The organism is Thermoanaerobaculia bacterium, from assembly GCA_035593605.1.
GTDB lineage: Bacteria > Acidobacteriota > Thermoanaerobaculia > UBA2201 > DAOSWS01 > DAOSWS01.
In genome coordinates this window covers 2,501-56,942 of record DAOSWS010000023.1, presented here as the reverse complement: position 1 = coordinate 56,942, position 54,442 = coordinate 2,501, and the positions used below count along the sequence as shown (strand labels likewise).

At 51.8% G+C, this 54,442-nt stretch carries 45 protein-coding genes (1 of these 45 only partly in view); 27 read left to right on the top strand and 18 right to left on the bottom strand.

Features of this window, described 5'->3' with window-relative positions; translation table 11 throughout:
* Window positions 1-52: 52 nt before the first annotated feature.
* Window positions 53-544 (bottom strand): hypothetical protein, encoded by a 492-nt coding sequence (locus tag PLD04_11710; protein ID HXK69001.1) that lies wholly within the window; start codon window positions 542-544, stop codon window positions 53-55.
* Between the two features lie 24 nt (window positions 545-568).
* Complete coding sequence (locus PLD04_11705) at window positions 569-1,513, bottom strand: hypothetical protein (GenBank protein ID HXK69000.1); 945 nt, start codon at window positions 1,511-1,513, stop codon at window positions 569-571.
* A gap of 368 nt (window positions 1,514-1,881) precedes the next feature.
* On the opposite strand from PLD04_11705, the gene PLD04_11700 reads away from it, so the two are divergent.
* The 9 genes from PLD04_11700 to PLD04_11660 all read left to right on the top strand — a co-directional run bounded on the left by PLD04_11700 (window position 1,882) and on the right by PLD04_11660 (window position 10,805).
* Window positions 1,882-3,096: a Re/Si-specific NAD(P)(+) transhydrogenase subunit alpha gene (locus PLD04_11700; GenBank protein ID HXK68999.1), complete on the top strand. Its 1,215-nt coding sequence runs from the start codon at window positions 1,882-1,884 to the stop codon at window positions 3,094-3,096.
* Window positions 3,097-3,098: 2 nt separating this feature from the next.
* Window positions 3,099-3,377: an NAD(P) transhydrogenase subunit alpha gene (locus tag PLD04_11695; GenBank protein HXK68998.1), complete on the top strand. Its 279-nt coding sequence runs from the start codon at window positions 3,099-3,101 to the stop codon at window positions 3,375-3,377.
* A gap of 10 nt (window positions 3,378-3,387) precedes the next feature.
* Window positions 3,388-4,932: an NAD(P)(+) transhydrogenase (Re/Si-specific) subunit beta gene (locus tag PLD04_11690; GenBank protein ID HXK68997.1), complete on the top strand. Its 1,545-nt coding sequence runs from the start codon at window positions 3,388-3,390 to the stop codon at window positions 4,930-4,932.
* Window positions 4,933-5,019: 87 nt separating this feature from the next.
* The gene (locus PLD04_11685; protein ID HXK68996.1) at window positions 5,020-5,736 is read left to right on the top strand and encodes a HesA/MoeB/ThiF family protein; all 717 of its coding nucleotides are present in this window, start codon (window positions 5,020-5,022) and stop codon (window positions 5,734-5,736) included.
* 9 nt (window positions 5,737-5,745) lie between these two features.
* Complete coding sequence (gene larE / locus PLD04_11680) at window positions 5,746-6,579, top strand: ATP-dependent sacrificial sulfur transferase LarE (protein HXK68995.1); 834 nt, start codon at window positions 5,746-5,748, stop codon at window positions 6,577-6,579.
* On the top strand, window positions 6,551-6,751 hold the full coding sequence (locus PLD04_11675; protein ID HXK68994.1) for a hypothetical protein: 201 nt from the start codon (window positions 6,551-6,553) through the stop codon (window positions 6,749-6,751). The genes larE and PLD04_11675 overlap by 29 nt, the downstream gene beginning before the upstream one ends.
* Window positions 6,744-7,670 carry an ATP-binding protein gene (locus PLD04_11670; GenBank protein ID HXK68993.1) on the top strand — a complete coding sequence of 309 codons (927 nt, stop codon included), beginning with the start codon at window positions 6,744-6,746 and terminating at the stop codon, window positions 7,668-7,670. The genes PLD04_11675 and PLD04_11670 overlap by 8 nt, the downstream gene beginning before the upstream one ends.
* On the top strand, window positions 7,667-8,734 hold the full coding sequence (gene mnmA, locus PLD04_11665; protein HXK68992.1) for a tRNA 2-thiouridine(34) synthase MnmA: 1,068 nt from the start codon (window positions 7,667-7,669) through the stop codon (window positions 8,732-8,734). The genes PLD04_11670 and mnmA overlap by 4 nt, the downstream gene beginning before the upstream one ends.
* Before the next feature lie 208 nt (window positions 8,735-8,942).
* Window positions 8,943-10,805 (top strand): hypothetical protein, encoded by a 1,863-nt coding sequence (locus tag PLD04_11660; protein ID HXK68991.1) that lies wholly within the window; start codon window positions 8,943-8,945, stop codon window positions 10,803-10,805.
* Here the strand turns inward: PLD04_11660 and PLD04_11655 are convergent.
* Both PLD04_11655 and PLD04_11650 read right to left on the bottom strand, forming a co-directional pair.
* The gene (locus PLD04_11655) at window positions 10,783-11,721 is read right to left on the bottom strand and encodes a hypothetical protein (protein HXK68990.1); all 939 of its coding nucleotides are present in this window, start codon (window positions 11,719-11,721) and stop codon (window positions 10,783-10,785) included. The genes PLD04_11660 and PLD04_11655 overlap by 23 nt on opposite strands.
* Window positions 11,722-12,077: 356 nt before the next feature.
* Entirely contained in the window at window positions 12,078-12,506 is a 429-nt protein-coding gene (locus PLD04_11650; protein ID HXK68989.1) for a hypothetical protein, read from the bottom strand.
* 536 nt (window positions 12,507-13,042) lie between these two features.
* On the opposite strand from PLD04_11650, the gene PLD04_11645 reads away from it, so the two are divergent.
* Window positions 13,043-13,858 (top strand): class I SAM-dependent methyltransferase, encoded by an 816-nt coding sequence (locus PLD04_11645; protein HXK68988.1) that lies wholly within the window; start codon window positions 13,043-13,045, stop codon window positions 13,856-13,858.
* Window positions 13,859-13,993: 135 nt separating this feature from the next.
* A complete protein-coding gene (locus PLD04_11640) occupies window positions 13,994-14,212 on the top strand; it encodes a CDGSH iron-sulfur domain-containing protein (GenBank protein ID HXK68987.1) in 219 nt (72 codons plus the stop codon).
* On the opposite strand, the gene PLD04_11635 is transcribed toward PLD04_11640, so the two are convergent.
* Together PLD04_11635 and PLD04_11630 are read right to left on the bottom strand one after the other, a co-directional pair.
* Entirely contained in the window at window positions 14,209-15,957 is a 1,749-nt protein-coding gene (locus tag PLD04_11635; GenBank protein ID HXK68986.1) for a DUF3857 domain-containing protein, read from the bottom strand. The genes PLD04_11640 and PLD04_11635 overlap by 4 nt on opposite strands.
* Window positions 15,954-17,846: a DUF3857 domain-containing protein gene (locus tag PLD04_11630; GenBank protein ID HXK68985.1), complete on the bottom strand. Its 1,893-nt coding sequence runs from the start codon at window positions 17,844-17,846 to the stop codon at window positions 15,954-15,956. Before PLD04_11630 ends, PLD04_11635 begins: the two co-directional genes overlap by 4 nt.
* Before the next feature lie 139 nt (window positions 17,847-17,985).
* On the opposite strand from PLD04_11630, the gene PLD04_11625 reads away from it, so the two are divergent.
* Genes PLD04_11625 through PLD04_11615 form a run of 3 tightly spaced genes read left to right on the top strand, consistent with a single transcriptional unit; the run spans window position 17,986 to window position 24,226 of the window.
* Window positions 17,986-19,269: a Glu/Leu/Phe/Val dehydrogenase gene (locus tag PLD04_11625; protein HXK68984.1), complete on the top strand. Its 1,284-nt coding sequence runs from the start codon at window positions 17,986-17,988 to the stop codon at window positions 19,267-19,269.
* A gap of 26 nt (window positions 19,270-19,295) precedes the next feature.
* A complete protein-coding gene (locus tag PLD04_11620) occupies window positions 19,296-21,044 on the top strand; it encodes a PEP/pyruvate-binding domain-containing protein (protein ID HXK68983.1) in 1,749 nt (582 codons plus the stop codon).
* The gene (locus tag PLD04_11615) at window positions 21,041-24,226 is read left to right on the top strand and encodes a PEP/pyruvate-binding domain-containing protein (GenBank protein ID HXK68982.1); all 3,186 of its coding nucleotides are present in this window, start codon (window positions 21,041-21,043) and stop codon (window positions 24,224-24,226) included. The genes PLD04_11620 and PLD04_11615 overlap by 4 nt, the downstream gene beginning before the upstream one ends.
* On the opposite strand, the gene PLD04_11610 is transcribed toward PLD04_11615, so the two are convergent.
* Window positions 24,223-25,089 carry a metallophosphoesterase gene (locus tag PLD04_11610; GenBank protein ID HXK68981.1) on the bottom strand — a complete coding sequence of 289 codons (867 nt, stop codon included), beginning with the start codon at window positions 25,087-25,089 and terminating at the stop codon, window positions 24,223-24,225. The genes PLD04_11615 and PLD04_11610 overlap by 4 nt on opposite strands.
* 472 nt (window positions 25,090-25,561) lie before the next feature.
* Here PLD04_11610 and PLD04_11605 point away from each other — a divergent pair, with 472 nt between their 5' ends.
* Window positions 25,562-27,013 (top strand): hypothetical protein, encoded by a 1,452-nt coding sequence (locus PLD04_11605; GenBank protein ID HXK68980.1) that lies wholly within the window; start codon window positions 25,562-25,564, stop codon window positions 27,011-27,013.
* A 75-nt stretch (window positions 27,014-27,088) separates the two neighbouring features.
* On the opposite strand, the gene PLD04_11600 is transcribed toward PLD04_11605, so the two are convergent.
* The gene (locus PLD04_11600) at window positions 27,089-28,303 is read right to left on the bottom strand and encodes a DUF3187 family protein (GenBank protein ID HXK68979.1); all 1,215 of its coding nucleotides are present in this window, start codon (window positions 28,301-28,303) and stop codon (window positions 27,089-27,091) included.
* Between the two features lie 89 nt (window positions 28,304-28,392).
* Between PLD04_11600 and PLD04_11595 the strand changes: the two genes are divergently transcribed.
* Complete coding sequence (locus PLD04_11595; GenBank protein HXK68978.1) at window positions 28,393-29,415, top strand: M28 family peptidase; 1,023 nt, start codon at window positions 28,393-28,395, stop codon at window positions 29,413-29,415.
* Between the two features lie 32 nt (window positions 29,416-29,447).
* Here the strand turns inward: PLD04_11595 and PLD04_11590 are convergent, their stop codons facing one another.
* Complete coding sequence (locus PLD04_11590; GenBank protein ID HXK68977.1) at window positions 29,448-31,007, bottom strand: carboxypeptidase M32; 1,560 nt, start codon at window positions 31,005-31,007, stop codon at window positions 29,448-29,450.
* 169 nt (window positions 31,008-31,176) lie between these two features.
* Here PLD04_11590 and PLD04_11585 point away from each other — a divergent pair, with 169 nt between their 5' ends.
* Window positions 31,177-32,346 (top strand): aminotransferase class V-fold PLP-dependent enzyme, encoded by a 1,170-nt coding sequence (locus PLD04_11585; GenBank protein ID HXK68976.1) that lies wholly within the window; start codon window positions 31,177-31,179, stop codon window positions 32,344-32,346.
* A gap of 2 nt (window positions 32,347-32,348) precedes the next feature.
* Here the strand turns inward: PLD04_11585 and PLD04_11580 are convergent, their stop codons facing one another.
* From PLD04_11580 to PLD04_11555, 6 genes are all read right to left on the bottom strand, one after another.
* Complete coding sequence (locus tag PLD04_11580) at window positions 32,349-33,701, bottom strand: (Fe-S)-binding protein (protein HXK68975.1); 1,353 nt, start codon at window positions 33,699-33,701, stop codon at window positions 32,349-32,351.
* A gap of 3 nt (window positions 33,702-33,704) precedes the next feature.
* Window positions 33,705-34,328 carry a hypothetical protein gene (locus PLD04_11575; protein HXK68974.1) on the bottom strand — a complete coding sequence of 208 codons (624 nt, stop codon included), beginning with the start codon at window positions 34,326-34,328 and terminating at the stop codon, window positions 33,705-33,707.
* 13 nt (window positions 34,329-34,341) lie between these two features.
* Window positions 34,342-34,662: a TusE/DsrC/DsvC family sulfur relay protein gene (locus PLD04_11570; protein HXK68973.1), complete on the bottom strand. Its 321-nt coding sequence runs from the start codon at window positions 34,660-34,662 to the stop codon at window positions 34,342-34,344.
* A 159-nt stretch (window positions 34,663-34,821) separates the two neighbouring features.
* Complete coding sequence (locus tag PLD04_11565; GenBank protein HXK68972.1) at window positions 34,822-36,678, bottom strand: M56 family metallopeptidase; 1,857 nt, start codon at window positions 36,676-36,678, stop codon at window positions 34,822-34,824.
* Window positions 36,675-37,061, bottom strand: a complete 387-nt coding sequence (locus PLD04_11560) for a BlaI/MecI/CopY family transcriptional regulator (GenBank protein ID HXK68971.1) — start codon at window positions 37,059-37,061, stop codon at window positions 36,675-36,677. The genes PLD04_11565 and PLD04_11560 overlap by 4 nt, the downstream gene beginning before the upstream one ends.
* A gap of 202 nt (window positions 37,062-37,263) precedes the next feature.
* On the bottom strand, window positions 37,264-38,532 hold the full coding sequence (locus tag PLD04_11555) for a hypothetical protein (protein ID HXK68970.1): 1,269 nt from the start codon (window positions 38,530-38,532) through the stop codon (window positions 37,264-37,266).
* Window positions 38,533-38,759: 227 nt separating this feature from the next.
* On the opposite strand from PLD04_11555, the gene PLD04_11550 reads away from it, so the two are divergent.
* On the top strand, window positions 38,760-39,911 hold the full coding sequence (locus tag PLD04_11550; GenBank protein HXK68969.1) for a hypothetical protein: 1,152 nt from the start codon (window positions 38,760-38,762) through the stop codon (window positions 39,909-39,911).
* A gap of 9 nt (window positions 39,912-39,920) precedes the next feature.
* Here the strand turns inward: PLD04_11550 and creC are convergent, their stop codons facing one another.
* The 3 genes from creC to PLD04_11535 all read right to left on the bottom strand — a co-directional run bounded on the left by creC (window position 39,921) and on the right by PLD04_11535 (window position 43,190).
* The gene (gene creC, locus PLD04_11545) at window positions 39,921-41,357 is read right to left on the bottom strand and encodes a two-component system sensor histidine kinase CreC (protein ID HXK68968.1); all 1,437 of its coding nucleotides are present in this window, start codon (window positions 41,355-41,357) and stop codon (window positions 39,921-39,923) included.
* Entirely contained in the window at window positions 41,354-42,052 is a 699-nt protein-coding gene (creB, locus tag PLD04_11540) for a two-component system response regulator CreB (GenBank protein ID HXK68967.1), read from the bottom strand. The genes creC and creB overlap by 4 nt, the downstream gene beginning before the upstream one ends.
* A 94-nt stretch (window positions 42,053-42,146) precedes the next feature.
* Entirely contained in the window at window positions 42,147-43,190 is a 1,044-nt protein-coding gene (locus tag PLD04_11535; GenBank protein HXK68966.1) for a hypothetical protein, read from the bottom strand.
* Window positions 43,191-43,207: 17 nt separating this feature from the next.
* Here PLD04_11535 and PLD04_11530 point away from each other — a divergent pair, with 17 nt between their 5' ends.
* The 9 genes from PLD04_11530 to PLD04_11490 all read left to right on the top strand — a co-directional run.
* Window positions 43,208-43,924 (top strand): hypothetical protein, encoded by a 717-nt coding sequence (locus tag PLD04_11530; protein HXK68965.1) that lies wholly within the window; start codon window positions 43,208-43,210, stop codon window positions 43,922-43,924.
* On the top strand, window positions 43,914-45,452 hold the full coding sequence (gene purH, locus PLD04_11525; GenBank protein ID HXK68964.1) for a bifunctional phosphoribosylaminoimidazolecarboxamide formyltransferase/IMP cyclohydrolase: 1,539 nt from the start codon (window positions 43,914-43,916) through the stop codon (window positions 45,450-45,452). The genes PLD04_11530 and purH overlap by 11 nt, the downstream gene beginning before the upstream one ends.
* A gap of 10 nt (window positions 45,453-45,462) precedes the next feature.
* Complete coding sequence (locus tag PLD04_11520; GenBank protein ID HXK68963.1) at window positions 45,463-45,864, top strand: hypothetical protein; 402 nt, start codon at window positions 45,463-45,465, stop codon at window positions 45,862-45,864.
* Window positions 45,864-46,433 (top strand): hypothetical protein, encoded by a 570-nt coding sequence (locus PLD04_11515; GenBank protein HXK68962.1) that lies wholly within the window; start codon window positions 45,864-45,866, stop codon window positions 46,431-46,433. The genes PLD04_11520 and PLD04_11515 overlap by 1 nt, the downstream gene beginning before the upstream one ends.
* A 136-nt stretch (window positions 46,434-46,569) precedes the next feature.
* Window positions 46,570-47,535 (top strand): polyprenyl synthetase family protein, encoded by a 966-nt coding sequence (locus tag PLD04_11510; GenBank protein HXK68961.1) that lies wholly within the window; start codon window positions 46,570-46,572, stop codon window positions 47,533-47,535.
* A 59-nt stretch (window positions 47,536-47,594) separates the two neighbouring features.
* Window positions 47,595-50,717: a UvrD-helicase domain-containing protein gene (locus PLD04_11505; GenBank protein HXK68960.1), complete on the top strand. Its 3,123-nt coding sequence runs from the start codon at window positions 47,595-47,597 to the stop codon at window positions 50,715-50,717.
* The gene (locus PLD04_11500; GenBank protein ID HXK68959.1) at window positions 50,714-53,560 is read left to right on the top strand and encodes a PD-(D/E)XK nuclease family protein; all 2,847 of its coding nucleotides are present in this window, start codon (window positions 50,714-50,716) and stop codon (window positions 53,558-53,560) included. The genes PLD04_11505 and PLD04_11500 overlap by 4 nt, the downstream gene beginning before the upstream one ends.
* Before the next feature lie 45 nt (window positions 53,561-53,605).
* Window positions 53,606-54,361 carry an enoyl-CoA hydratase/isomerase family protein gene (locus PLD04_11495; GenBank protein HXK68958.1) on the top strand — a complete coding sequence of 252 codons (756 nt, stop codon included), beginning with the start codon at window positions 53,606-53,608 and terminating at the stop codon, window positions 54,359-54,361.
* Window positions 54,358-54,442, top strand: the 5' end (the start) of a protein-coding gene (locus PLD04_11490) for an SDR family oxidoreductase (GenBank protein ID HXK68957.1). The gene runs 770 nt beyond the window's last position; the window shows 85 of its 855 coding nt (coding positions 1-85); its start codon is at window positions 54,358-54,360; its stop codon lies beyond the right edge, outside the window. Before PLD04_11495 ends, PLD04_11490 begins: the two co-directional genes overlap by 4 nt.

Sequence of the window (54,442 nt, the reverse complement as noted above, 5' to 3'; positions counted from 1 at the left end):
AATGGGCTTTAAAACACTAACACAGAATCTGGATCAGTTTTTGGGGGGCAGGTCAATTACCGTTACTTATAGTGACCATTAGAGCACTTCCAATGACAGGCAGCTCATGATATCTACGCACGAAATTGATGTACCAGTTTTCACCGACATAAGTAGCTTGAGATAATTTAAGCTCTCTAATATCGATTCCAAACAAATCTGAATTATGGTCTATGAATTCCTTTACAAAACTAACCACTTCATCTTCTGTAGCCTCCTTGCTAAATGGCAAATCATTGCCTTTGCCGGGAATAACAGGAATACCACTTCCAAAAATGTGGCTTGGAGTCCCTCCCCGTACATCGATGAGAATTGTCCATTTTTCACCATATTGATTAATAAATTGGTTTTGCCATTTCGAGGATAGCTGATTGTTCCCTATAGATTCAATCGATTCAGTTATCGGCTCAAAAATCAATTGAGGATTGGAGATTTCATAATTAATTAAATCAGCAAAAGTACTAATAACACAAAAGAAATACACCACAGAAATGAAAAGTTTCATACAGCCCTCCTAATGCAAAACGTATTATTTATTAAATGGCCTTACATGGCCTTTATTTACGAACTTATATACTACTATTTGACCCTCGGCATTAAATGCAATCAATAAAAGAGATTTCATAGGAGGGAAGTAATGAATCGCTTTTGATTGAGTTCCCACAATGGCGATAGGGATATCATTTATTCCACCATTCAATATTTCCCAATGATCACGCTTGAAAAGAAAATTATAGTCATTAATAAAAGAGACGACTACTCCCCTCAATTCGGGAAAAAAAGCCATGCTGATTGATTGCCCAGCACGATCTGGAAAGTTGTTGTCAAGATATTCAACATCTGTACCATCATAAAGCATCGTTTTATCAGAAACAATGCTCAATAAAACTGTTCGAGAAAGAATAGGATCATATTCCATATATTGTGCATTTCCAACTAATGTATAGTAGTTAACATTAATACTAGACCCGTCATACTCTATCAAACCTTGAACATAGGATGTCTTTTGCATAACGAGTATATTGCGATTAGTATCAAAAGATCCAAGTGATGCAACGGGTTGGAATTCGAGAAAACAATCGATACACGATCCGGAATCAATTGCACACAATTGACTTCTTGTAGGGGTCGGATACGATGCAACAAATTGAATATCAATAAGTTTTTGTTGTTTGAAATCGAACACTAATGATCCAAGTTCGTAAGCATACTCGTCTCCACCAGAAGATTCACATTCAAATTTCCAATTTTGTCCATTGAAAGACCAGACTTCGGTTCTATTCTCCTGGTCGCGCCAGAAGGTCATGTAAATCTTTTCTGTTACTGGATTGTATGCAGTATGAAAATCGTATACATAATCGCCAGGACCATCATACAACGGTGGTCCTTCTCCAGTATCCAATTTCTCCCACTTCCACCCTGCCATTAGCGAAGCCGTTATGAGCAATAACATGATGGTTAATAGTTTTTTCATATTGCCTCCTCGGTAACCATCATTATAATCCTCTCTTCGTATCGATGCATGCAATTCTTTAATGCAAAATCAATGCCGGTGAATTTTGTCCTGAATTACCCTTATAAAATAAGCATCTTCTGAAAACAGAGTTATAAAACTCTGAGTCACTCCTGTTGCAAATCGTGACAGGAAGAAAGAATGTAGTGGGTTTTGTTACTGCACAATCGTTGGGAATTTACGGGTTGCGGGGATTCGCGTCTGGCGGTGGTTTACCGGCCTTTGAATTTATTATGCGACGCTACCGCCGGAATCCTCCAGGAAATAAAGTGAAGGGGGATTTCGTTGTTTATTTCCAGGTTGACTTCCATCTTGATAAGGAGGCGTGCATGAGTTCCGAGTCTGCTTCAGAACAGGCCCATGGCACTGTAACCATAGGTGTTCCCAAAGAGACCTTTCCGGGTGAAGCCCGGGTAGCCCTCGTTCCGGCCCATGTCCCGACGTTATTGAAAAAGGGATTTACCGTGCTTATTGAATCGGGAGCCGGAGAACAGGCGGGTTATCCTGATGATCAATATGTGGAACGGGGAGCGGAGATCGCAAAGGATCGGAAGGCCCTCTTCCTTAACGCCAATGCTGTTTTTCAGGTACGCAGCATGGGGGCAAACCCGGAGGAAGGAAAGAAGGATCTTGACCTGCTGAAAGCTGGCCAGGTTGTGATAGGAATGATGGAACCCCTGACCGCCCTGGAAGAAGTGAAAGCTCTCTCCTCGCGAAAGGTTACGGTTTTTTCGATGGAATTGATACCCCGCATCACGCGGGCGCAGAGTATGGATGTGCTTTCCTCCATGGCGACGATCGCAGGTTATAAAGCTGTTCTCCTTGCTGCCTCGACCCTTCCCAAAATGTTCCCCATGATGATGACGGCTGCCGGAACCATCACACCTGCGAAAGTGCTGGTTGTTGGAGCCGGCGTGGCCGGGCTCCAGGCCATTGCATCTTCACGCAGGCTGGGATCCATTGTCCATGCCTATGATATTCGCCCGGCAGTCAAGCAGGAAGTGGAAAGCCTGGGAGCCAAATTTGTTGAGCTTGATCTGAAAACGGAGAGTGCCGAAGGAAGCGGCGGATACGCAAAAGCGATGGATGAGGATTTTTATCGGAGGCAGAGGGAACTTATGCATAAGGTCGTGGCAGAGAATGATGTTGTGATTACGACGGCTGCGGTTCCCGGAAAGAAGGCTCCGATTCTGGTTACCAAAGAAATGGTATTTGGAATGGCGCCCGGATCGGTCATTGTCGACCTTGCGGCGGAGAGGGGAGGGAACTGTGAGCTGACAAAACCGGGAGAGACCTGCGTGGTGCAGGGAGTCACAATTCTGGGTCCGGTCAATCTGCCATCCACGATTCCCCACCATGCCAGCCAGATGTATTCGAAGAATATATCCAACTTTGCCCTGAACATGGCTCAGAACGGATCTTTCAACCTGGACAAGGATGATGAAATCGTAAAAGAAACGATGGTGCTGCGGGATGGCGCTGTAGTGCACCCAATTGTGAAGAAGCTTGTTTCGCCTGAACCTCAGGATGAGAAGGAGGCATAGCCATGGATTTTGTCGCGATACTGACGATTTTTGTACTCGCCATTTTCGTAGGATTTGAAATTATTACCAAAGTCCCGCCAACGCTGCATACTCCATTGATGTCGGGTTCCAATGCAATTTCGGGAATTACGATTATTGGATCTCTGATGCTGGCCGGAGCGATAAACGAGCCGATAGTGTCCAGGATCATTGCTACCGTCGCGGTCGCTTTTGCCACGATCAACGTGGTGGGAGGTTTTCTTGTAACCCACCGCATGCTCAAGATGTTCAAGAAGCGATAAGGGTCCAGCCATGATTTCTCAGAACATTGTAAACCTCCTCTACCTTGTAGCCGCACTTTTTTTCATCTATGACCTGAAATGGATGGCTCACCCGAAGACAGCTGTCCGGGGCAACGTGGCCGGAGCGCTGGGAATGCTGCTTGCCATCGTGGCCACCCTTCTTTCCGACAGATTTGAATGGTCCTATATCCTCATCGGAATTGCCGTCGGGACGCTCATCGGTGCAATTTCCGCCGTCCGGGTCAAGATGACGGCCATGCCCGAAATGGTTGGGCTTTTCAATGGTTTTGGGGGTGGAGCTTCGGCCCTGGTTGCCGCCTCGGCCCTTATTGCTGCCATCGGATCCACTGCCACCCATATGGGTATGCAGGAAAAGATTGCCACCGTGGCGTCAGGAATTATTGGCTCCGTTACCTTCTTCGGGAGCTATGTCGCCTTTGGAAAGCTGGCGGAATTTCTTGCCGTGAAATGGAAGCTGCACGCGTGGCAGAAAATCATTAAGTATGGATTCTCGCTCCTTGTCGCTGCGGGCGGATGCTGGTACGCCGTTCATCTGGGACTGTCGGTCTCTTCCGTCGTAATCGCTGTAACTTCTCTGATTATCGCGGGTCTTCTCCTTGTGAAGCGGGAACGATTTTCCGGCATGGATCTGTTGAAAATCGCATCCGCAGCAGGCGCGGTCCTTTTTGGTGTCCTGGTTGTTCTTAACCCGCAGGATATTCCCCTGTACTGGGCCCTGATCGGCGTGAGCGGTGTTCTGGGTGTTGTCCTCACTCTGTCCATAGGCGGGGCGGATATGCCCGTCGTCATCGCCCTGCTGAATTCTTACTCCGGCCTGGCGGCCGCCGCTACCGGATTCGTGATTTCCAACACGGTTCTGATCATCTCTGGCTCCCTTGTCGGTGCCTCCGGAATAATCCTGACCAGCATCATGTGCAAGGCCATGAATCGATCTCTTACGAATGTTCTCTTTGGAACCATGGGGCCCACCTCGGAAACGCCGGATGCGGATGAAGTCTATAAGACCGTTAAAGCCGCCTCCGCCGAGGAAATCGCGATGCTTCTGGATGGTGCGGGCCGAGTGGTGATTGTTCCGGGTTACGGAATGGCTGTTGCTCAGGCTCAGCACGCCGTCCGGGATCTGGGAAATCTCCTTGAGGAGCGGGGTGCAACGGTGGAGTATGCCATTCATCCCGTCGCGGGCCGTATGCCGGGCCATATGAATGTTCTCCTGGCGGAAGCCGATGTTCCCTACGATAAGCTGTTGGAAATGGAAGCGATCAATCCAACCATGGGGCAGGTAGATGTCGCCATTGTCGTGGGGGCCAACGATGTCGTGAATCCAGTGGCTCGAACCGATCCCAAGAGTCCGATCGCAGGAATGCCGATTATCGATGTTGACAAGGCCCGGACAGTTGTTGTTGTGAAACGCAGTTTGAGTCCCGGGTTTGCCGGGATCCCCAATCCTCTCTTTGCCGCCGAGAACACACTTATGTTTTTTTCGGATGGGAAGAAGGCTATGCTTGACCTTATTCAGGCGGTGAAGGAAGTATAAAATTGGATCAAAAAGTGGAAAACAGGGCAGGGCGCAGGCTCTGCCCTTTTTTATATTGAGTCTCACAACCTGTGATATAATCCTGAAATGTCTGAAGATCGCTACCATCGACAAAAAATGATGGATGGGTTTGACCAGGACAGGTTAACCCGCGCCCGGGTCCTCATTGCAGGTCTGGGCGGGCTCGGATCGGCGGTTTCCATCTATCTGGCGGCGGCCGGAGTGGGAACACTGATCCTTGTCGATGGTGATCGTGTGGAAATGACCAACTACAATCGTCAGATTCTCCACGGGATTCAGGACCTGGGAAAATCGAAAGTCCTGTCGGCGATGGAATCTCTTTCTGCCATTAACCCGGAGATCACATTGATTCCAAAGGATCTATGGATTACTCCGGAATCTCTGGCTGGGATTGATTGTCCGGATGTGATTGTAGATTGCCTGGATTCAATTAGAGACCGCCTTGTTCTGAATGGCTGGGCCGTTCAAAAGAGGATTCCGCTGATTTCAGCACAGGTCGAGGGCCTGGAAGGGCGATTTATGTCGATCCTGCCGGGAAAAACGGCATGCCTGGCCTGTATCTACAAGGGAGAGCCCGGGAGCCGGACACCCCCGATTTTGGGGACGACGGCAGGTCTGTTGGGTATAATGGAAGCTCAGGAGGTACTTGCCATACTTGCGGAATTGTACGATCCTTCCGCAGGAAACCTCCATTTTGTGGATATGCGGTCGTGGTCAATGCAGACCGTAACGGTAAACGTTGACCCCTTTTGCACCGTATGTTCAACATTGAGGAATCAGTAAGGAGAAAGTATGAGTGAACCAACGAAATTGATGAAACTGGAGCGCGTTTTTCACGATATGAAAAATGTTGCCGTGAGTTATTCGGGAGGAGTCGATTCGACCTTCCTGCTGGCTGTTGCCGCACGGGTCCTGGGTGCAGACCACGTGATGGCGATCACGATCCTTTCTGACATTACTCCGCCCTGGGATATCGGTTTTGCAACGTCCTTCGCAGGAAAGACGGGTGTCAACCATACGGTGATCGAAGCTCACGATAAGATCGATCATCCTGAGTTCAAAGTAAATTCACCGAAGCGATGCTACCACTGCAAGCTGTACAACCATGAACGGATACAGGCTGTACTTCCGGAAGGGTACACCCTGGTCTCCGGCACCAATGCTTCGGATACCGGTGGAGACCGCCCCGGCGTGGAGGCCGAGGCGGAGTGTGGCGTACGTCAACCCCTTCTGGAACTCGGTTTTACAAAGGACGATATCCGGTTGATCAGCCGGGAGCTGGGGATCAGGGGATGGGATCGTCCATCTTCAGCCTGTCTTGCTTCCAGGATCCCTCATGGAACGCCCATCGATCGCGACGAACTCGCAAGGGTAAGGGATGCAGAACTCTTTTTACGGGATCTTGGGTACGCCATGGTTCGAGTCCGGGCCTTTCCGGATGGTGTGGCAAAGATCGAGCTTCCTGAGGGAGAGATCACCGCTTTTCTGAAAGAAAGGGAGCGGATCGCGGAGTATTTGCGGCAGCTGGGTTTCAAGCACGTCACCCTGGATCTGGAAGGGTACATCCCTGCCGGCATCAAATATCTGGAGAAAGACCGTGAACGTTCACATCCGTCCGGGAACTAAGGTTCTCTCTCTGGACCCTGTGGGAACCGTCGGGGAAATGCTGAACGTACTCGGAATGAGGCGGGAAGAAGTCCTTGTCATCGACAGGGAAGAAGGAATTCTTCTTCAGGAGGGAGATAAGCTGAGTCCGGACCAGTCCATCGAGGTGCGCAGGGTTATTTCGGGTGGCTAAACGCCGTTGCACCGTATGTGGGAAGGCCTCCCGGATCTATTTGAGGGCTTCCAACAGTGCCTTCTGTCAGGACCACTATTTCGAAGCCTTTGAAAGGAAAGTTTTTAAGGCCATCAAGTCCTTTTCCATGTTTCAACCCGGAGATCGGATCCTGGTCGCCGTTTCGGGGGGAAAGGATTCCATCGCTCTGCTGCACCTGCTCCATCATCATAACTATGATGTAACTGGGTATTACATCGATCTCGGCATTGAATCCTACTCGGAAATGTCAACGGAGAAAGTCCTGGAGTTTTCATCCACAGCCTCCATCCCAATCAGGATTGATCGTGTCCGGGATCTCTTCGGAGTGGGAATCGATGAAGTTGCCCGCATCCTGCGGCGTCCGCCCTGTGCCGTTTGCGGTACGGTAAAGCGGTATCTGATGAATCGAGCGGCTCAAGATTTTGATGTGGTCACGACGGGACACAACCTTGACGACGAGGCCGCAACCCTGCTGGGTAACCTGCTTCACTGGCAGGAAGGATATATCCGGCGTCAGTCGCCTTCCCTGGGAGAGCAGGGTACCCTGGCCCGGAAGGTGAAACCCCTGATCTATCTGACTGAGTACGAGACGGCCCATTATGCCTTTATGAAGGGGCTGGATACAGTTGTTGAAGAGTGCCCTCACAGCGAGAGAGCCACAAGTCTTTCGTACAAGGAGGCACTGAACGGCCTGGAAGCAGCCATGCCGGGAACGAAATTGAGTTTTGTAAAAGGATTTCTGGCCCTTAAAGGCTCACTTTTTCCACCGGAGGAACCAGAAGCCATTGACCTTACCCCATGCAATCAATGCGGATCGATGACGACGGTGGGCCTCTGCAGTGTGTGCCGGATGAGGGAGAAAGTCTCAGCGGTCGTAAGCCCCCCGGAACCTTTATGAACAGTTGTCAGAATCGAACCGTTTTTGTGGGCATGAGCGGAGGAGTCGATTCTTCCGTCGCGGCAAGTCTTCTTGTAAAACAGGGGTTTCAGGTTCAGGGCGTTACCCTTCTTCTCTATCCAGAAAACAGTAAATGCTGCAATCTTGACGACGTTCGTGACGCAAGGGAAGTTGCCACCCAGATTGGGATTCCTCACAGAACCCTCGATTACACTGAGTCCTTCGTGGACCGTGTTATCCACCCCTTTGCAGAGGACTACCGAAAGGGGCTGACTCCAAATCCCTGTCCCGGATGCAACGCAGTTGTCCGTTTTTTCGCCCTGGCACAGCTGGCTCGAAAAGAGGGAGCATCCCATATCGCTACCGGGCACTATGCGAGACTGGAATGCGTGGAGGATTTCATTTTTCTCAAACCCGCCGAGGACCCGGAAAAGTCGCAGGAGTATTTTCTTGCCTTCCTGCCGCAGGAAATCCTTTCCATGCTCACCTTTCCACTGGGAGATCTTCGAAAGGATGAGGTAAGGGAAATTGCGGGACACCTCTCCCTTTCGGTGCGATCGAAAAAGGAAAGTCAGGATGTATGTTTTGTGCCGCCCGATGGGTACGCAGACTTTCTTGTCCGGCGATTCTGTGTGGAACCCCGACAGGGGGAAATTGTGGATCGACAGGGGCGCGTTCTGGGAACGCATCGGGGAATTGTCTATTTCACCGTGGGTCAGAGAAAGGGTCTGGGCATTGCATCCAGTGAACCTCTCTACGTGATTGAATTGAATCCAGATAAAAATCAGGTTGTTGTCGGCCATCGAGACGAAGCAGGCAGGACGGAGATCCAGGTGCTTCCCCAGGTCTGGCATCTTCGCTCCAGGAACGGGACCTTTCGAGTGAGAATCCGATACCGTCATCGCCCTGCACCCGCCCTTGTGAAGGAAGGTCCGGGGCACCTGACCGTCCAGTTTTATGAACCTCAATTCGCCCCGGCACCGGGACAGCTCGCCGTCTTTTACGATGACCGGGACAGGGTGATTGGAGCCGGTACAATTCTGCCTTTTTCCTGTTATCAATAATTACCAGGTACTTTAATCTCTTTGTAAATTACTGGAACGGTTATCTTTAAATCAGTTCGGTTATCCAGTTGAAAAAGCATAAGAATCCTAATAGATTGATCTACATATCCACTTTGACTGAAAAATCAGCCTTTCTAACGGAAGTTTTTAGCTTTAGTGATGAATATTTTCTGTTCCATCTTTTGTGTCTAGCCGTTATTAGTATCCTATGGCGAAAATAACCTATTTGTCCGGTAATAAGTGGGTTCCTTTCTCTCTTCTCGTTATCCTGATGTTTTGCAAGACGGACTTTTCCGATGAATTTGAGTGCCTGAGAATTCGGAATAATTCTTCCAATGAGACTATCATTGCCACATTGCCTAATTGTGCTGATTTTGTGGAGGGTGCTGAGTTGCAGCGTATCGGCGATGATTTTCTTTGCTATGTGAATACTGTAGAGTCTTATTCTGATTTTTCTTCAGTGGATCATACTGCTGCGAGCACAATCGATTGTAGCCTGATGAGTACTGTAGGATGGAGTGGTTTGAACGCTCTTAGCACGTATCACTTGCCACTGAGAACGAGTTGTTCACCGACAGAGCATGATGTTGATCGTTTTACAGAAGTGAAATTCAGAACAACTCAGGCAGGGAATTATTATCCGAACAACGTCGGCATCCAACTCCTCCTGGCAGCTTACATTGATGGCCCTGACCCGAATGATCAACGAGCGATTGACAATTGTAATGTTGCTACGACAGTCGAATGTCCCTGCTCAGGTGACTCACAGGAGTACTATTGCCCCAAATGGGGCTCCTGTATTGACGAAAACGATCAGGACATGAGCTATGACGAAGATGAACGGGTCGCAACAGATAAGATCAACACTTACCTTGCAATTTCAACCGGTTATAGCGATGGTGGCGGCCCCTGTGAATGCACAGATAGTCCCTGCGAATCACCCACATGTCTGTACGATACCTTCGATGCCGATGCAGAAGGGCGACATTGGGAATTTTATAATAACGCTGTATTGAGGAGCAACGATAAGTACATCAAGGCTATCGTCCCAACGGGTGCGATGATCATCAAGCAGGACGGGGATGGACGAAAGAGAGCCTATTCCTACGTTACTGTCCACCCTACTGGTCCAAATGGGGCAGCACAAGTGTCAGGGTTCCCCGGAGGAGTACCGACGTACCTCGCAAGGGTCACTTTGAATGAGGATGGCGATACCAGGTATGGAATTGATCCTGGACCAGTGCAGTATTACACGACATCAAATACATGGGTGGGAACGACCAATGGGGAGCTGGACTTCTCAATAGCACAACCAATAACTACTACAGCCATGTATAAAGGATCACCAGTGCCCTATAATATCGCTCCTGATCGCGCTGATCTGCTCTACTACGCGGCGGATAACAGGTATATAATGGTCACGCAACCAATCAGCGAGCCTGGATTCAATCAAGAAATTTATGTCTTCTGGTCTCAATCAACGGACTTGATTCATTGGGATTATTTTCGACCAATCGGCGGCACAGAAGATCCTCACGCAGGAAGCAGTAATGTCTGCCATACAAGGTTCCATGCTGGAACGCTGCCTTGCACGAAAAACCATCCCCAAATCTCCAGCACCGAAGAAGACCAACACATCATGCTGTTCATGACGACGAGAGAATACCCTCCTGGCTCTTGTGTCTCTTGCCAGGGAAGCGAATCTGTCATCTATAAAGACTTGGATGTTAGTGTATGGGAATCCGCTTACTATTACACAACTCAATCCGTCAATAATCTTAAGATCAGCAAAGTAAGCAACCAGATGTACTTCAATTGGGATGATTCCTCAAGAGCGCACCACTACGCAGTCTACCAGGGGACAATTGGCAACTACTACTCCCATGACTGCGAACAGGACCCGCTGTACTCCAGTGAATGGTATGTGCAGTACCCGTCAGGAGACCGGTACTTCATTGTGGTATCGCATGATTCCACACATTACATTGAGGGGGCGTACGGGAAGGACTCGAACAATATTTGCCGACCGGAAGGGACGGATCGCTGTCTCACGCAGCCGTGCGGACCCTGAAAGCAGAGATGAAATCGTAGACACACAGGACAAAGAGAGGAAGAAGCAATCGTCCAAGTGAAGATTGCAGGTAATAAATCGGATCAGAGTTGGTAAGATAAATAACCAGGTAAATGCAAAGCAGTAGAAGTGTAATGGGTAACAATCCCACTCTCTTTCTGAACACGAGAATATAGGCATATGACGTAGCAAAAAAGATCCACGCCCCATACCACGTCGGTTGGAGTAGCGTTTCCAGGAACCCCTGCAGTAACGCGGGGAGAAGCCCGATTCTCGAAAGGATTGCCGAACCAGCGGATGCTTGCGTGTTTAAGTGAAAGTAGGTCGTTACAGCCAACCAGGGTGCTACGATGCAGCCGTACCAGAGAAGAGAGCGCAACATCATCTTAAAATGCTGCTTTTTTACAAATAAACAGATCGCGATCATCACTGAAAACAAAGCAGAGTAAAACAATCCTTCGAATTTTGTATAAGACAAAATCCCAAGGAAGATAAACATATTTCGTAATGCCGAATACTGGCGGCGCTCTCCGTATTCATGAAAATAATAGACAACACACCCTGCTAGCGACGAGAAAAGCAGATCCGCTCCACCGACTGTTCGCGTGTTAATAACGAATGAGACAAAAAGAAGGGAAAACCCAAGGAACACCATGAATGACACGTACCACTGATAAACGATCTTTCTGATTAAAATGAATACGACATAGAACAATGCTGCAACGAAAATGACATCATTCAGCATCATCAGCCGATCGTTGAACTGGCTCATCATCAGGGCCTGAAAAGTAAAGAGGTTCGTGACAAGGTGCGGATAGTCGGGTTTCAAGTGGTGATGCCATGGCCACAAGAGATATTGAGGATCGAAAAGGTGTCCAAGATAGTACTGTCTTGACTTTGCCGCCCAGTGCAGCATGAAATCCCAATGGGAAACCGTACCTGTCAATGATCTGATTGTCAAAGATATTAATATTGGGAAGGCCACACAGGAAAATAGGAGTTGAGACTTCTCTAAACGAAGTACGATGTGTTTCCGTTTCCTGTACAAAACATAAACACTCGGAATGCAGATGGGCAGGATGATGGTAGGGAGAGTCCAGGGGAGGGAGAACAACCCGAGAATCGTCATCCACATTGCGGTGCACGTAGCCCCGTAAAACAAAGAGAGAAAGCCCCAAAAGAACAGATCATCGACCTCTGAGTTTAAGTAAGAAGCAATTGCGGCCCCGGGAATGAGGAGAACGAGAATCGAGAGAACATACAGGATAACGCTCATTTTACAACCCTGTAAAGAGCACCATCCGAAGTCTGCAATACGATACTCGTATGCAATATCTCAGGGTGACACTTGTAAGAGATGATGAAATCAACGTCAGATAATTGGACATTCTGTGACGATTGAAAATAGTACGATGGATGGATAAATCTTCCTGGGAGATAATAGATGGACTCATAAAGGTAACTCTGGTACTTTCCTTGTAACTGCTCAGGCAGTACCAGCGCATAATGCTGTTCACTTGGAATATCTGCACGAATTTTTTGCAGGAATAAGAAATATTCTTCTGCAGAAGGGCTGATCGTGCCAAAGAGACTCTTCTCAGGTTGTACGCTCCACAGAAAAGGATTTTTTATACCTGTGATGATTTGCGCGGTAAGCGAATACAAGCCCAAGCAAAAGAAGAGAAGAGCGAGAATCCTCATTGGTCGCAGTATAGCATGTGATACGCACCACATTTCCCGAACATGATGAGGCGACATCTATTCTGCAAAACCTTGCAATCAAGGTGAAGTACCATTATAGCGAAGGGAGAGTTACCCATGAATAAAATTCTTGTCAGGTTTGTTACGAGGATACAAGATTTACGCCACGAGAAAAGATTGAGCCAGATAACTCTTTCCGAGCGAACAGGATTACACCTTACCCACATTAGCCTGATAGAACTGGGGAAATGTGCTCCAAATCTCAAGACGATCAACCGCCTCTCCAAAGGTTTGCGAACACCATTATGGGAGATTTTCCTCGGTATGGAGACGCACCGAAACCTTCCGACGATTACACGATTGCAAGCTAATGGCTATGTGAGATCAGGATAAGTATCCAACACAAAAGTTATCACTCCAGACGTTGAACGCATTGACAGTTCGAATGACATGTGAAAGGATGGAATCGAAATTGATGTTTTGTTTTTGGATTTGCTATTAAGATGTCCGTTGGATTGATTAAAAAGGGAATATGCATGAATATCTTTAAACGTTTAAAATTGGCGGTTTCAGTATTTGTTTGGGGGGATAGTTATCGCCGCCCCTGGGAAATCATTGGCCGTGACAAGTCGTCTGCCTACGAGATGATGAACCACTCACCATCAGAAGAAGCACTGATAAAGAGCGGACGTGCTACCGCCGAGAGGATGCAGCGAGCGCTCAAGATTGACATGAATAAAAGGGTTCTTGAAATCGGCTGCGGTGTGGGACGTATTGGGAAAGAACTCGCCCCAGTATGCAAGGAATGGGTGGGTGTGGATGTTTCAGGGGGATTCATTAGTATTGCAAAAGAGCGGATGAAAGACTTACCGAATGTCACGCTTCAAAGGATTGACAGTAATGATCTCAGTTGCTTCCCGGATGATTCGTTCGACGTAGTATACGTTCACATCGTATTTATCCACATCGATTGCCAGGATGTCTATCAGTACATTAAAGAAATCAAGCGCATATTGAAGCCCCATGGAATTTTCTATTTTGACCTGTTCAACTTGCTGGATGAATGGGGATTCGTACGTTTTGAATACGAGTTAGATACTTACAAAGACAAGAAAAAACCTGTACATCGAGTAAGATTCTCAACACCTCAAGAGATAAACCGCTTCGTCAAAGGAGCAGGATTGCACGTACTTCATTTCCATGACACCTCATATTTACTACAAATGTTTACGACAAAAATCGCTGATGGAGAAGTGGCACAGGATACAATTCCTCATCTCAAGGAATTTCTTGATGACACAAAATGCCTTATTCCGGAAGGTCCTGCTCAGTGGTGGGATGGACTTCGTTAATTCGCTTGGTAAATATATTTGATACAGCTTTCATATTTTCAGCACCATATCAGTGTTCCGTGCATAAATCTGGAGAATCAGAAATTAAGAAAATACATCGTTTTGTTACCTTTAGGGTCGGAAGAGGAGGAATGTATGGCGCGAATCTTGATATCCAGGGCGCAGGAGCCCCTTCGTTTGCTGCTTGGGGGGGATGAACGCTGGATTTGCATGTGCGGGTTGAGCCAGAATCCTCCCTTCTGTGAAGGTCTGCATCTCCAGACCGAGGGAGAAGATCCGGAATCCCTCTACCTCTATCGGGATGGGAAACGAATGAAAATTTGTCTTACGCCCTGCGGGGAAGAGAATCTCTAAGGTTTCTTTTTCCCTTTGAACAGGGCTGAAGAATTCGGCATGTTGTCCCACGCCGCAAGTGCAGCCCTGCATCCTAGATAATCCAAAGGCTCGATAGAATCTTTCGTGATTTCCAGCCGGGCCGTATACTCCTCTTTATCCTTCACGGTGGTTTGAATTGCGATCCCCGGGCATTCAAGTGAAGACCCTTCGGGAAGAAGTATTTCTCCAGCCGAATTTTTGCCTTCGATTTTCCATCGCACGGTGATCCCGGTTCTGGGAAAGGCCATGGGTAAGACTCTCTCCAGATAGGTCGGTTCGGGGATGTCCAGGGATGAAAGTTCCGGGACCAGACGAAGAACCGTTCCCTTTGAACGGATTCCTTCAAATTCAACCCTGCAGGTTCGATCCGTTACGTCCATCGCATTCACGGAGGTCAGGGTGGTTCCGGTGGGGAGAAAGGCACTCAGCCCGTCTTCAATCCCGGAGGTGCCTCCCGATGCGATCCCCGCAAATCGTCCCTTCAACAAAGCCTGACCTTCGATCATGATTTCATCCTCCCTGACGGTGAGAGTACCATCGAGAACGAGGATGTCATCATCCGGTCGAAAGACCTGGGGTTCCGACATTCCGGGTGTAAAATACCAGCTTCCCAGGAGGGTGCTTCGATTCTCCTCGTCCAGCGAATGGCCCGGGCGGATGTAGTAGGTCCGATCTTTGGTGTAAATGGCGAGAAAAATACGATCAAACTGCGAAAAACCCGGAACTTCAGGGATTCCGGCTTCCGGGGATACAAGGTGGACCACGGGGTCCAGTCCCTGCAGTGTGAAAATCGAGTGGAGAAGCCGGGCCATATCAAGCTCGGTTCCCTCCCCGGATTCGAGAACGGCCGCCGGATCCCTCATGGAGGAAAGGGCCCGGGGCAGATCCATGGGAACGGTCACAAGGTGATCGGCAACGAAGGCGACGGCTCTAGAAATTTTCTCCGGTACCGTCAGCGGATCATCGAGTTTTTCGGGAACCTCAGGCAGAGAAGAGGGAAGAAAAACCTTTGACGTAAGAAAATTTCCCACCTCGTCCCATGCCGTAAAACTGGAATAAGCGATTCGAGGAACCCAGGAAGCACCGGAATCCATTTCATCCTCTGGAAAGACACTGATATGGTCGACCCGGGCATGGATCGTCAGATCCTCTTCCGTCTCATTCCGGGTGATCGTTGTATTCATACCTTTTGCGGCCACAGAGAGCGATTTCCCCGCGGGGACCGTAAGATCCAGCGTGAAATTCCTGACTTCAGAAAACCCATCAAAGGAAAGGACGCCATCCAGGGCATATCTCCAGGGCTTTACATCGTTGAGTTTTACGGAAAGTGTCGTTTCGGCTCCGGGCTCCAGTCCCAGGAAGGTCACAACCATCTCCTGCCAGGCGGTGCAGGGTGGGCAGGCGACCAGGCGATACGGGGTTGAGCCGTTCAAACCTCTGGCATGCGTGGGTACGATCTTTCCGGAAGTCATTCGGGTCTCTGCTTCCAGCTGTGCAAAGGTCTGGACATCGGATCGATAGAGAAAGCGGGGGTCGCCTTCCTTGTCCATGGCTTCGTAGGTGTGGAGGGTGCGGTGCAGGACCTGTGTCTCCTGTACACGCCCGTCCGGGGTCATGTTCAAAGAAATCCGACTGTCGTGGAGGGTTGCATCGGGTTCGGCGGGAGGCGCTCCGAAGGCGAAAAGGCATAGAAAAAGAATGAAAGAAACTAAGATGGATTTCATGACGTCCTCCCGATGGTGACGAGGATATCTGCAGCGTCTTTAAATTGCTGTACCGATTCCTTCCACTGGGAATAGTCTTCCGGTGGAACGATCTTTTTCTTCAGCTCAAGTTCCTGTGTGGTAATCAGAGCACTCTTTTCCAGCCGGAGAGATCGGCTGTACCGGGCTGCAGGGCCATCATTCGTTACGGGATCCGGCAGGTCCCTTACCTCCATTCCTCTGGGAATTCGGGTCTGCTCCTTAAAGACAAGATATCGCGTGGATCTCAGGAAGACGGGATACGTACGTTTGTCGCCCTTTTCCTTTACGGACAGAAAATCTCCGATTCGGCGATTGATCACCGGGTAATGGACCATAAGGGGTGAATAGTACAGGGTGGACCCGTCGGTCCGGGCGTATCCCGGTATGGAAAAGGTAAGGCGGATTTTCAGCGGAACCATAAGGTCGTACGGGTCGTTCATCGTCACGTCAGATACGATGGCGGTCGGTGCGACGGATGCTATCCAGGCCTGAAACTGTCGTTTGATATTCAGCGTCTGATCGTTGATGATTCCCCATCGCAGGTTGGTTTCCGTAAATCCGTCTCCGGAAATATCCATGGTTCCCTTCAGGTTCCCTGAACTATCCAGGTCCGCATTCACGGTAAGGGAGAGACGATTGTGAGAGGGCTCAACTGCCGGAGTCATTGTAAGGGTCTCCCCCTCCGGGGAACCGATGACATAGTGCTGTTCCGCTTCGGCGGAGGACCAGAGCTCCCGGGAAAAGGGACACCAGGTGGGATCCAGCATGGTGAAGGATCCGTCGTCTCTCTTCACAGCAACAACACAGTGGTTGAACTGATCTGCCGGAACGTCCTCAACCCTGGCTCCCGCCATCGTCATGGCGGGGTAAACCGTGTACCCGGCAGCCCGGAGAAAGGTGATCAGCATGCCTGCAATGTCCTTGCAGACACCACATCGTTCGTCAAAGATCATGGAACCAGGATGGAGGGTATATCCTTCGCCCTTTCCCATGGATAACCCGCTGTATCGAATGTTGTTGGCCACCCAGTGAAGGAGGGCGGCAAAGCGGCAATCATCATCTTCACAGCCGGAGGTCAGGCGTCCGACGAGGGCACGAATTTCGTCGGTGGCTTCAAATTGAGGGTCATTGACTTCAAAGAACCAGCGGCTCTTGGTTTCCCAGTCGGGAACGGTGGCGAGGACCAGCTTCGTAACGACATCTCCCATGTCCACCATTCTGGATTCTTTTTTCAGAGCTGGAATATCCTTCTTCCACCATGTATAGGTCACATGCGTTTCATCAAAGGTCACCCGGGAGGCCAATTCTCCATGGAAGACTTCGGTATTCAGCTCTTTATCCCTGGGAATGCGGATCGTATAGCGTTTTTCCGTGATTGGCAGATCACCGCCAAAGAGAACGGAATCGTAGTAGTGTCCCCGCATGGGCGGGATATATTTTTCTTCCTCTTCCTGGGCCAGATATGCAATCTGAAACCCTTTCATGGTAGTTTCGGTTTCCAGGATGTCTCCGATCTCCAGCCTCGGAACATCCAGAAGTTTCATGCGGGCACCCCAGTAGATCATGTACTGGGGTTGAGGAAGGTCATGAATTTCCGATTCGAGCAGGTTCTGATCTTCACCGGAAGAACGGATCAGAATGGCCTTTGTGATGTCTTTCAGCGATGTAGCCGGATCATAGTCAAAGCGAAGATGAGAAAATTGTTGAATCCCCTTTTCGGAATCGATCCGGACTTTGACATGGTGAGTGACATGGGCAAGTCCCGAATCCTCCACCAGGACGACCGTTTCATCGAGAAGGACCGTGGCAGGGTCTGCAGCCAGCAGAGAAAGGGAAAGCGAAAGAAGATAGAGTCCGAGGATACGCATGAGAACCTCCTGACGCTGAGAGTATGTCATGACCGACAGAGTGTCAAGGGATCTATCGGAATGGGAACCATTGCATCGTTGTGATTCCCTTCACTTTCCGATAGAATGAAGGCGATTTCATAATACTGGGGGGCCTGTCATGACGGGGTGCTACAATCCCTTTGAAACCGCACAACAACAGTTTGATCACATCGCGGAGTTGCTGGGACTGGATTCGCCCACTCGTCAGCTCCTTCGATCCACGATCCGGGAGCATCACTTTTCGATTCCCATCCGGATGGATGACGGGAGAGTCGAGATCTATCGGGGGTTCCGGGTTGTCCACAACGACGCGCGGGGGCCGGGAAAGGGTGGTGTCCGTTTCCATCCCCAGGAGACCATCGATACGGTGAGGGCCCTGGCCATGTGGATGACGTGGAAGTGCGCCGTGGTGGATATTCCCCTGGGGGGAGCCAAGGGGGGCGTGATCTGTGACCCGCACAACTTAAGCCTTCATGAGCAGGAACGTCTTTGCCGGGCCTGGGTCCGACAGAACTCCAGGAATCTCGGTCCGGCGGTGGACGTACCCGCTCCGGATGTGATGACGAATGCCCAGCATATGCTATGGATGCTGGATGAGTTCGAGACGATACGGGAGGGTCATTCTCCCGGATTTATCACGGGAAAGCCGGTCGGGATGGGCGGATCGCTGGGACGGACCGAGGCCACGGGTTTTGGCCTGGTCTTTACCGTGCGGGAAGCCCTGAAGGAACTGAACGTGCGGCCCGACGATACCCGCGTCAGTGTCCAGGGATTTGGAAATGTGGCTCAATATGCCATTGAACTGCTGCAGCAGCTGGGGTCTGTCGTCATATCGGTTTCCTGCTGGGATCAAAAGGACCAGTGTGCCTGTACCTATCGCCGAAAGGAAGGAATTCAGCTCGAAGAGCTTAGAAACATTACCGATCCCTTCGGAGGAATCGACGGGTCGCGGGCCGTTTCCCTGGGATATGAACGACTTCCTGGAGATGCCTGGCTGGAGCAGGAGGTCGATATCCTGATTCCTGCTGCGCTGGAGAATGAAATTCATGGAGAAAACGTAGCTCGAATTAGCCCGAGGGTAAAGCTCATCGCGGAGGGGGCCAACGGGCCCACTACTCCGGAAGCGGACAAGGTCCTTGCAGACCGGAACATCTTTGTGGTTCCCGATTTCCTTGCCAATGCGGGAGGAGTAACCTGCAGCTACTTTGAACAGGTGCAGAGCAATATGAACTACTTCTGGGAACGGGATGAAGTACTGGGAAAACTGGATACAAAGATGACTGCCGCCTTTATAGCCGTGAGCGATCTTGCAAGAAAGCACAAGCTGTCCATGCGCGATGCCGCATACGTTATTGCTGTCGATCGAGTCGCAAAAGCATGCAAGAACCGCGGCTGGGTTTAGCGGATGCAAGGTAAGGGGGAACGATTATGACGGAGTCTTCCAGCCCCTCATCCGGGATTCTCATTCCTCCATTCGACCGGAAGTTTTTCAGCGGTGAGGAAACTCTGACTGCCATCGGAGAGGGGGAGCTTGGCGGAAAAGCCCACGGGCTTGCACAGATCAAGGACTTTATCTTCGAGCATTTCTCCCGTAAGCCTTTTCCCGATATTGTTGTCGATGTGCCCAGATTGACGGTCATCACCACCCGATATTTCGACCTCTTCATGGAACAGAACCGGCTCTACGACCTTGCCCTGACAGACCTTCCCGATGAACGTATGGCCCACCACTTTCTCAAAGCTGCCCTTCCCCCCGATCTTCTCGGAGACCTCCGTGCTTTGACAGAAAATCTGCATGTGCCGCTGGCCGTCCGTTCATCCAGTCTTCTGGAAGACAGTCTGGATTGTCCCTTTGCCGGCGTATACGAGACGAAAATGGTTCCCAACAATCAGTCTTCTTCCGATGAACGATTCCGGAAGCTTACGGAGGCCGTAAAGTTTGTCTATGCTTCCACCTTCTTCAATCAGGCCAAGGATTATATGCGGGCGACCGGAAATGCTCCCGAGTCAGAGAAGATGGCTGTGATTATCCAGGAAGTTGTCGGTCTCCGCCACGGGGACCGTTTCTATCCCAATCTGGCCGGTGTGGGCCGATCCTATAATTTCTATCCCTTTGGTCATGCGGAGCCCGAAGACGGAGTGGCCAACCTTGCCCTTGGGCTGGGAAAGAGCATCGTGGATGGAAGCCTGGTGTGGACCTATTCACCGGCCTATCCCAATACCGGCCCGCCCTTCAATTCCATCAACGACATGCTTAAGAATACGCAGACCACATTCTGGGCCGTCAACATGGGGAAACCGAAAACGTACAATCCGCTTCATGAAACCGAGTATCTGATCCAGTCCGATCTCTCGGAGGCCGAATATGACAATACGTTGAAATATGTGGCTTCCACGCTGGATCCGAAATCGGGCAGAATTTCGATCGGAACGGGAATGAAGGGACCCCGTATCATTAACTTTTCTCCCCTGTTGCAGGCGGAATTGATTCCCTTCAACGACCTTCTTCGTTCTGTCCTTGAGGTCTGTGAGTCCTCTACAGGCGCAAAAGTCGAAATCGAGTTTGCCATGACCTTCGATCGGGATCGAAAGGGTGCGGGAAGGTTCGGTCTTCTTCAGGTGCGTCCCATGGGGGTGTCCGACGAAATTGTCGAACTGGTAGATGAAGAATTCTCGGGAGATCGTGTTCTCCTTGCATCAGCCGCAGCGATGGGCAACGGAGTAGAACGATCCCTTCAGACCATTGTGTACGTCAAGCCCGATGGGTTTGATTTCAAATATACGGTTCGAGTCGCCCGGGAGCTGGAACAGGTCAACCGGGACCTGATTCTCAAAGGAGTCTCCTACCTCCTCATCGGATTCGGACGCTGGGGAAGCTCCGATTCCTGGCTGGGCATTCCGGTAAACTGGGGACAGATTTCCGGTTCCCGCGTGATTGTGGAAGCCACGTTTGCAGAACGTCCCGTGGATCTCAGCCAGGGATCCCACTTCTTTCATAATATTTCCAACCTCCAGGTTAAATATCTTTCAGTCCCGGCCGGCAGTGGAATCGATTGGGACTGGCTGAAATCTCAGCCCGCTGAATATGATGGTGAATTTGTTCGCTGTGTGACCCTGAGCGAGCCTCTGGTCGTCAAGGTGGATGGAAGATCCAGGAAAGGAGTGGTTCGACGATGACCCCAGATGAGATCCATGCCGACCGTCTTCTGAAGGATCTGCAGGAACGGGCCAAAGAGTTGCGGTGCCTTTACGAAGTAGAAGAGATTCTCAACCGGCACGATCTTCCGTTCGATACAATGTTGCGCAACATTATCGGGGTGATTCCCCCCGGATGGCAATATCCGGAAGTATGCCAGGCGGAGATAATCTTTGAAGATCAGGTCTACCGTTCCGACCCATTCGTTGAAACTTCCTGCGTCCAGACACGACCGATTGAAATCCAGGGAGAACCCAAAGGATCTATTTCCGTCTCCTATCGGAAGCAGGTTCCCAAAACAGACGGAAAGGTCTTTCTCAAGGAAGAAGAAAAGCTGATTTCGACGATCTCAGATCGCATCGGACAGACGATCTTTCTGCGAAAGATGCGGGAATCCATGAGCGAATGGAAGCGAGTGGAAGAAGAGCTCACGGAAAAGAAACATGATGAATGGCGCATCGTGGTGGAAATGATTCGGAGGTCCGATCGTAAGCTGTACAACTACGTCACCCGAAAAATGCTTCTCTACCTTTGCATCAACGGAGTGGAATCCGCGAAGCATATGCTTCAGTCCCTTGGAGGAAGCCATGAGGGAGATGAAGAGCAGATCATGGATGAGATGAATGTCCCCAGCGAAAAACAGGCGATCGATCGTTTTTTTGAACAGGGGGATGCCATCTTCTCGATGGCTTCGGAAAATTTAAGTGAAAGTGAAATTCTTTCTTCGCTCCAGAGATGGATGCAGGAAGACAAATCGAGAATCTTCGTAAAAACCATTGACAACCCCAACACGTCCCTGACTCAGGTCATCGATGTTCTGACTCAATACAGCTATGCGGAGCTGGAATCCATCGAACTTTCTCCTCCCGTGGAAAAGGGATTAAGAGTATCCCTGGTGCGCAGGTTTTTTTCCGACCACCTGGACTTTATCAACGTAGCCAAAAACTTTCTAAGTGTCTGGGATTACATTACTCTGGTCAAGCAGATCATCTATCCTGCCGACAGCCATGGGAAACTGGGGGGCAAAAGTGCCGGTCTCTTCCTGGCTCAGAAGGTCCTGCAATCCAGCTCGGAGAATAAGGAGCTCTTCGCCAGTCTGAAGGTCCCCAAGACATGGTACATCGCAAGCGACGGACTTCTGAATTTCTTGGACTACAACAACCTGGAGGAAGTATACGAGCAGAAATACAAGGATATTGACGAGGTCAGGCTGGAATACCCCAATATGATCCAGGTCTTTAAGAACTCGCACTTTCCGCCTGAAATATTAAAAGGCCTTTCCATGGCGATTGACGAGATCGGGGAGTGCCCCATTATTGTTCGTTCCTCCAGCCTCCTGGAAGATCGAATGGGTGCCGCCTTTTCAGGAAAGTACAAGAGTCTCTTCCTGGCGAACCAGGGTTCGAAAAATGAGCGGCTGGCCGCACTGACCGATGCTATTGCTGAAGTCTATGCCTCTACCTTTGCTCCGGATCCCATTCAATATCGGATTGAGCGGGGGCTCCTTGATTTCCATGAAGAAATGGGAATCATGATCCAGGAAGTCGTCGGTACCCGAATCGGACCCTATTTCATTCCCTCCTTTGCCGGTGTTGCCTTTTCAAGGAATGAATTCCGCTGGTCTCCTCGAATCAAAAGGGAAGATGGTCTCCTGCGGATGGTACCCGGTCTTGGTACCCGGGCCGTGGACCGTGTGGCCGATGATTACCCCGTTCTGCTCGCACCGGGGAATCCCAATCTGCGGGTCAACACCTCACCGGAAGAAGTGGCCCGCTACTCCAGCAAGCGAATCGATGTGATCAACCTTGAAAAGAACAGCTTCGAAACCCTTCACATCCACGACTTTCTTGCCAGATATGGAACCGAGATTCCCGGAATACAGAATATTATTTCCGTTTACCAGGACGACACGCTTCACGCGCCTACTTCCCTGCTGGGCATCGATTTTGAGCGCCATAACCTTGTTGTCACCTGCCAGGGTCTCGTGGAACGAACTCCCTTTATTCGACAGATCCGGACGATTCTTACCAAGCTGGAGGAAACGATCGGCACTCCCGTTGATATTGAATTTGCCCACGACGGGAAGGACCTTTACCTCCTTCAATGTCGGCCTCAGAGTTCTCAGAAGGACATAGCGCCGTCACCGATTCCCCAGGACATACCAGAGAAATCCATTGTTTTTTCAGGAAACCGGCACGTCAGTAATGGGGTTGTCCCTGAAATCACCCACGTGGTTTACATCGATGGCAGGACATACAATGCCCTGGGAAACCTCTCTGATTTAAGGGATGTCGGCCGTGCGGTCGGGCAGCTGAACAAGATCCTCCCCAAACGAAAATTCATCCTTATGGGGCCCGGGCGGTGGGGAAGCCGGGGTGACATCAAGCTGGGTGTCAGTGTTACGTATGCGGATATTAATAACACGGCCATGCTGATTGAAATTGCACAGAAAACAGGGAATTACACGCCCGAACTCTCCTTTGGCACGCACTTTTTCCAGGATCTTGTCGAGACCTCCATTCGTTATCTTCCCCTGTATCCGGATGAATCGGAGGTGCACTTTGACGAGATTTTCCTGATGAAATCCAGGAATATTTTCAAGGATCTTCTACCAGAATTTTCCCATCTGGAGAACACAATCCGGGTCATAGATGTCCAGAGAGAGAGCGAAGGGAAAATCCTCAAGATCCTGATGAACGCAGATCTGGATCAGGCCCTGGCCTATCTGACCGAACCCAGCCAGGCTGTATCCCTCCCGGAGCGAGAGCTGGTTTCCGCTGAGGTACCTCACGACGACTACTGGCGATGGCGACTTCGAATGGCCGAGCGTATTGCGTCCAACATTGATCCGGAACGCTTCGGTGTGGAGGGGTTTTACGTGTTTGGATCGACGAAAAACGCCTCTGCGGGTCCTTCGAGCGATATCGACCTGCTGATCCATTTTCGGGGTACGGCAGAACAACGCCTGCTGCTCCAGCACTGGCTGGAGGGGTGGAGTCTCACACTGGCGGAGATTAACTATGTGCGGACAGGATATCGTAGTGATGGTCTGCTGGATGTTCATATTGTGACGGATGAAGATATCGCGAACAAGAACAGTTTTGCAGTAAAGATCGGCGCGGTGACCGATCCTGCACGTCCGCTGACACTGGGCTCGCGCTAAACCAGAATTCGATCGGCTGCTTCGAGCTGTTCCGGATCAAAGATGACGAGGGCCAGTTCCGGGCCATCGTGAGCCGCGTTGAACGCCCAGGTCCTCCCAATCTGGATTTTCCATTCTCCCGTGAGCCGGGTGGACTCGTGGACATGGCCATGAAGGCTGAGAAGAGGCTGCCTCTCTTCGATGAATCGCTTGATCGCAATGCTGCCGATGTGGACGTCCAGAGGGACATGATCGACCATCTTTCCGTCCAGTCCTGCGCGATCCAGGTGGGTCTGATAGGGTGGAGCATGAAAGAGTGCGATTGTTGTTGTCATATCCCGGCCATCGGTGAGGCGGGTCAGATCTTCAGCCATCGTTCCATACCGTACGGTGGAAGGAGGTACGGGAATGGTGCGGGCGCCATCCTCGGGTGAAACACAGCCGGGATCGACGTACCGGGAAACGTCATATTTTTCCCAGTCTTTCAGGCGAAAAGGTGAAGGAGGAATGAAGGCGTATCCAAAAAGAGAGTATGTTTCCCAGTCTGCGAATCGGTCATGAATATAGGCCCAGAGACCAGCCGCCTCATATTCCAGAATCCGATGTTCCTCGAACCTTCCATCATCGTTTCCCAGGATAAGAAAGATGCGTGGAAATGTATCCCGCATTTCCTGGCGCAGTTCTGTGAAGAGGGGGGCGAGAAAATCTTCGATGAAAGCATGGCTGTTGTCCTCCATTCCAGCGAGGGTTTTAATCCCATGGGGAAGGAGATCGCCCCCGAGAAAGACGGCCGACGGCATTTCTCTGCGAATGGCGCCGGTTAATTTCCGGTAACGTTCGGACGAGCCGTGGAGATCGGAGGCAAAGAAGCAGAGAGGTGCCATAGCCAGACATTATACGGGATCGAGGGATGAAATGGGTATTTCAGTAAAAGTCAGCGCAGCTGAGGAAAAAGCCGCATTCGCGGTTCGGGCACGTCAGCTTGCATCGCTGTTCCCGCATAACCTGACCGCAATTGGGACAGGTCCGGATCTGAGCTTCGGCTGGATCCGTCCCGACGGGGCTGAGGGGATGAGTTTCGTAGCATTCTGTTGAAAAATTGACACTGTATGGACCTGGCGATACACTGCAGACATGAGAAGATGTATTCAAAGGGAAATGATGAAGAATAGGTATTGTATCTCCGTAATTAATAAGATGTATTCAAAGGGAATTGATGAAGAATAGGTATTGTGTCCCCGTAATTAATGAACTCAAGAATTTTCACTATATCCAAACCGTGCAATGAAACTGATATTTACCTTTTTTCTGGTCATTACTTCGTCACTCCTGCATTCACAGGAGGAGGTCCCGCCGTTGAATTTATTGGGGAAGTTGACTTTCCCGGAATCCGTATCTGACCTGGCGACCTACGGAGGATATCTTTATGTAACCGGGAGAGATAACCTGTATCTCTATGACCTGACAGGCGGAAATCCCGAGCTAATTACGGTGATTCCTGTTGATCACAGCGAGTATTCTGCCCGGCTGTATCGATGGCAAAACCTTCTTATTCGTTTCTGGTATGTGTCTTTGGAGAACCATGGGATACGGTTTTACGATTTACGGCAACCGGACAACCCCCTGCAGATCTGGGAGTTGATCCCTCCCCAGGCGGGTATCACAGATATGAACGCGTTATCCGGCGGGTTTCCATCCGATAACTTTGTGGGATGTTCCGTTGCAAAGGACTATCTCTTTTGTCCCTCCTATTGGGCTGAAGGGGAACCTATGGATTGGTATCCAGACTGCTGTTTTGTCCCCTATGCCATTCATCTCCCTGATTTTGAAGCAGCTATGCTCTACACGCACTATTATGAGCTGGATGGTTGCAGGAAGAAAATTAAATACAGCGGAGGCCAAATTCGCTACTATCGGGGAGAGTTCTTTTTCCCTGCAGAGTGGAGTACCAGCCATTTCCTCAAAAGTGATCTGGACTCCGCCATCGAGTCCGGCAGCACATACTGGTCCCCCTGCCTGACGGGATTTCCCTATTGTACAGACTCTTGCCTGCAGCGAACTTCATTCCAGTACAAAGACTATTACATGACCAATGGATCCGCATGGCCCGACCCAGATCACATCGTGGTCTTTTACCTCAAAGACAGAATCTATGATTATAATTTATGGGATGCCACCTTTCTCGTGAACTATCTGGGAAGTGTTAATACAATACTGGCGTACGAGTCTTGTGCATACGTAACCAAGGTAACGAAAGTTGGAGGCGAAGAGGTTTTTCATTTGTACAATTTTGACCTGTCAAACCTTCCATTGTACGCAGGGGTCAACGAGCTCGCCTCTCGCGTCACGGGAGCCATTGCATCCAACAACAGGCTCTATGTCGCTTCAGGAGATGAAGTTTTATTATTCGATGCTGCCCGCCATGATGACCACTTCCCGACCGGGTCTGTTGAAGTGACTTTGGAGGGGAATATCCTTCACTTCCACGGACAGGTTTTGGATGATGACGAAATTCAGGCTGTTTACGTTCGATTCGGAAACCAATTCATGGCAGCAAAAGAATTTGAAGAGGCAGAAATGCCGTGGCCGCCACCATCCCCTCATCAACGGCCCTTTGACCTTCCTCGCCGATTTGATCTATATGTGGACATTTCTCTCCTCGCACCCGGCACCTATCCAGTTAAGACTGTTGCTGTGGATTGGGAGGGAAGCTTCACCGTGATTGATGAGCGCGAAATCGAAATTGGTTCCACTAAATTTGAGCGTGCCACCGTTCCAATGGATGGAAGGAAAAAACTCACAAAATAGGTTGTTATCTTTTTCTCATAGGGAAATCGCCTTGCTAAAATGGAAAAACCGTCGAACTCGGCAAGATGAACCCCATCAGAATTTATTAGACAGTTTGGCCTGATTAGTTAGGGTGTGATTTTGGGCGGAATTGAGATCAGTGCGGATTCGGGGATGCCGTGCCTTGCCACGGGGAAGAAGGAAGCAGATTCCAAGGTGAAATCCAATATCCGGGGTGTTGTTAAAGTTGGCAAGGTTCTCGGTAAATGCCAGCTGGTACAGGAATGTACCCTTCTGAATTCTTACTCCCGTACTGATCTGTAATTCTGTGTCTCCAAGTTCCGAGTCGGTTTCCTCTGAGAAGATACTGGTACTGCGGGTCACCTGTCCGATCAGATAGATGGAATCCGAAAGTTTCCGTCCGTAAGCCAGCGTTACCGACAGGATGTTGTCGACCTTAAACCCCGGCATGAAGGCCAGGTTTCCGGTCCATACATGGCTTATGTCCGCATAGAACTTGTTTGTCACGTCTCCAGTCTGAAAGGCAAGCTGAATCCCATAATCCGAATGACCGGTGGATCGATAGGCATCGGGATCGGCAATAGGTACCTTTGTCGCGGTCTCCAGGGTGAGCTGGGATCGGGATCGGGAGGGGAAGAGGGAGTATCGCATGCCGAAGGTCGGGTCTCCTACGCCCCCGGTGGGGGATGGGTTCAGGAACGAAAACTCATTCGATCCCAGGGAAAGGTAGAGCTGTGCTTCATCCCGTTTTACATAGTCTCTTCCTGCCTGTCCGATTCCCAGAACGTTGTGAAATCCCTCGATAAATCCGTCCAGGTATCCTCCCCAGAAGTAGTAGATGGGTACGTGGGTGAAGGCCTGAATGCGTTCTCCGAGCCCGTAATGTGCACTTACTGTCAGTAGTCCCATTTCTCCATCAAAATAGAAGATATCGCCCTCTCCTTCTGTCCGGATCGCCGCGATATCATTCTGAGTGAGGCGCTGTCGATCATTTCGTTCCCCAAGATATTCCTTCACGTTTTTACTCATGATGAATGTGTTGGCATGGGAAAGATGGATTTCGAACCCCCAGTCTCCCTTTGGAGGAAGTGGACCGGGGGAGGGCATGAAGGCCATGGAGAGGATGGAAAAGGGCATCATGTCCCGAATTCGCATCGGGACGGGATCTCTGTACTCCGAACCGTCCTGGCCCGGAAGAAATGGTGTGAAAAAGGCCAGAATGGTGAGGATAAGACAGAATATATCGTGCGCCTTTGCATGAGCGACACCCTTAAATGTGCAGCATTTCACAAATATATCATAGCAACCTTCGGCCGGGAGAACAACGCAAAACGGCTCAGTAACTTTGGATGGACTGAAATGTGGGGTAAGCTGGAGACATGATCGCGAGAATGCTGAAAATTTCATTGTGGATCCCTGGAGTGGCGGCACTCCTTCTTTCCATTTCTATCGCATTTTTGTGGAGTATGATGATTCGTATGCCGGTGCCTTCCTCTCCTTATGTTGATCGAGGGTCTGTTTCTGACACCAATAATCTCTCCCTTCGTCTCCAGGAAGACGTTCGTCACCTTGCGCTGGAAATCGGTGAGCGACACGTTCACAGACCGGAAGCGCTGAATCGCGCCGCAGACTGGATTGAAACCTCGCTTGCCAATGCCGGCATGGATGTGGTTCGCCAGGCCTATACCGTGGAAGGTGTCGAATGTTTCAATATTGAGGGAACGTGGACAGGAAGGGAAAGGGAAGAGGAGATTATTCTGATTGGTGCGCACTACGATTCGGTTCCCGGCTGTCCCGGAGCCAATGATAATGGATCGGGAGTGGCCGCCCTGCTCGCTCTCGCCCGGACTCTCGCCTCACAGCCTCATGCCAGGACGCTCCGATGCGTGGCCTTTGTGAATGAGGAACCCCCCTATTTTCATACCGGGCAAATGGGTAGTGTGATTTACGCGAAGGCCTGCAGGGCGCGGGGTGACCAGATACAGGCCATGTTCAGTCTGGAGACCATGGGATACTTCACCGACGAACCGGATTCCCAACAATATCCATTTCCACTTTCCCTTGCCTATCCTTCAAGGGGTAATTTCCTTGCGTTCGTAGGGAACTTTGCATCCCGCCATCTGGTCCGCAGAGTTGTGGCCGCGTTCAGGTCCGCTTCTTCCCTGCCCGCTGAGGGTGCGGCACTTCCCGCCTCGCTGCCCGGGGTCGGCTGGTCGGATCAGTGGTCTTTCTGGCAGGAAGGCTATCCCGCTTTGATGGTCACCGATACGGCTCCCTTTCGGTATCCCGAGTACCACGCCTCAGATGATCTTCCGGATAAAATGGATTTCAAACGTCTCGCCTCCGGAGTCGAGGGTCTTACAAGGGTAATCCTGCCGTTGCTGGACGAAAAACCGGATTGAGGTCCCTGGTATTTTTCGGGAAGGCGGCAGGATCAGGGAAGGTCCCCGTATATGCCAGTGTATTTGCCGCGGATATAGGATACATAACTATCCGCCTCCAGGCCTCTGCCGGTCACTTGCATGAGGAGTTCTGGAGAGGTGAGACACCGTCCATATATATGAATTTTTTCGCGCAGCCAGTCCAGAATCGTTGAGAACCTTCCATGTGCAATCTCCTCTTCGATATCCGGCAGTTCACTTCGCATCTGCGCATAGAGTTGACCCGACATGATATTCCCAAGCGTATAGGTCGGGAAATAACCAAAGGCACCGGAGGCCCAGTGAATATCCTGCATGGCACCTTCTTCCGGACTTGAGGGAACGACGCCCAGATAGTTCTGCATCTTCTCGTTCCATGCAGCGGGGAGATCTCGAGGATCCAAATCACCTTCGAGCAGGGCATTTTCAAGCTCAAAGCGAATGACAATGTGAAGGTTGTACGTAACCTCATCCGCTTCGATGCGAATGAGACCGGGCTCTACACGGTTGATTGCCCTGTAAAAGGCATTGACGTCGACGTTCCCGAGTTGAGAAGAGAAACGGGATTGAAGAGCAGGATAGTAATGGTTCCAGAACGCAAGACTTGAGCCTACGATGTTTTCCCAGAACCGGGACTGGGATTCATGCATCCCGGTGGAGGCTCCCTCATTGAGGGGAGATCGGTCCAGCTCTTTACCGATTCCCTGATAGTACAGGGCATGACCGCACTCGTGGAAGGCACTGAAAAGTGCAAAGGGAAGCAGATTTCTACGAACCCGGATCGTGATCCGTACATCGTCGGGTGAAAAGGCGATCGTCAATGGATGCGTGGAGAAGTCCTGGATTCCCCGGGAAAAATCAAACCCGAAGTCTTTCAACACATCCAGTACAAATGTGCGCTGATCCTCCTCATCGTAATCGATATGAAGAAAGCCGTTTTCCGGAGCCTTTCGGGCAGTTATAGCATGGACGAAAGGGACGAGTCTCTTCTTGAGGTCCGAAAGAACACTTTCCACCTCACCTGTCTTCATATCCGGTTCAAACTGGTCAATCAAAGCATCATAGAGACGTTCTTCGAAGCCCAGGGCATGGGCCTTTTCTCGAGTCAGCTCCAGCAGATGGGTAAGGTGCGGCAGGAAAAGTTCATAATCCCCGGAGGAGCGGGCCTTTCTCCAGATCTGAGTTGCCTCACTGGTCGCACGACTGAAGGCCTCCACCAGGGATGAGGGAAGTTTTCTCGCCTTATCGTAATCTCTCTTTGTGACGCGGATCAGCGAGGCAGGGAACGATGTGTCGGATGGATCTTTCGCAAGATCGGCAAGATCGTCGAGCAGTTCCCCCACCTCATCCGTGATAAAGAGGTCATGGCCCAGCTTCTCGAGTGTGGCGAGCTGAGATGCCCGGGCAAAGCCCCCTCCCTCCGGCATGTGGGTTTCCTGATCCCAGGTCAGGACGGCTGTGGCTCCCCGGAGATCGGCAACGGTGGCCAGGATGCTGCGCAGTTTTGTGAATTTTTCCTCCATCCTCTTTTCCTCCGGGCTGAAGGTGATTTCATATCGGAGAAATGAAATCACATCTGATGACCTGCAGCAGGTCTGGAATCATCATACCACACAGGTGGGAATCGGAATGTGATGTTTGTCACCTTTGACCGGCACAATTTCTAAGCCCCTGGTCCCTCCTTATATTCCATGGGATATAATGTCAGGATGCATCGATCACCAAAGATGAAGGGGGGCTACCTTGGAAAAAATGATCTATCTGGATAATGGGGCAACGTCCTTTCCCAAGCCGGCAGAAGTCTATGAGGCCATGGATCGATTTTACCGCCATTATGGAGTCAACCCGGGGCGTTCGGGATACGATCTCTGCCTGGAAGCGGGTGAGGTGGTCGAGAGTACGCGAAAAGACCTGACGGCATTTTTTCACGGGACCGATCCAAACCGGCTCTGTTATTCCTACAACTCCACGGATGCCCTGAACCTGGCCATCTTCGGCATGCTGCAGGAGGGAGATCACGCCATTTCGACAACGGCAGAGCATAATTCGGTTCTGAGGCCGCTCTTTCATCTCCAGAGAGATCAGGGTGTTGAAGTAGATTACATTCCCATGGATGACAGGGGATTCGTTGATCCGGATTCCTTCCGCGAAAAATTCCGGGCCAATACGCGTCTGGTAATTGTAAACCATGCATCGAATGTGATTGGGACCGTTCAGCCCGTTGCGGAAATTGGACGACTCTGCAGGGAAAGGGGGGTGCCTTTCGCCATCGACGCTTCTCAATCCGCGGGAAAGGTGCCCATTGACATGGATGCCATGTATATCGACGTGGTTGCCTTTACGGGCCATAAATCCCTCATGGGACCCACGGGAATCGGGGGGCTCTGTGTCGGGGAAGGGATTACCATCCGCCATACACGGGCCGGAGGTACCGGTGTCCGCTCCGCCGAACGGGCACACCTGGATGAATATCCCTATCGAATGGAGTATGGGACCCTGAATTCCGTCGGCGTGGCGGGTTTGAAGGCTGGACTGACATGGATACAGAAGGAGGGGTTGGACGTGATCCACCGCCGGGAGATGGCCCTGCTGAAAAAGCTTCGGGATGGTCTACGGACGATTGAGAGTGTAATCCTTTACTGCCAGGACGACCTTCATGACCATATCAGTGTTCTCCTCTTTAATGTCCTGGGAGTTGAAGCCCTGAACGTCGGTACGATGCTCGATGTCGATTATGGGATCGCCTGTCGTACCGGTCTTCACTGTGCTCCGCTCGTTCATGAGCATCTGGGTACGGACACCATCAAAGGTGCGGTTCGTTTTGGGATTGGTCCCTTCAACACGGAAGAGCACATCGAAACCGCCGTGGAAGCCGTAAGGGAGATCGCGGAAACCTTCGGAAAACCTTCCTGAGGCTACGATTCGGACGGCCGGTCCAGGATCAAGGCCTCGGCCACCAGCTCTCCGACGGAAACAATGGAAACACCAAGCTTGTAATGCCGATTCAGTTCCCCGAGCTGATCGATACAGTTATGGCAGGGAGTGGCCACGATCTTTGCCTCAGTGGCGCTGATCTGATCGGCTTTTATCTTTCCCGCTCGAATCCGGCGCTCCGCAAAGGGCGTCATCGATAACTGGCCGCCCCCTCCCCCGCAGCAGAAATTCTTTTCACGGCAGGGTGTCATTTCGACAAAGTTCTCCACCGCATGGCGCAGGATGAATCGTTGCTCGTCGACCACACCCCCGAGACGGACAAGATTACAGGGATCATGAAGGGTCACACGCTCGGAATTCTTTGACGGGTCGAGTCTGATTCGACCGCTTCGGATATAGTCCCCCATGACCTCCAGAAGGCTTTTGACTTCGAAGGCGTTCCTTCGTTTCAGCCATTCGGGAGCTTCCCAGCGGTTCGCGTTATACCCGTGACCGCACTCCGAAAGTACAAGTGTTTCGCATCCCAGGCGTTCCATCGTCCTGGCCAGCCTGTCCGAAAGTTCCCCTGCCGTTTTGTCGTCTCCATTGAAGAGGCCGTAATTTGTCACATCAAAGAAGTCCGAAGCCAGGGTCCAGCTTTCACCGGCAGCGTGAAAGATCTTTCCGGCTGCGGAAAGTGAAAGCGGATAGAACATGGGTTCTCTCGGATTGACCGCATAGAGGACACGGGCTCCGGATTGGTCCACCGGCATCCGAAGACGGGTGTCTCCAATTTCGGACTGAAGCTCTTCCTCGATCCAGGACAGGGTGTCAAGCCAGTCTTCCCGCTGGATTCCCATATTGTTGCCACTGGTGAGAGCCTTGTCCACCGTGGACTGCAGACTCTGGGGCACGGCATTGAGTCTTGCGAGCGTGCTTCGTCCCAGACGAATAACACGGTGGATCCCGATCCCGATCGAACAGTTCAGGGAACATCGGCCGCAGAGGGAGCATCGGCCAAAAAGATCGTCGATCCAGCGGTCCACCATGTCCGAATCAAAAGCCCGGGCCCGTGTAAGGAAAGGAATGTATCTCCCTGTATAAGAAAAATTCCGGCGTACGACGGAGGCAACAAGATGGAGCTTGTGGGCCGGGATCGAGGCCGATTCCCCATCGGTGAGGTAATAGTGACAGGAGTCGGCGCACAGCCCGCACCGTACACAGGCATTAAGATAGGCATCATATTCGGAATCAATGGCCTGTTTGAGCTCCTGAAGAGCATCCTTGAGGCTGGATGATGGGAGTCGCCGCCCGGATGAAGGATCGGTGGAGGGCTTTTTCTCTTCGGAACCCATGGATTATCTCCCGACGGCCGGCGGAAAGACGGCGCGGCGTCCCAGGTCGATGGCCAGGAATCTCCGGCTCAGGAAAAAATACATACAGTGGCGAATCTTTCCTGCGGGGATGTAGAAAAAGAGAAGAGCAGCCGCTCCGTAAAGCCATGGAAGGGTCTGAGGCGCCAGGATCCATGAGAAGGTAAAGACAAGGAAAAGATTCACCAGAATGTTGGACAGAAAATCATCAGGAACACTGATCGAGCGGAGGGATCGAAAAACCCCCCGCTTAATAAGGAGAGAGAAACCTGAGATCAATCCCGCCATCACGATCCACCCGCCTGTACGGTAGAGAAGTGCCGGTAGAGTTATATTCAAAAGGGTGCAGAAAAGAAAGAAGAGACTAATCCCGATCCCGGCATGATAGATCACGCCGGCCAGGTAGGTGGGGAGGTGGTGGGCCGCACTCTCCTTCTCCCAGGGAAGCATGCCCTGTGTGAAGGCGTAGCGAATCCCTGGAGCCGCATTCATTCTGGCCGCCGAGTAAAAGATTTTTTTTCCGCGGGAACGTGCCTGAAGGAAGAGAAAGGCGAGGGCGATCCCGCAATATGCGATTGACACGGTAACCAGGAGAGTCAGGAGATTCATGGTATGGGTGGGTTCAGACGCACCCGTCCGGCTTGGGAAGTCCCGCGATCTTGGATGCTCCCTTGGCAGGTCCGGAAGGAAAAAGAGTGTAGATTTCCTTGAGGCTCAGCCCGGTCTCACGGCATACGAGCCGAATCATGGGAGCAAGATCCTTTTCAAGGTAATAGCTGCGAATAAAACGGATCACCTTCCAGTGGTTCTCCGTGAGGGTATCCAGACCTTCTTCTTCTCTGGCGAGTTGAGCGGCAACATCCTCGGTCCATTTCTCCGGCTGGACCATGAATCCTTCTTCGTTGAGTTCGATGATCTCTCCAAGGACATCAAGGTGGGACATGAAGCCTCCTCATGGGGTATATCGGTTGATTATAGACTCCTCGGCGAGAAGTGTCCATGGCAGGCAGTTCCTGGTTGGATATCGATTTCTGTCAAAGGAAAAAGCAAAAAAAAGCGCCCCGGTACCGGGGCGCCCGCTTATTAGTGGATATGGACTCAACTATTTCTTTTTCTTCTCCTTAATCTCTTCCTGCGCCTGTTGAATTTCTTTCAGCGCTTTTTCGATTTCGGGTTTGATGCGGGCCTGGATACGAAACTGAAGTTCCTTTGTCAGGGGTTCGAGTTTTTCTTTCATTTCCTTGATTTCCTCTTCCAGCCCCGCAAGGCGCTCCTGTGCCATTTTCTGTCGTTCGGCTTCATTCAGGTTGTCCCAGTCCACGCCCTCCAGCCGTTTTTCCACCTTCTTTTCGATCTCAGAGCTCATCGCTTCAATCTTGCGTTCCAGTTCCTCTATTTCCTCATCGGTGATGGCCTCTACATGCCGGGAGATTTCCTGTTCATGCTTTTTTAACTCTTCCTCATGGTGTTTCAGAACTTCCTCCGCTTTGTGCAGATGTTCCTCGGCAAGAGCCATGGCCTTTTCCGCGTGGCGCTCTGCTTCCGCTGCGATTCGTTCGATCTCTTCCTCATCCAGATCTTTCATGTCTGCATGTTTCATGGCTTCTTCAACGATTCGATGAATCTCCGACAGGTCTACGATCTGGTCCAGTTCCTCTTTCTCAGGCGTTGCCGCTGATGCGGGAGGAGCTGGAGGCGCCGGCCTGACATGGGGAGCAGGCTTGGGCTTCGCCTGGGGAGCAGGAGCCGCGAGGGGCGTGGGTGCAGGTGAAGCAGGGGCTTCAGGATTCGCGGGAGCATTCATCGAATTCGTGGAAAGATCAGCCGCATAGGCGGATTGCGGCGTACTTGCGCACTGGATCAGGGAAAAACCAAGAAAGACGGAAATGGCTGCGGTTGCAAGAAACGCCACCCACCGGGATGAGCGCTGTCTGGGGTTCATAATCATCGTGATCCTCCTGTACATTTGGGATGATGTTGTGAAAATAGCCGGGGCTGGAATTCCTCCCGGCCCTGAAATTGTGGCTTCAGCCACCCTAAGAAGGCATCGAGCGTACCCTTCCGGGCTGCCCGTTGCCTCCACGACCCTCTCATCGCAGGCCAGCTCCCGTTCAAAGCGCAGCTTCCGGATCAGAAAATGGAGGGCGGGGTGGAAGAAGAAAAGAGTTGTTAAAATGCGTTCCACAAGATGGAACCAGTCATCGTACCGGCTCAGGTGAGCGGCTTCGTGCATCAAAATCTGCTGCATCTCTCCTTCCTCCAGGGAGGGCACCATGTTCTCAGGAAGAAGAATAGCCGGATGAAGGTAGCCCACCGTAGAGGGAGTATGGACTGAATCGTGAGTCAATACCTGAGCATTTCTGCGAGATCCAAGACGATCGAGTAGCGATGTCAGCCAGGTCTGGATGGATTCTCTTAGCGGAGTGCCTGAGGTTTTCAGCCTCATCACGGCCCGGGTTTTTCGGGCAAGACGCCACAGAAGGAGACCCGCGAGCACCATCCAGAACCCTCCGAGGATGCCGGTTATGGTTGAGAGCGGAATGGAGGGCAAGAGAAATGTAAGCGCTTCCCTGCGAAAGTTTTGAAATTGAAGGGTAATACTCTGCCATAGAATGGAGGGACTCGTGGCCATTTCCGCAAGCGTAAATTCAATGGGTGGCGATGTATTCCGAGAATGAAGATCCAATCCGGGTTCTTCCGGCCCGGCCGCGGAACTTGCGGGTGCGGATTCGGTAAAAGATGAATGAGGTTCAGGAATGGGCGGCAGAGTCCCGCGTACCAGGGGAAGGGCCAGAACCGCCACAAGGGTCAGCCACCAGATGCAGTATCGTGAAGAAGCACGCAAACGGCCATGCAGGCGGATCAGAATGGCGACAGCAGCTACCATCACCAGAGCCATGGGGATCGATGAGGCAATAGCTCCTATCATGGATGCCGGAATTTCAATCCAGTCCGTCACGTTTCACGCTCCTTTCGGTCCAGGACCTTCCTGAGGTTTTGAATCTCCTCAGGTGTAAGGTCCTTCTCTTTCAGGAGGTTGACAAGAAGCTCTTCCGGTGAGTCGTCAAAGAAACGCTCCAGCATGGTAGTCAGGACGCTCTGCCGTGCCTGATCCCGCCGGGTCAGGGGGTAATACACATGGGCCCGGCCCGATTTGGAGTGCGCAACGTGACCCTTGTCTTCCAGGATCCTGAGGGTGGTCAGGACGGTTGTGTAGGCCAGGGGAACATCCGGCGCCAGACATTCCACGACCCGGGTCACGGTGCACTTGCCCTCGTTCCAGAGAATCTCCATGATCCGGATTTCGCTCTCTGTGAGGATTTTCGACGTTTTCCTTGGCACCTTGCGACCTCCTACTAAATATTTAGTAATTGAAGCGTACCATACCGTATACGTGCCTGTCAACTAATTTGTTAGTAGAACAATAAAGCCTGTAACTACTATGGAATACGTAGGAAAAGAAAGAAGGTTCCATCCTGCGAACAGCGAGCAAACAGGACGGAACCAGATGGCTGATAATTTCGATGGTTATTTGATTAACTGATTATGGTGTTGACAGATTCGGGTACTCGGGCGATATTCCCTTGATTACATGCTGTCTCCTGGCGGTCATCTGCATCGTGATGAAGAGGGTGAGGATGGCACCCACCGTGACGATCAGGCCCGTGTACCCTTCAAAAAAGAAGGAATAGGAGAAGAGCACCAGGTAGATGAACTGGGAGAGACCGGCCTCCCGCATGGCAAAGGTCCGTCCTGCAACCAGCCGCAGATAGGAGACGACCAGGAAGATCGAAACGACGGATGAGATGAAAAAAGAGAGGTGAAGATCGACATGGTCCACGAGGTAGGCGAAGAGAAGATGGAAGGCAAAAAAGGCGCAGGCAAGAAAGAAGTAGTGTTCCGTCCGAAGGGGGAGCTTGTTCACCACGGTGATGACGAAGAGGACGAAAAAGAAGAAGAGGAGGGATACAGGGGCAAAGCGGGTGACTCTGGACACAAAGGGACCGGGATTAATCCGGCTGGGCATCCGGATGCCAATCCCTGAGCCGGACATGAGGTTCGAGTAGGTCCAGGTGAGTTTCCATCCCGATTCAGTTGGCTCCTTGAGTGTCGGGGAGAGCGTTCCGTCGGGAAAATCGATGTCCTCGAAATTCGTGATCAGGCTGAGCTGAAAGTCCTTCACCATCCCGACCTCTCCATCCCTGCGAAAGAGATAGCGCCAGTCATCCTGTCCGAAGGATCGAAATCCGACGGAGATCCTGGCTGTCTCACCTGGATTCAGCTTTACCCGAACCTGGATCATGTGCTCGAAAAGATTGTACGGTGCAGGCTGGTCGTTCAGAAAACAGGAAAAATTGTCATATACGCCATTTGGATCCGGAAGCGGAAAGGTGAAGAAATGGGTATGAGGGTCGTCATCTTCGTTTGCGAACTGATAGGTGGCCAGAAAATCGGCCGTATAGGTGGAATACCATAAAAGACCTTTCCGGCGATGTTCCAGATCAACCTGAACCCGGATGTCGCTGTTTTGCAGAGGCGTATTGTACCTGTGTGTTTCAGGGATGAGGCGGGTCGTTGTAACCTCGCTTCCGGATTGATCTTTCTGAATCGATTCCTGCTTTCGGATCACTTCCTTGCTCCATGATATCTCCGGCGGGACAAGGGTCTGGGCGGTTCCCCAGAGATTACCGACCTTGTTTTTCATGGTGCGATCGGCGGCACCCGTACGGATATCCACCGTTCCGGAAAGAACCAGCCACCCAATGGCGGTAAAGAGCCAGACAACGGACATTCCCACAAAACGTTGAATCATAGTGTCTCCTTTCCAAAATCAAATGCAAGCTCCCTTGAAGGGTCCGTGTCTACAGTAAGCTGTCAAGATGGAAATAAGATGGGATCCAGGTGAAATCCCCGTGAAGTGCGGGAATAGGAGAGGCATCTCATACGTTATCAAGCATGCCCTCCGACTTTCTTTTCATGGCCCGCACTTTGCGGGCTTCTCTTTTTGGTCCTCATTTTGCGGGCTGGGTATAATACACCATGCTCCAATCATTCCGTACGCCCTGTTATTCCCTTCGATTATCCATCTCCATCCTTATGGCTTTGAGTTTTCTGCATGGTATTCTCAATGCAGACGATTCAAAAGAGCCGTGGGCCTCCCTTGAGTGGCATTCCAGCGCCGTCGTCCGGGGCTTTTTTCTCCACGATTATCGGATACAGTGGAGCGGCATTGAGCAGACCTTTGCCGCGGAAGCGTCTGTCGATCTTTCCCTTACCCGCCCCACGCCCCGGGGAGGAATTTTTCTGGACAGCCGGGTACACGTCAACCAGCCCCTGGGGAATAACGTTCTCCATGACGAATATCGGGACCCCTACTGGCCGACCCTGGAAATCGATACCATGGAGCTGATGAACCTGGCTCTCGGGTACAGGACCGGTCCCTGGACATTCCGGATCGGAAAGATCGACACACCCTTCGGCCGACCGGAAATGGTCCTCTTTTCCAACAGCCGCTTTGATGCCCCCTTCATTCGGACCCAGGCAATCTACTGGTATGAGACAGGCCTCTTCGTCACCTACCGGAAGGGGTTGATCGTTGTGGATGCCGGAATCATTAACGGAGACGTAGACAGGGAAACGAACTCGGCCAAGGGGATGATCGGGAGGATCGGGCTGGAGGGAGAAAACTGGGAAGTGGGAGCCTCCGTCAAGGGTCATGACGGGATCGGATCGGAGGAGCAGAAATCGTTCAGCAACCACGCGGGGATCGATGCCCGGTACGCCCTGGGACACTGGACCTTTTCCATGGAGTGGATCCACGATGAATACGGACTTCACAGGGACATCGACCCTTCGGAAATTACCTGGGGCCGTGATCTATATTATCGGGACGTCTTCGTGGGGGTTCATGAGCCTGTGATCGGTAAGGGCGGGTACCTGGATGTTCAGTGGCAGGGGAAACGATGGTTCTTTGAAGCCAGTGCAGGATATTACAACCCGGAAAAGCTGGGAAACCCCTTCCATGACGAGCCGGTCCACCGGGGGATTCTGAAAACGGCCTGCAACCTGGGTTATGGGCTACAAGCCTTTGCCGTTCTGATCCGTGAAAACGATCGTCCCGTGGAGTCCTTTCGTCACAATCAAAGAGGTCTTGCGTACGCGCTCGGTGCAAGCTGGACCATCGGAGACTGATCGTTTCGTTCAGGACGGTTCCAGGGGCAGTTCCAGTGCGGCAACCGTCCCTCCCTCGGGCCGGTTGCGAAGGGTGATTTCACCCCCGTGAAGAAGGGCGATTTCCCGGACATAGGCCAGCCCCAGGCCGGTGCTTCTTTCCAGGGTTCCGGGACGATTCAGGGAGAAAAACCGTTCGAAGATCCGTGGCAGGGCATAGTCAGGAATGCCCACACCGGAATCCTCCACCACCAGGGCGATTCCTTTTCCCTTCACCTCAGCCCCGACCCGGATCCTGCCTTCCTTCGGAGTAAAATCGATGGCATTCCGTAGAAGATTGGCCACGGCCTGAGCCAAAAGGAACCGCTCCCCGCGAATGGTCATACCCCGGGGAACTTCATTCATCAGAACGATGTCTCGGTCCTGGATCTGAGGGAGCAGGCTGGAACATTCCACCTCCACAAGTGTGCATAGATCAATGACCTCTACATCCCTGAGACTCTTTCGATTTTCCAGGGCACTGAGCTGGAGAAGCCGGTCGACAATGGTCTCGATCCGCCTGTTTTCCAGCAGAATGGTCTGGGTAAATCGATTCTTTGCGTCTTCGGGAAGGGGTTCTCCGAGAAGCTCGGCAGCCCCCCGGATGGAAGACAGGGGACCCTTGATTTCATGGGTGAGATGCTGAACGTAGGCCTCAATCGTCTCCCTGCCCTCAAGGGATAATCGCATCTCTTCAAAGGCGGCTCCAAGGGCTCCGATCTCATTGGAGGGAAGGTGTGGAAAGGGAGGACGTTTCCCGTCCCCGACCAATCGTGCATACCGGGTAAGGGATTGAATGGGACGGGTGAGCCAGGATGCCATCAGGAAAGAGAGGAGAAGGACCGCCAGGGTGGCTGCAAGTCCGGCGAGAATGATGTTTCTCCTTGCGGTGCCGATAAATACGCGGACATTCTCTGCGGGCTTGGCCACGGTAAGGACACCGACAACCGCATCGTTCTTCATGATGGGAGACGATACGTGGAAGACGGAGGAGAAGGGATCCCCGGGATCGGTGCGGGTAGTCCGCGCACCATAGAGCCCCCGGAGGGCCAGGTTGACATCATGCCACTCAGAGAAATCACGGCCGACCCATTCATCGTTCCGGGAATCGAAAATCACGATTCCTTTCCCGTCTGTCACCATGACACGCAGATCCACCTCGTTTTTTTCCAGCTCATAGATCTTCGCCCGCAGGGCCCGGTGGTAGGCTGCGTCCATGTCCTCCTTCAGGTTTTCCTTGAATTCCGGTAGCCGATCCCACTGCCGTTCCGCCATGGATGCCAGAATAATGGAAATATCCGCCAGGGTGTCTTCCATTGCCTTGGCAGGCTGGGGCCACAGATCATTCAGAATCCAGGCAGAAAAAATCCCGAATCCGAAAAGAAGGAGAAAGAAAAAGCCCAGAATGATCCGGGTCCGGATTTTCACCAGGTCTCCCGGAGCGCGTATCCCATTCCCCGGTGCGTGACAATGGGATCAAGGTCCGGTTTCACGGCCCTGGCCCGTGCTCGAATATTCTTAACGTGGGTATCGATAGTCCGGTCAAAGCTCTCTTCGGGATCCTCCCACACCATGGAAAGGATCTGCTCCCGGGTGAAGACCCAACCGGGTTTTGAAATCAAAAGCTTAAGAATCCTGTATTCATATCGGGAAAGTAATAGCGGTGTCCCGAAATAGAGAATGCGTTTGCGGGGTTCGTCGATCGTAAAGGGAATCTCAGAGGGTGTCTGTGACCCTTCCTCTTCCTCTGCACGTGGGTAAGTTCTTCGCAGGACGGCCCGGACACGTGCGGTGAGTTCCCTTGGACTGAAGGGCTTGACAATATAATCATCGGCTCCCATCTCGAGACCGGCGACACGGTCAATCTCACCGGTGCGGGAGGAGAGGAATAGGATGGGCAAGGAGCTCTGGGTGCGGATCTCCCGGCAGAGATCAAACCCGGAACCGTCGGGAAGGTTAATGTCGAGGATGACAAGGTCCGGTGGGGTGGACTGAACGTACTCCAGTGCCTCATGATAGGTGGAAGTCCAGGCGGCATGGTAACCCTCAGTCTGGAGCGCGTAGAGGAGGATGTCTGCGATGGGAGCTTCGTCCTCAACGATGAGAACGGTCTTTTTCTCCATGTTGTTAAGTGTACACGCTGTCTTTCAAGGAGAAAAGGGAGGGGATGGCTGAATGGTCATCCGATCGGACTCACGGAAGGTCAATTTACTGACGTTAGACAATCAGATAGGAGGTGACGCTCTCGGAATCGGGGGGGGCAATCTCACGTGTCTCCCGTTCTTCGGATGGATAGGTGATCTCAATGGCGGCACGGAGAGTGGTTTTCGGGTTCGCATACCGAGCGACGATATCCAGGGCCAGATGGAAGTCGGCTGTATCCTTCTCGCCCTCAAAAAGGGCCGCGGGTCCGGGGACTTCCGTTGCATCAAGCAGAATGCGCGTTTTTGAAAAGTCTTTCAAGAAGATGTTCTCCACTTCTTCCCTTCCCACGATGAGGCGGGATCCGCCCGGGAGCAGAAAGTGCCGTCCGAATTTGACAAGCTGAAGATCCTCCAGGGTGATGGCATCTCTGGATTTTGCCTGAAAGAGAGCGGAGAATCGCGATTTGAGATTGGGGTCGGTGAGATAGCAACACCCTCCCGAGGGTGTGGGGTAATCGGTGATGTTGTACTCCCTGGCCAGGGCAATTTGCCGGCTTCGGCCGCGACCATGAATGTCCAGTAAGCTCTCTCGATCCACTAGCCCCTCTCGTTCAGGCCGGGTCGGCGGTAACAGCTTTGCGCTCAGGGGCCGCAAAATCAGGTCTTCAATACCGGACTGCCGGGCAATCAGGGCCTGCGTATGGCGCATCTGGGTCATGGGGCGCTGTGCGACGACTTCCCCCGTGAAAATAAAGTCAAATCCATGTTCTTCCATGAACGTTCTGGCCATCCGGAACATGTAGATTCGGCAATCCACGCAGGGATTGAAGGCCGATCCCCGCCCGTACCGTGGATTTTTCACGATGTCCAGGTAGTCCTCACCCACACGGAGAACGTGGATGGGGATATTGAGATCTTTTCCCGCCCTTCTCGCTTCATTCCGAAAGGATTTATCGACATCATGCCGGCGGGGTGCCTGAATCCGACTCTCAATAATACAGAATCCGGTATAAAAATAGAGACCCTCAACATGAATTCCCTGGTTCAGGAGAACCATGGCGGCAAGAGTGGAATCCAGGCCGCCGGAGAGCAGCCCAAGTGCACGGACTTCCTTCACCTTGTTATAATATCATGGTGAAATTCTTATTGATATTGTTTCTCATTTTCTCCAGCGGGGGGCTCCTGGCATTCCATTCGTCCACCGAGGAGGCTCTCCTTCAAAGGGCGGCACAGTGGGGACCCAGGGATGCTCAGATCCTCTTCAAGGATTATTCCCGTGAATTCTGGCAGGGAGTCCAGAACGGACGTCGGGGTCCGCGACCCACGGAACATGAAATTCTCATGATTACCGATTCCATCATTGAAGGATTCAATACACACCGTTCCATGCCTGAAATCATGGAGTCCTGGGGAAGGCTTTCTGGAAGATTACTCCAGCTTTGCGATCCTGCCGTAAACGGATCGATCGACCTTTCCCGAAAAAGAATCTCAAGCGATTTCGATGAACTGGTCCGATGGAAGCAGAAAAAGATCCCGGTGATTTTTTACGGCTTTTCTCCCAGCTTTTTCAAGGGAGACCGGCTGGGATATCTTCATGATCTGTCCCGGAATCAGAAAGAGTGGATGGACCTCCTGTGGTTTGATTACCGGAGGTTAGGGCAGGGCGAATCCTACCGGAGTTTCGACGACCGGGGAAATGCATTCGGTGTGGTCTCGCTTTCTTTGAACCGGACCTTCACGACCCTTCTCCATTTTTGGTACTATATATGGCAACAAGCAGGCGGCAGAATGGGGCCATTGCGCCTCTCCATGACGCCTGACTCCATACTGGTGGTAGATCATGGTTATTAAGATCAAGCGAGCATTGATTTCGACCTATGACAAAACCGGTCTGACCGACGTCGCCACATTCCTTGCCGGCAAGGGAGTGGAAATTGTGTCAACGGGAGGTACGTCGGCCTTTCTCGAGAAGGTGGGGATTCGTCATAAAAAGGTCGAGGAATTGACCGGCTTTCCGGAGATTCTCGGAGGAAGAGTGAAAACCCTTCACCCGATTGTTCATGCCGGAATTCTCGCGGATCAGAACTCCGAAGACCACATGGAACAGCTCTCAAAGCTGGGTATCGAACCATTCCAGCTCGTGATTGTAAATCTCTATCCCTTTCGTGAGGTCATCCGCCGGGGCTGTACCGAGGACGAAGCCATCGAGAACATCGACATTGGCGGTCCGACCATGGTCCGTGCGGCGGCAAAGAACCACCGGAGTGTCTGTGTGGTAATGGACCCGGCAGACTATCATGTCCTTACCAAAACCATCGAAGAACATGGCGGCATCCCCGCTGAATTTTCCCGCCAGATGGCTCTGCGGACCTTTTCACGCACGGCGATGTACGACGCGACCATCGTGGAAAGTTTCTCGAGAATGTGGGATGGGGAAACCTTTCCCGAGCATATCGTCTGCAACCTGCGAAGGGTGGGAACTCTGCGGTACGGTGAAAACAGTCACCAGGAATCGGCTCTCTATAAACTGGGAAACCTGGAGGCCGGACTTACCGATTTACGGAAGATCCAGGGAAAGGAACTTTCCTTCAACAATATCCTCGACATGGACTCGGCCTGGCGCTGCGTAAGTGACTTTATCCAGCCTGCCGCGGTAGTTGTAAAGCATACCAATCCCTGCGGAATGGGGAGGGGAGAGACTCTTCTGGAAGCCTTCGAGCGTGCCTGGAGCACAGATCCGAAATCAGCCTTTGGAGGAGTCATTGCGTTGAACCGGTCCTGCACGCCCGAACTGGCCGAGAAAATCTGCGCAAACTTTGTGGAAGTCGTTGTGGCTCCCGATTTCAGCGAGCCCGCGCTGGAAATTTTCTCAAAGAAAAAGAATCTCCGTCTGGTCGCCATGCCGGCTCTCACCGTGATGGAAAGTTTCGATTTGAAACGGGTCTGGGGTGGTTTCCTTCTGCAGACGTGGGACCAGGGAGATCCGAACACGACCGAATGGAAGGTTGTTACCAGGAGAAAACCTTCTGCCGAGGAAGAAGAAGCTCTTGCCTTCAACTGGAAGGTGATCCGTCATGTGAAATCCAATGCCATTATCTTCGGAACCGCGAATCAGACCGTAGGGATCGGAGCGGGACAGATGTCGAGGGTTGATGCCGTTGAGCTGGCTGTGAAAAAGGCGGAACTTCCTCTTCAGGGTACCGTGGTGGCATCCGATGCCTTCTTCCCCTTCCGTGATAATGTTGACGCCATTGCTGCTTCCGGTGCCACGGGAATCATCCAGCCCGGAGGGAGTATTCGTGACGAAGAGGTTATAGCGGCTGCCGATGAACATAACCTGACCATGATCTTTACCGGCGTCCGTCACTTTAAGCATTAAGGGAGAATCCATGCATAAAAAAGTCCCCGTTGTATTGAGGTTCAGGGATGGCCATATCGAGAAGTGTATGGCTTCGCCCTATCTGAGCCATACGGCCTTTACCATTCAGGTGCTGAGTGAAGACTACGATGTCCATCGAGTGGCCTTCAAGGATCTCAAAGCCGTCTTCTTCGTGAAGAATCTGGATTCGGAAGGGCACGAGCCCATCGACTTGACGGCTGACCACCCCGGGGGTCCCAAGGCGGGAAAGACCGTCGATGTAACCTTTTTTGACGGAGAATCAATTCGCGGAAAGGTTCTCGGGAGCCTGAAGGAAGGATGCGGTTTTTTCCTCCTTCCCGCAAATCCTGAGGATAATAACGATAAGATCTTTGTCGTGAGGGATGCTCTGAAAGAACTCAAGGAGCTCTGATGCCGGCCGTTTCTTTCCGATTCCTGTGGGTGATCCTCTGTTTACCGGTATTCCTTTACGCTTCTCCGTGGGAGACCCTGCTGATCCGAATCCAATCCGAAAAATCCGTGGAAGCTCATTTCAGTCAGATCTTTATGGAGAAGCAGAGCGGGATGGAGATTGAGGACCGGGGAATCCTGGTTGCCGTGTATGGTCAGGGCCTTGTGGTTGAATATGAAGATGGAAGAACCTACATCCTGGACAGGGAGGGGATACGCTCCCAGGAGGGGGGAGGAGACGTGGTATTTCATCCGTGGGATGAGTCTCTCCAGGATAATCCCCTGCTCTGGCTGGTGGGTCTGGCTCCGGATGTTCCGGAACCGGAGCAGTTAGGTCCGGATCGAACGCTCTTTGGTTCCCGTCCCGGCATGTGGAACCATGTTGTTATGGAATGGACAAAGGGGATGTCAAATTTCCCGAGGACCCTTTCGGTGACCGATGAAGACGATAGCACCAACACCTTTACGTTCACAAAGATTCATTGGGGCGTCCGGAAAACCCATCCTCTCGTGATAAAACTCACGAAGTAATTTTCCTGTTCTCCCCAGTCCTTCGGGATTTTTTCAGATATCAGATTCGTTCTCACTTGACGGCTGTGCCGATCGTTTATAATAGGGTTCCACGTATGAATCGATATCCCATTGTTCGTGCCCGGGAAGAGTCCCGATGAGAACTGCAGCATCCCTGCCGGTTATCAAAGATTTTCTTCCCCTCGTCCAGGAGGTTGAAAACTTTCTGATCAATGAATTGTCAGAAGGTCCTCAGTCCGTAAGGGAAGCCGCGACCTACATGGCCGGGGCGGGAGGAAAACGCCTTCGTCCAGCTCTCATGCTGGCTGTATCCAGATTGCTCGACGTGGACCGCAGTAAGGTCATCCCCATGGCGGCAGCCGTCGAGTGGCTTCATACGGCCACCCTCATCCATGATGACATTATTGATGACGCAGAACTCCGCAGGGGAAAACCCGCTCTTTACAAAATCATGGGCCACAACGTATCGGTTCTGGTGGGTGATTTCCTCTATGCCCTGGCGATCAAAGAAGCGGTGAAGACCCGAAAGCTTGCCATCATCGATATTCTGGCGGAAACGACGGTCAAAATGATTGAGGGAGAGATCCTGGCGCTGGAGCATCTCTGTGATCCCTCCATGGACGAAGCCCTCTATTTCGATATCATCACACGGAAAACCGCCCACCTCTTTGCTACCGCGACTACCATACCGGCCCATTTGAACGGCTCCAATCCCGGGCAGTTACGTGCACTGAAAGATTATGGAACCAACTTCGGGATTGCCTTTCAGATGATCGATGACATGAAAGACTTTACGAAGTCCGAAGCACAGCGGGGGAAACCCGTTCTCCAGGATCTCAAGGAGGGGAAGCTCACCCTGCCCGTTCTCTACCTGAAAAAGCACGTCAAGGGAAAGGAAAGAGACGCGCTTGAGGCTATGATGAGCCATTGTGACGAAGCCCGGGTAGACCTCTTTGCCCTGGTGAACCAATATGACACTCTGAAGGATGTAAAAGATCTGGCAAATTCCTATCTGGATCGAGCCAGGGCGGCCCTGACCTTCTTTCCGGATTCTCCTGCCCGGACCATCCTCATGGAAGCACCCGACTACATTCTTTCATAATTCACATCGCCATTCATAAATTCTTTGCATACTGAGGTCCCATCGGATATGATCGGTACGTGAGCGTACTGCGTCCGGCCGGAACCCTTTCCTTTCCCCACATTCAAAAGCTGGAAGCCTCGGCGGGATCCGGGAAAACCCATGCCCTGACCGCACGATACCTTCAGTTCCTTCTGTCGGACAGCGTCCCTTCCAGGGGGCTGTCCCAGCTTCTTGCCATAACCTTCACGAACCGTGCCGCCAGTGAGATGAAGGGAAGAATCCTGGAGTGGCTCAAGAAGCTGATTCTCAGCGATAAGGCCGTCACGGAAGAAATGGTCAAGCTCACGGGTGTTCAGCCTGACGTGCTTTCCCTGCGGGCGGGGGAGTTTCTATCGGCCATTTTCCGAAATTATCAGGATTTTTCAGTTCGTACCATCGACTCGTTCTTTACAGGTCTTGCCCATGGCGCATCCCTTGAGCTCGGGCTTCCGCCCTGGGCCGCGATTGAACTGGATGCCCGTCCATTCCTTATCTTTGCCCTCTCGGAATTCCTGGAACAATCCGGTGGAAACGAGCCAGAAGACCGCCTTCTGCGCGAGGTTGTGAACTTTCTCTTTACGACCCGGAATGATATTCGCTGGGATGTTCACGAGGAGCTTTTGGAGAATCTCATCCTGTTCCGCGGTCTGGAAAGTGCTTCCGGATTGCCCGTATGGGCCGACCCTTCCACTCAGGAAAGATTGTTTAGGCGATTGGGTTTATTCAGAAGTGCGGCCAGGCGTATTCTTGAGCTTGCGGAAGAACAGGATGTCCGGTTCCAGCGACACGAAGCCATCGTGGACAAGCTGCGAATACTGTCTGAATCATCCACGCTGCAGCCCTATTTTGAATCGAAGTTTTTTTCAAGAGAACTGTCGGATGCGGTTCTGATTCGCTGCCGGGATTCGATCACCGAACCCATGGTGCGTAACTGGGAACGTCTTCAGCGCCTTGCTGCCTCAATTCTTCGTCTTCAGGCAGAGACGGCCTTCGTCCCCGCACTTTCCCTGAAACAGAAGGTCGAAGATCTGGTGGATAAAAAACTTACGCGGGACGGTGCTTTTTTACTGGATCGGCTGGGTGGGAGACTTCGCAGATGCCTGTTATCCGAAGGTGCGGTTCCCACGATCTATTTCTACTGGGGAGACCGTATTGCCCACTATCTTATCGATGAGTTTCAGGATACAAGCCAGAGCCAGTGGGATGGAATGGCTCCCCTTGTCGAAAACACCCTTGCCCAGCAGGGTTCTCTATTCTTCGTGGGCGACAAAAAGCAGGCCATTTATCGGTTTCGCGGAGGAAGTGCTGAGCTCTTTGATGAAATCGTCCCATCCCTGTCCCATGCGACTCTCTATGAGAACCGTCTGCCGACAAACTGGAGAAGCCGCGGAGAGATCGTTTCCTATATCAATGGAATCTTCCGGATGGAAAATCTGGAGCCATGGTTTCATGGTGAACCGATCGCCAGGCTCAGTCTTCCCGATACGACCCTCGACCGGATCGGGAAGGTCTATGCGGGTGCCTCTCAGGAGTGGAATGAACCGGGTGGGTATGTTCATGTGGAAAAACCGGAACCATCCGGAGAACTATCCAGTGATGATCTGAAGGTATGGCTGATGGAAAAGATTCTTCACGATCATCTTCCCGCGATCCTGGCCCGCCATCCTCCCCGCGACATCGCCATTCTCGTTCGAAAAAACCGGGAAGTCGAGATGATCAGTTCCATGCTGTTGAAGGAAAGTATTCCCGTTGCCTCGGCGAGGACCCTTCAGGTGACGGCCTCCCAGGTCGTAAAGGAAATCCTTGCATTCATGGCATTTCTCGATTCACCGCTGGATGATCTTGCCTTCCTTGCCTTTCTGACCGGAGAAGCCTTTACCCGGATTTCAGGATTGTGCACGTCGGATCTCTTTTCCCTGTTCCATGAGAGGGACAGGCGAGAGAAACAACCCCTGTACACCCTGTTTCGAAGCACCCATTCCGACTCCTGGGATGCATGGATCCGACCCTTCTTTTCCGCGGTGGGCCATCTTCCGCCATACGACCTCCTGCAGGAAATGATTTCGGTGTATGGGCTGGAAAACCGTTTTCCTGATCAGCGAGGTTTTCTGCTTCATCTGCTGGAACTTCTGATGGATCTGGAAGGAAAGGGGATCAATGGTATTGGAGAAATCCTCACCTTTATCAAGGATGAAGCGAACGCGTCCGCACTACAGGTACCACTCCTGGAAGATTCCGACGCAGTGAAGGTTCTGAGTCTCCATGCCGCCAAAGGTCTGGGTTTCCCTGTGGTCATCCTGCCCTTCCCCTATATGGTAAAAGAGAATCCCGCTTATGGGGTCGAACGAAGGAGTGATCGTGTCCGACTTTTTCGCCTGGGGAAGAATGCTGACCGCTCACCTTTTCTTCAGAAAATCCAGCTGGAGGAGAAGGGAAAAGGTCTTCTGGATGAAATCAATGCGTTTTACGTTTCCATGACCCGTGCCAAGGATGAACTCTATCTCTTCCTTCCCCGGTTCGGGAATCGATCCTGGGCAGGAAAAATCCCCGTTCCGGTTGATCTGGAGCCAGGAGAAGCCAGGAAAATAGGAGCCCCGGTTCCTGGAGGGGAGATGAAAACGGTTCCGCCGACACCTTCCCTTCATGTGCCCAGGATCCGACCCTGGCAGGAGAAGCTCCACCGACGGGGATTGAGTTTCCAGGGCAGCCGGGGAAGGGCTCAACAACGCGCCATGCACAGAGGAGATCAGGTTCATCTTGTTCTTTCCCGTGTCAAAGAGATCGATACCGATCTCGATCGTCTGTTCGACGAGCTGTCCATTCCGGAAGGGGACCGCGGGGATATCAGGATCCTCCTGGAGAACCTCTTTTCGCACCCGGGAATCCGGGAGTTTTTTCAACGATCTCAGAAATCGGAAATTTACAGCGAATATGCTCTCCTCAACCGGGATGGAGAAGTCTTTGTTCTGGACCGCCTCATTCGAGAGAGTGGTGCATCGACCATCCTGGACTGGAAGACGGGTGAAGGGCCGACCGAACTTCAGGTTCAACAGGTTAAGCAGTATATGAAATTAGTCATGGACCTCCATCCCGAGGATGAGGTCCGGGGTTTCCTGATCTTTGTGGACCGTCCTGAGTGGCATGAGGTGACGGTACCATGATCAGGATCCGGGACATTCCCGTTTCAGAGGATTTTCTGTCTTATGTCCTTGAAGAAATTCAGGCCGGCGGTCGCTCTGTTGTCACGGTCTTCCCCGGGAAGCGTCCCGTCCATTTTGCCCGTCGAGCCTATGCTCGAAAAATGGGACGGGTCACGGAATCACCCGATATGGTGACCCAGGAAATCTTCCTGACGCGGGTTGCAGGGTTAGAGAACCAACCTGCACTTGCTGAAGCTGATGCTGTCTATCTTGTTCGGGAAGCAATCCTTGCCCGGGGCCCCTCCACGCTTCGAACCCTGGCTGAGGACCTGGCACAATTTTATCCCTGGGGTGTCGAATTTTTCCGAATTCTGGATGAGCTGGATCGAGAAAATGTATCATTGGATCTCCTTTCATCTCTGAAAGAATGGATTCCGGCGGAGACTCTCCGGGAGGAAACCCGGGACTACCTGGATGCACTCCCGGCGATTCGAAGTATCTTTCATACCCTGTTGGAGGACAGAAACGCGGCGACGTCAGGGAGGATCGCCCGAATGGCTCTGCAGCGCCTCGAATCGGCTGAGGCCGAACTCCCCCAAAAGGTGATCTATGCAGGTCCCTTCGCGCTTACCGGAATAGAGAGGGCCTGCCTGGCGTCCATGGGAAAATGGAGCAATGTGGTCATCCTCCGTCATCAGGATGGGAGGCCCTGGACGGCATTTGAACGCCACCATGAACTGCTGGATCATCCTCCTGATGTGGTCACCCGTGCGAAACTTCCTTCCATCCAGATCCACCAGGCACCCAATGTGCATGGTGAGCTTTTAGCTCTCAAGAACCTTCTTCTCCAGATAAACCCGGAGGAATGGGAACGGACAGCCATTGTTCTTCCGGAGCCTTCCTCCCTGTTGCCTCTTCTCTGGGAGGTCATGACCTGTCTGCATGTTCCCTATAACATTACCCTTGGATATCCATTAACGAGGACACCTCTGGTGACCCTGTTTCATCAGATTCTGGATCTCCTCGAGACAGAACGGGATGGTGCCTTTCACCTCGGGTCCTACCTCTCGGTCCTCTTTCATCCGTATGTGAAGAATTTTCACAGGGGACTTCAGGATTCTGCCTCGATGCGCATCCTGGTTCACGGAATAGATGAGTGGGTTCGGTCATCCGGTCTTATCTACGCGACTCTGGAAGAGCTCGGGGGAAGGGAAGGTATCTTTCAGCGTGCCTCCGCCATGTCAGGGGATAAGGTGGGACCCGCGGGTCTCCGCGATGCTTTCTCTTACCTCCAGGACCTGCTGATCGGCAGGATTCGTTCGGTACGGACTCTTAGAGAGATGGGGGAGGCATTTTCCGACCTCCTGGAAGCTCTGGCGGAATTTTCTCCCGCACGTTTTTACCCCTTTTTCAACGAGTTTTTCATTGAAGCGTCCCGAGCCCTGGAACAGCTTGCAAGCCTGCTTATCGCGGACGAACCGTTAGAGGATCCCCATCTGCTCTATCAACTTCTGCGCCATCATCTCAATTCCATTCGCGTCCCCTTTACCGGTCAGCCGCTCCGGGGGTTGCAGATCCTGGGTCTGCTCGAGACGAGAGATCTTTCTTTCGATACGGTATATGTTCTGGATGTTAACACGGATATCCTCCCTTCCGTTTCCCGCTTTGATCCCCTTCTGCCCTCTTCCCTGCGAGGGATTCTGGGGCTTCCGGGATCGAATGATCGAGAAGAAGTAATGAAGTACCATTTTTATCGTCTCGTGGAAAGTTCACAAAATGTCCATCTGTTCTATCGTGATAATCCTTCTCAGTCCCGCTCTCACTTTATCGAAGAACTCGTATATGAAGTCGAAATGAGAGAGGGCCGGATCGGAGTCGTGCAGCCGAAGCCCACAATGGTTCCACAATTACCGGACGTCTGCAGTCCGCCCGCCGTTACAAAGACACCGGAATTGATTGAGCGGATGAAGAAGATGGTGTTCAGCGCTTCTTCCCTGGATTCTTACCTCATGTGTCCCATGTTGTTCTATTACCAGAAGATTCTCGGTCTGCAGGAACGGGAAGAGATAACTGAGGAACTGGAGGCTCTGGATGTGGGGGAGCGCCTTCACGGCATCATGGAAGATCTCTTTTTGCCGCACAGGGGAACCCTGCTGACAGATCCCGCCTTTGAGGAGATGAAGGTCAACCTTCCCGAAAAAATCCGGGAACGTTTCGGGTCCGGGGGAGGAAGCGTCCTTTTTCGCCATCTTGCGGAACTTCGCCTTCGAGACTTTCTTGAAGCAGAGCAGCTTCGCGCCGGACAGGATCCTCCGCGTCTCCTTGCCGTGGAAGAGAAAATCACGGAAAAAATCCCTGCCGGTAAGTACATACCCATGGTGACGGGCCGGATCGATCGAATGGAAGAGCGGGAATCGGGCCTTGTTTTAATCGATTACAAGAGCGGAAAGGATCTTAAGAGGAAGTACATGCCCCGGACTGAGGTGTCCCGGGATGGATTCGAGAGAGACGCCATCCGCTCCAGGCTTGGTTCCTTTCAGTTTCCCCTCTACGTGGAACTCATCCATCAGACACGGTCCCTGCCCTATGAACACATTCAGGCAGAAGCGCTCTCTCTCCGCGATATACGGAATAATCCTGTTCCTCTGTTTAAACCCGGCGTGAACCGGGAGGAATTTATGGAAGGGGTCTTCCGCCCGTCCCTTGAAGCTCTTCTCGACCAACTTTTTGATCCACATCTTCCCTTTATGCCCGATCCCCTGGACGACCGACACTGTAACCGCTGTCCCTTTACCACACTCTGTCGACGGCAGGCGTGGTCCGGGGGAGAAGAATCAGATTCCTCGGAACCCCATTCCGGCTAGGCCATACAGATCCAATCATTCCAAAGCTCAGTACAAGGAGGCCCCATGGAAGACCCGGTCGTACAAATCGAACAACGCGGTGAAGCCCTGAGGCTCAGGCTGAATCGCCCCAGAGCCTTCAACGCTCTGAATTCGAAGATGATAGCTTCCCTTTCTGAAGCGCTGGATCGAGCCGTGCGGGAACAGCCGCGGCTACTGATCTATACAGGATCCGGCCGTTTTTTTTGCTTTGGTGTTGATTTCCAGCATATGAAGGGAGAGGATATTCCTTCGATGGTTCAATCCCTTCTGCCTGAATTTCAGAACGTGATACGAACGCTTCATGTTTTTCCTGCACCCACAATCTGCATCCTGAACGGTCACGCCGCAGGAGCCGGGCTGGATCTTGCCCTGGCGGCGGATTTTCGGATTGCCGTTCCCGGGATTAAGCTTTCCGAGGCCTTTGTTCGATGGGGACTCGTTCCCGATGGGGGAGGATCGCTTCTTCTCCCACGACTGGTCGGACTCTCCCGCGCCAGGCGCATGGCCCTGACCGGTGAAGCCGTTCCTTCCGAGACTGCTCTGGACTGGGGTTTGATCGATGAAATTGTCCCTGAACCGGAGTTGAATCATTGTATCGCCCGGTGGACGGAAACGCTGTCTTCCCTGCCCCGGGAAGCCTATCTGTCCACGCGAAGACTGTTGAATCACCATGGAGGTGTGGATCTTGATCAAGCCCTGACCGAAGAGGCGGTGACCCAGAAAGAACGGTTACAGTCGCAGGAGTTCCGGAAAATTCTTGATACGGGAGGTCGTCCATGAATCCCATGCTGCGGGAGGGAAGTTTCAGCGGAAGCTCGGTCCTGATCACCGGAGGAGGAAGCGGTCTGGGGAAAAAAATTG

What these genes read in the sequence shown, in the direction of transcription:
- PLD04_11550 (HXK68969.1), top strand. Translation starts at nt 38,760, where the DNA reads ATGCTCCAATCATTCCGTACGCCCTGTTATTCCCTTCGATTATCCATC.
- larE (HXK68995.1), top strand. Translation starts at nt 5,746, where the DNA reads ATGAGTGAACCAACGAAATTGATGAAACTGGAGCGCGTTTTTCACGAT.
- PLD04_11580 (HXK68975.1), bottom strand. Translation starts at nt 33,701, where the DNA reads ATGGGTTCCGAAGAGAAAAAGCCCTCCACCGATCCTTCATCCGGGCGG.
- PLD04_11570 (HXK68973.1), bottom strand. Translation starts at nt 34,662, where the DNA reads ATGTCCCACCTTGATGTCCTTGGAGAGATCATCGAACTCAACGAAGAA.
- PLD04_11650 (HXK68989.1), bottom strand. Translation starts at nt 12,506, where the DNA reads ATGAGGATTCTCGCTCTTCTCTTCTTTTGCTTGGGCTTGTATTCGCTT.
- mnmA (HXK68992.1), top strand. Translation starts at nt 7,667, where the DNA reads ATGAACAGTTGTCAGAATCGAACCGTTTTTGTGGGCATGAGCGGAGGA.
- PLD04_11690 (HXK68997.1), top strand. Translation starts at nt 3,388, where the DNA reads ATGATTTCTCAGAACATTGTAAACCTCCTCTACCTTGTAGCCGCACTT.
- creB (HXK68967.1), bottom strand. Translation starts at nt 42,052, where the DNA reads ATGGAGAAAAAGACCGTTCTCATCGTTGAGGACGAAGCTCCCATCGCA.
- PLD04_11705 (HXK69000.1), bottom strand. Translation starts at nt 1,513, where the DNA reads ATGAAAAAACTATTAACCATCATGTTATTGCTCATAACGGCTTCGCTA.
- PLD04_11615 (HXK68982.1), top strand. Translation starts at nt 21,041, where the DNA reads ATGACCCCAGATGAGATCCATGCCGACCGTCTTCTGAAGGATCTGCAG.
- PLD04_11620 (HXK68983.1), top strand. Translation starts at nt 19,296, where the DNA reads ATGACGGAGTCTTCCAGCCCCTCATCCGGGATTCTCATTCCTCCATTC.
- PLD04_11510 (HXK68961.1), top strand. Translation starts at nt 46,570, where the DNA reads ATGAGAACTGCAGCATCCCTGCCGGTTATCAAAGATTTTCTTCCCCTC.
- PLD04_11635 (HXK68986.1), bottom strand. Translation starts at nt 15,957, where the DNA reads ATGAAATCCATCTTAGTTTCTTTCATTCTTTTTCTATGCCTTTTCGCC.
- PLD04_11515 (HXK68962.1), top strand. Translation starts at nt 45,864, where the DNA reads ATGCCGGCCGTTTCTTTCCGATTCCTGTGGGTGATCCTCTGTTTACCG.
- PLD04_11710 (HXK69001.1), bottom strand. Translation starts at nt 544, where the DNA reads ATGAAACTTTTCATTTCTGTGGTGTATTTCTTTTGTGTTATTAGTACT.
- PLD04_11495 (HXK68958.1), top strand. Translation starts at nt 53,606, where the DNA reads ATGGAAGACCCGGTCGTACAAATCGAACAACGCGGTGAAGCCCTGAGG.
- PLD04_11640 (HXK68987.1), top strand. Translation starts at nt 13,994, where the DNA reads ATGGCGCGAATCTTGATATCCAGGGCGCAGGAGCCCCTTCGTTTGCTG.
- PLD04_11610 (HXK68981.1), bottom strand. Translation starts at nt 25,089, where the DNA reads ATGGCACCTCTCTGCTTCTTTGCCTCCGATCTCCACGGCTCGTCCGAA.
- PLD04_11695 (HXK68998.1), top strand. Translation starts at nt 3,099, where the DNA reads ATGGATTTTGTCGCGATACTGACGATTTTTGTACTCGCCATTTTCGTA.
- PLD04_11700 (HXK68999.1), top strand. Translation starts at nt 1,882, where the DNA reads ATGAGTTCCGAGTCTGCTTCAGAACAGGCCCATGGCACTGTAACCATA.
- PLD04_11555 (HXK68970.1), bottom strand. Translation starts at nt 38,532, where the DNA reads ATGATTCAACGTTTTGTGGGAATGTCCGTTGTCTGGCTCTTTACCGCC.
- PLD04_11685 (HXK68996.1), top strand. Translation starts at nt 5,020, where the DNA reads ATGTCTGAAGATCGCTACCATCGACAAAAAATGATGGATGGGTTTGAC.
- PLD04_11595 (HXK68978.1), top strand. Translation starts at nt 28,393, where the DNA reads ATGATCGCGAGAATGCTGAAAATTTCATTGTGGATCCCTGGAGTGGCG.
- PLD04_11660 (HXK68991.1), top strand. Translation starts at nt 8,943, where the DNA reads ATGGCGAAAATAACCTATTTGTCCGGTAATAAGTGGGTTCCTTTCTCT.
- PLD04_11520 (HXK68963.1), top strand. Translation starts at nt 45,463, where the DNA reads ATGCATAAAAAAGTCCCCGTTGTATTGAGGTTCAGGGATGGCCATATC.
- PLD04_11645 (HXK68988.1), top strand. Translation starts at nt 13,043, where the DNA reads ATGAATATCTTTAAACGTTTAAAATTGGCGGTTTCAGTATTTGTTTGG.
- PLD04_11655 (HXK68990.1), bottom strand. Translation starts at nt 11,721, where the DNA reads ATGCTGCACTGGGCGGCAAAGTCAAGACAGTACTATCTTGGACACCTT.
- purH (HXK68964.1), top strand. Translation starts at nt 43,914, where the DNA reads ATGGTTATTAAGATCAAGCGAGCATTGATTTCGACCTATGACAAAACC.
- PLD04_11500 (HXK68959.1), top strand. Translation starts at nt 50,714, where the DNA reads ATGATCAGGATCCGGGACATTCCCGTTTCAGAGGATTTTCTGTCTTAT.
- PLD04_11625 (HXK68984.1), top strand. Translation starts at nt 17,986, where the DNA reads ATGACGGGGTGCTACAATCCCTTTGAAACCGCACAACAACAGTTTGAT.
- PLD04_11630 (HXK68985.1), bottom strand. Translation starts at nt 17,846, where the DNA reads ATGCGTATCCTCGGACTCTATCTTCTTTCGCTTTCCCTTTCTCTGCTG.
- PLD04_11575 (HXK68974.1), bottom strand. Translation starts at nt 34,328, where the DNA reads ATGAATCTCCTGACTCTCCTGGTTACCGTGTCAATCGCATATTGCGGG.